This is a genomic window from Chromatiaceae bacterium, from assembly GCA_024235395.1.
Classification (GTDB): Bacteria; Pseudomonadota; Gammaproteobacteria; order Chromatiales; family Chromatiaceae; genus Thiosocius.
Map to the genome: position 1 here is coordinate 748,957 of JACKMK010000004.1, position 57,458 is coordinate 806,414.

Annotated in this window: 55 protein-coding genes (2 of these 55 only partly in view); 11 read left to right on the top strand and 44 right to left on the bottom strand. The window is 61.9% G+C overall.

Going from position 1 to position 57,458, the window contains the following annotated elements; all coding sequences use genetic code 11:
* From H6955_21890 to H6955_21925, 8 genes are all read right to left on the bottom strand, one after another.
* A protein-coding gene (locus H6955_21890) for a hypothetical protein (protein MCP5316223.1) crosses the window boundary here: on the bottom strand, positions 1-324 show its beginning. 603 nt of this gene lie to the left of the window's left edge; only the first 324 of its 927 coding nucleotides appear in the window; its start codon is at positions 322-324; the stop codon falls past the left edge of the window.
* Between the two features lie 213 nt (positions 325-537).
* Entirely contained in the window at positions 538-2,418 is a 1,881-nt protein-coding gene (locus H6955_21895) for an ATP-dependent helicase (protein ID MCP5316224.1), read from the bottom strand.
* Positions 2,411-4,630 (bottom strand): ATP-dependent endonuclease, encoded by a 2,220-nt coding sequence (locus tag H6955_21900; GenBank protein ID MCP5316225.1) that lies wholly within the window; start codon positions 4,628-4,630, stop codon positions 2,411-2,413. Before H6955_21900 ends, H6955_21895 begins: the two co-directional genes overlap by 8 nt.
* A gap of 14 nt (positions 4,631-4,644) precedes the next feature.
* On the bottom strand, positions 4,645-7,029 hold the full coding sequence (locus tag H6955_21905; GenBank protein ID MCP5316226.1) for a DEAD/DEAH box helicase family protein: 2,385 nt from the start codon (positions 7,027-7,029) through the stop codon (positions 4,645-4,647).
* Complete coding sequence (locus tag H6955_21910; GenBank protein MCP5316227.1) at positions 7,026-8,291, bottom strand: restriction endonuclease subunit S; 1,266 nt, start codon at positions 8,289-8,291, stop codon at positions 7,026-7,028. Before H6955_21910 ends, H6955_21905 begins: the two co-directional genes overlap by 4 nt.
* A complete protein-coding gene (locus H6955_21915; protein MCP5316228.1) occupies positions 8,288-9,646 on the bottom strand; it encodes an N-6 DNA methylase in 1,359 nt (452 codons plus the stop codon). Before H6955_21915 ends, H6955_21910 begins: the two co-directional genes overlap by 4 nt.
* Before the next feature lie 30 nt (positions 9,647-9,676).
* Positions 9,677-10,833, bottom strand: a protein-coding gene (locus H6955_21920; GenBank protein MCP5316229.1) for an IS3 family transposase whose coding sequence is annotated in 2 segments (ribosomal slippage) — positions 9,677-10,593 and positions 10,593-10,833 — 1,158 coding nt in all. Because the reading frame shifts where the segments join, the coding sequence is not laid out codon by codon here.
* 149 nt (positions 10,834-10,982) lie between these two features.
* Positions 10,983-11,168 (bottom strand): type II toxin-antitoxin system Phd/YefM family antitoxin, encoded by a 186-nt coding sequence (locus H6955_21925; GenBank protein MCP5316230.1) that lies wholly within the window; start codon positions 11,166-11,168, stop codon positions 10,983-10,985.
* Here H6955_21925 and H6955_21930 point away from each other — a divergent pair.
* Positions 11,158-11,649 (top strand): hypothetical protein, encoded by a 492-nt coding sequence (locus H6955_21930; protein MCP5316231.1) that lies wholly within the window; start codon positions 11,158-11,160, stop codon positions 11,647-11,649. The genes H6955_21925 and H6955_21930 overlap by 11 nt on opposite strands.
* A 9-nt stretch (positions 11,650-11,658) precedes the next feature.
* Here H6955_21930 and H6955_21935 read toward each other — a convergent pair whose 3' ends face one another.
* The 6 genes from H6955_21935 to H6955_21960 form a co-directional block, all read right to left on the bottom strand.
* A complete protein-coding gene (locus H6955_21935; GenBank protein ID MCP5316232.1) occupies positions 11,659-13,224 on the bottom strand; it encodes a conjugal transfer protein TraG N-terminal domain-containing protein in 1,566 nt (521 codons plus the stop codon).
* Positions 13,221-13,604 carry a hypothetical protein gene (locus tag H6955_21940; GenBank protein MCP5316233.1) on the bottom strand — a complete coding sequence of 128 codons (384 nt, stop codon included), beginning with the start codon at positions 13,602-13,604 and terminating at the stop codon, positions 13,221-13,223. Before H6955_21940 ends, H6955_21935 begins: the two co-directional genes overlap by 4 nt.
* The gene (locus tag H6955_21945; protein ID MCP5316234.1) at positions 13,588-14,874 is read right to left on the bottom strand and encodes an integrating conjugative element protein; all 1,287 of its coding nucleotides are present in this window, start codon (positions 14,872-14,874) and stop codon (positions 13,588-13,590) included. Before H6955_21945 ends, H6955_21940 begins: the two co-directional genes overlap by 17 nt.
* A gap of 62 nt (positions 14,875-14,936) precedes the next feature.
* Positions 14,937-15,950, bottom strand: a complete 1,014-nt coding sequence (locus H6955_21950) for a TIGR03756 family integrating conjugative element protein (GenBank protein MCP5316235.1) — start codon at positions 15,948-15,950, stop codon at positions 14,937-14,939.
* An 11-nt stretch (positions 15,951-15,961) separates the two neighbouring features.
* The gene (locus H6955_21955; protein ID MCP5316236.1) at positions 15,962-16,414 is read right to left on the bottom strand and encodes a TIGR03757 family integrating conjugative element protein; all 453 of its coding nucleotides are present in this window, start codon (positions 16,412-16,414) and stop codon (positions 15,962-15,964) included.
* 447 nt (positions 16,415-16,861) lie between these two features.
* On the bottom strand, positions 16,862-17,533 hold the full coding sequence (locus tag H6955_21960) for a cation transporter (GenBank protein MCP5316237.1): 672 nt from the start codon (positions 17,531-17,533) through the stop codon (positions 16,862-16,864).
* Positions 17,534-17,632: 99 nt separating this feature from the next.
* Between H6955_21960 and H6955_21965 the strand changes: the two genes are divergently transcribed.
* Positions 17,633-18,085 (top strand): Cd(II)/Pb(II)-responsive transcriptional regulator, encoded by a 453-nt coding sequence (locus H6955_21965; protein MCP5316238.1) that lies wholly within the window; start codon positions 17,633-17,635, stop codon positions 18,083-18,085.
* A gap of 142 nt (positions 18,086-18,227) precedes the next feature.
* Here the strand turns inward: H6955_21965 and H6955_21970 are convergent, their stop codons facing one another.
* A complete protein-coding gene (locus H6955_21970) occupies positions 18,228-18,449 on the bottom strand; it encodes a hypothetical protein (GenBank protein ID MCP5316239.1) in 222 nt (73 codons plus the stop codon).
* Between the two features lie 300 nt (positions 18,450-18,749).
* Between H6955_21970 and H6955_21975 the strand changes: the two genes are divergently transcribed.
* Positions 18,750-20,165: a TolC family protein gene (locus H6955_21975; protein MCP5316240.1), complete on the top strand. Its 1,416-nt coding sequence runs from the start codon at positions 18,750-18,752 to the stop codon at positions 20,163-20,165.
* A gap of 350 nt (positions 20,166-20,515) precedes the next feature.
* On the opposite strand, the gene H6955_21980 is transcribed toward H6955_21975, so the two are convergent.
* Entirely contained in the window at positions 20,516-20,776 is a 261-nt protein-coding gene (locus H6955_21980) for a hypothetical protein (GenBank protein MCP5316241.1), read from the bottom strand.
* Positions 20,777-20,818: 42 nt separating this feature from the next.
* Between H6955_21980 and H6955_21985 the strand changes: the two genes are divergently transcribed.
* Genes H6955_21985 through H6955_21995 form a run of 3 tightly spaced genes read left to right on the top strand, consistent with a single transcriptional unit; the run spans position 20,819 to position 25,473 of the window.
* The gene (locus H6955_21985) at positions 20,819-21,859 is read left to right on the top strand and encodes an efflux RND transporter periplasmic adaptor subunit (protein ID MCP5316242.1); all 1,041 of its coding nucleotides are present in this window, start codon (positions 20,819-20,821) and stop codon (positions 21,857-21,859) included.
* A 15-nt stretch (positions 21,860-21,874) separates the two neighbouring features.
* Positions 21,875-25,024 (top strand): efflux RND transporter permease subunit, encoded by a 3,150-nt coding sequence (locus H6955_21990; GenBank protein ID MCP5316243.1) that lies wholly within the window; start codon positions 21,875-21,877, stop codon positions 25,022-25,024.
* Positions 25,021-25,473, top strand: a complete 453-nt coding sequence (locus H6955_21995; GenBank protein MCP5316244.1) for a hypothetical protein — start codon at positions 25,021-25,023, stop codon at positions 25,471-25,473. Before H6955_21990 ends, H6955_21995 begins: the two co-directional genes overlap by 4 nt.
* Before the next feature lie 252 nt (positions 25,474-25,725).
* On the opposite strand, the gene H6955_22000 is transcribed toward H6955_21995, so the two are convergent.
* The 9 genes from H6955_22000 to H6955_22040 all read right to left on the bottom strand — a co-directional run bounded on the left by H6955_22000 (position 25,726) and on the right by H6955_22040 (position 33,090).
* The gene (locus H6955_22000) at positions 25,726-28,449 is read right to left on the bottom strand and encodes a conjugative transfer ATPase (GenBank protein MCP5316245.1); all 2,724 of its coding nucleotides are present in this window, start codon (positions 28,447-28,449) and stop codon (positions 25,726-25,728) included.
* Between the two features lie 5 nt (positions 28,450-28,454).
* Complete coding sequence (locus H6955_22005) at positions 28,455-28,910, bottom strand: TIGR03751 family conjugal transfer lipoprotein (GenBank protein MCP5316246.1); 456 nt, start codon at positions 28,908-28,910, stop codon at positions 28,455-28,457.
* Positions 28,867-30,282 (bottom strand): TIGR03752 family integrating conjugative element protein, encoded by a 1,416-nt coding sequence (locus H6955_22010; protein MCP5316247.1) that lies wholly within the window; start codon positions 30,280-30,282, stop codon positions 28,867-28,869. Before H6955_22010 ends, H6955_22005 begins: the two co-directional genes overlap by 44 nt.
* Positions 30,283-30,286: 4 nt before the next feature.
* The gene (locus H6955_22015) at positions 30,287-31,090 is read right to left on the bottom strand and encodes a TIGR03749 family integrating conjugative element protein (protein MCP5316248.1); all 804 of its coding nucleotides are present in this window, start codon (positions 31,088-31,090) and stop codon (positions 30,287-30,289) included.
* Between the two features lie 17 nt (positions 31,091-31,107).
* Positions 31,108-31,767 (bottom strand): TIGR03746 family integrating conjugative element protein, encoded by a 660-nt coding sequence (locus tag H6955_22020; GenBank protein ID MCP5316249.1) that lies wholly within the window; start codon positions 31,765-31,767, stop codon positions 31,108-31,110.
* Positions 31,739-32,122, bottom strand: coding sequence for a TIGR03750 family conjugal transfer protein (locus H6955_22025; protein MCP5316250.1), 384 nt, complete (start codon positions 32,120-32,122; stop codon positions 31,739-31,741). Before H6955_22025 ends, H6955_22020 begins: the two co-directional genes overlap by 29 nt.
* Positions 32,123-32,125: 3 nt before the next feature.
* Positions 32,126-32,476, bottom strand: coding sequence for a TIGR03745 family integrating conjugative element membrane protein (locus H6955_22030; GenBank protein MCP5316251.1), 351 nt, complete (start codon positions 32,474-32,476; stop codon positions 32,126-32,128).
* 104 nt (positions 32,477-32,580) lie between these two features.
* Positions 32,581-32,811, bottom strand: coding sequence for a TIGR03758 family integrating conjugative element protein (locus H6955_22035; GenBank protein MCP5316252.1), 231 nt, complete (start codon positions 32,809-32,811; stop codon positions 32,581-32,583).
* Positions 32,812-32,820: 9 nt separating this feature from the next.
* Complete coding sequence (locus H6955_22040; protein MCP5316253.1) at positions 32,821-33,090, bottom strand: RAQPRD family integrative conjugative element protein; 270 nt, start codon at positions 33,088-33,090, stop codon at positions 32,821-32,823.
* A 381-nt stretch (positions 33,091-33,471) separates the two neighbouring features.
* On the opposite strand from H6955_22040, the gene H6955_22045 reads away from it, so the two are divergent.
* The 4 genes from H6955_22045 (at position 33,472) to chrA (ending at position 39,370) form a co-directional block, all read left to right on the top strand.
* Positions 33,472-35,202, top strand: a complete 1,731-nt coding sequence (locus tag H6955_22045; protein ID MCP5316254.1) for a histidine kinase — start codon at positions 33,472-33,474, stop codon at positions 35,200-35,202.
* Complete coding sequence (locus H6955_22050) at positions 35,199-36,554, top strand: sigma-54-dependent Fis family transcriptional regulator (GenBank protein MCP5316255.1); 1,356 nt, start codon at positions 35,199-35,201, stop codon at positions 36,552-36,554. The genes H6955_22045 and H6955_22050 overlap by 4 nt, the downstream gene beginning before the upstream one ends.
* A gap of 274 nt (positions 36,555-36,828) precedes the next feature.
* Complete coding sequence (locus H6955_22055) at positions 36,829-37,878, top strand: ethylbenzene dehydrogenase (protein MCP5316256.1); 1,050 nt, start codon at positions 36,829-36,831, stop codon at positions 37,876-37,878.
* Between the two features lie 268 nt (positions 37,879-38,146).
* Positions 38,147-39,370 (top strand): chromate efflux transporter, encoded by a 1,224-nt coding sequence (chrA, locus tag H6955_22060; protein ID MCP5316257.1) that lies wholly within the window; start codon positions 38,147-38,149, stop codon positions 39,368-39,370.
* 49 nt (positions 39,371-39,419) lie between these two features.
* Here the strand turns inward: chrA and H6955_22065 are convergent, their stop codons facing one another.
* The 9 genes from H6955_22065 to H6955_22105 form a co-directional block, all read right to left on the bottom strand.
* The gene (locus tag H6955_22065) at positions 39,420-40,784 is read right to left on the bottom strand and encodes a hypothetical protein (GenBank protein MCP5316258.1); all 1,365 of its coding nucleotides are present in this window, start codon (positions 40,782-40,784) and stop codon (positions 39,420-39,422) included.
* Positions 40,778-42,565: a VWA domain-containing protein gene (locus tag H6955_22070; GenBank protein MCP5316259.1), complete on the bottom strand. Its 1,788-nt coding sequence runs from the start codon at positions 42,563-42,565 to the stop codon at positions 40,778-40,780. The genes H6955_22065 and H6955_22070 overlap by 7 nt, the downstream gene beginning before the upstream one ends.
* Positions 42,562-43,587, bottom strand: a complete 1,026-nt coding sequence (locus H6955_22075; protein MCP5316260.1) for a VWA domain-containing protein — start codon at positions 43,585-43,587, stop codon at positions 42,562-42,564. Before H6955_22075 ends, H6955_22070 begins: the two co-directional genes overlap by 4 nt.
* Positions 43,577-43,885, bottom strand: a complete 309-nt coding sequence (locus H6955_22080; GenBank protein ID MCP5316261.1) for a hypothetical protein — start codon at positions 43,883-43,885, stop codon at positions 43,577-43,579. The genes H6955_22075 and H6955_22080 overlap by 11 nt, the downstream gene beginning before the upstream one ends.
* A gap of 20 nt (positions 43,886-43,905) precedes the next feature.
* On the bottom strand, positions 43,906-44,826 hold the full coding sequence (locus H6955_22085; protein MCP5316262.1) for a DUF58 domain-containing protein: 921 nt from the start codon (positions 44,824-44,826) through the stop codon (positions 43,906-43,908).
* On the bottom strand, positions 44,826-45,788 hold the full coding sequence (locus H6955_22090) for an AAA family ATPase (protein MCP5316263.1): 963 nt from the start codon (positions 45,786-45,788) through the stop codon (positions 44,826-44,828). The genes H6955_22085 and H6955_22090 overlap by 1 nt, the downstream gene beginning before the upstream one ends.
* Before the next feature lie 148 nt (positions 45,789-45,936).
* Entirely contained in the window at positions 45,937-46,281 is a 345-nt protein-coding gene (locus H6955_22095; GenBank protein MCP5316264.1) for a DsrE family protein, read from the bottom strand.
* The gene (locus tag H6955_22100; protein ID MCP5316265.1) at positions 46,278-47,285 is read right to left on the bottom strand and encodes a VTT domain-containing protein; all 1,008 of its coding nucleotides are present in this window, start codon (positions 47,283-47,285) and stop codon (positions 46,278-46,280) included. Before H6955_22100 ends, H6955_22095 begins: the two co-directional genes overlap by 4 nt.
* Positions 47,278-48,072, bottom strand: coding sequence for a sterol desaturase family protein (locus H6955_22105; GenBank protein MCP5316266.1), 795 nt, complete (start codon positions 48,070-48,072; stop codon positions 47,278-47,280). Before H6955_22105 ends, H6955_22100 begins: the two co-directional genes overlap by 8 nt.
* A gap of 182 nt (positions 48,073-48,254) precedes the next feature.
* On the opposite strand from H6955_22105, the gene H6955_22110 reads away from it, so the two are divergent.
* On the top strand, positions 48,255-48,920 hold the full coding sequence (locus H6955_22110) for a metalloregulator ArsR/SmtB family transcription factor (GenBank protein MCP5316267.1): 666 nt from the start codon (positions 48,255-48,257) through the stop codon (positions 48,918-48,920).
* A 421-nt stretch (positions 48,921-49,341) separates the two neighbouring features.
* Here H6955_22110 and H6955_22115 read toward each other — a convergent pair whose 3' ends face one another.
* The 10 genes from H6955_22115 to H6955_22160 form a co-directional block, all read right to left on the bottom strand.
* Positions 49,342-50,076 (bottom strand): TIGR03747 family integrating conjugative element membrane protein, encoded by a 735-nt coding sequence (locus tag H6955_22115; protein ID MCP5316268.1) that lies wholly within the window; start codon positions 50,074-50,076, stop codon positions 49,342-49,344.
* The gene (traD, locus tag H6955_22120) at positions 50,069-52,210 is read right to left on the bottom strand and encodes a type IV conjugative transfer system coupling protein TraD (protein ID MCP5316269.1); all 2,142 of its coding nucleotides are present in this window, start codon (positions 52,208-52,210) and stop codon (positions 50,069-50,071) included. The genes H6955_22115 and traD overlap by 8 nt, the downstream gene beginning before the upstream one ends.
* Positions 52,207-52,728 carry an integrating conjugative element protein gene (locus tag H6955_22125; protein ID MCP5316270.1) on the bottom strand — a complete coding sequence of 174 codons (522 nt, stop codon included), beginning with the start codon at positions 52,726-52,728 and terminating at the stop codon, positions 52,207-52,209. Before H6955_22125 ends, traD begins: the two co-directional genes overlap by 4 nt.
* Before the next feature lie 34 nt (positions 52,729-52,762).
* Positions 52,763-53,227, bottom strand: coding sequence for a lytic transglycosylase domain-containing protein (locus H6955_22130; protein ID MCP5316271.1), 465 nt, complete (start codon positions 53,225-53,227; stop codon positions 52,763-52,765).
* 80 nt (positions 53,228-53,307) lie between these two features.
* On the bottom strand, positions 53,308-54,099 hold the full coding sequence (locus tag H6955_22135; protein ID MCP5316272.1) for a TIGR03759 family integrating conjugative element protein: 792 nt from the start codon (positions 54,097-54,099) through the stop codon (positions 53,308-53,310).
* Positions 54,080-54,349, bottom strand: a complete 270-nt coding sequence (locus H6955_22140) for a hypothetical protein (protein ID MCP5316273.1) — start codon at positions 54,347-54,349, stop codon at positions 54,080-54,082. Before H6955_22140 ends, H6955_22135 begins: the two co-directional genes overlap by 20 nt.
* Positions 54,350-54,353: 4 nt before the next feature.
* Positions 54,354-54,821: a pili assembly chaperone gene (locus H6955_22145; GenBank protein MCP5316274.1), complete on the bottom strand. Its 468-nt coding sequence runs from the start codon at positions 54,819-54,821 to the stop codon at positions 54,354-54,356.
* 193 nt (positions 54,822-55,014) lie between these two features.
* Positions 55,015-55,881, bottom strand: a complete 867-nt coding sequence (locus tag H6955_22150; GenBank protein ID MCP5316275.1) for an integrase domain-containing protein — start codon at positions 55,879-55,881, stop codon at positions 55,015-55,017.
* Positions 55,882-56,905: 1,024 nt separating this feature from the next.
* The gene (locus H6955_22155; GenBank protein MCP5316276.1) at positions 56,906-57,208 is read right to left on the bottom strand and encodes a type II toxin-antitoxin system RelE/ParE family toxin; all 303 of its coding nucleotides are present in this window, start codon (positions 57,206-57,208) and stop codon (positions 56,906-56,908) included.
* Positions 57,205-57,458, bottom strand: the 3' portion of a protein-coding gene (locus H6955_22160; protein MCP5316277.1) for a type II toxin-antitoxin system Phd/YefM family antitoxin. It continues 28 nt past the right edge of the window; only the last 254 of its 282 coding nucleotides appear in the window; the start codon falls outside the window, past its right edge — the gene reads right to left on this strand; the stop codon is at positions 57,205-57,207. The genes H6955_22155 and H6955_22160 overlap by 4 nt, the downstream gene beginning before the upstream one ends.

Consider the following 57,458-nt stretch of genomic DNA (forward strand, 5'->3'; position numbering starts at 1 on the left):
TTCAATGGTGATCAGATAGCCGTAGACCAAGCCGTCATTGTTTTCAATGGCTTCGGCCTCCCACGACAGCTGTTCGAGCTCAAGGTCGCTGATCCCGAGCTCTGCGGCTAATGGGCTTCGGCTGGTAAGCATGGGCCGGGCGCGCTGGGGTTTGAGTTGGCGAAGGGCGTTTGCCCAGCCGGAACTCATACCGTTTTGCTGGGCTACTACATCCAAAGCGGCATGTAACGGAATATTCTCGGCCTTAGACAGCGCCCTGGCGTCCTGCTTCAAGCGTTTGACAGAACGCCCAGAGGGGAATTTGAGGGTATTTTGTGCAGACATAATACTAAGCTCCAGACTGCCTTTTTGGCGAAGGACGGCCGACACATCCACGCGCAGACAGTACGTGGTTTAGCATTACATTCAAGGAATTCACTGCGCCCTGATGGGGGCTCTGCCTTTGGTCGGCTAGCGAGCTTGCAGTCAGCTCATTTTTAAAGCTGACATAGAACCCGCGACTCGTCAAGGCTCTTTGACGAAGGAGAAGGCCCCAGACTAGAAAACGTGAATGTCTTCTTCCGGAAAAAAGCCTTTATCCAGAAGTGCTGCTTTTGCTGCCTCGACGTCAGGCACGAACCACGTGACAGCCAAGTCCTGCACGGCGCGTGAACAGCAAACATAGAAAAGACGTCTGGTCCTATCAACTACCGAATCCTTCCCCTCGTCGAGGTTCTTTTGATCGGTGTCCGACAAGGCTGCGGTGCCGAAGTACTTTTCGTAGGAAAAGATATTGTAGTTGCTCTCTTCATCGTCCAGAACCACCAAAACGCGATCAAACTCCGCCCCCTTCACGCCTTGATGCGTGGCGAACGGCGATTGATCTTCTATATACGTTTGATACCCCCACAGCTGAACAGCAGGACAGTCAAGAAACGCCAATACCGATGCATCGTGGTTGCTTAATCCTTCGCCATCTCCCTCACCGGGTGCAGCATTCAAGAACGTAAAAAAACGATCATCTAACGTCATGAGAGAATGGTCGTGCACGAATTGAAGCACCTGCCTGATCGTCGCGTCTGAGCCTTCGGCAAGAAGGCCATTTGCATCTGTAACATCCTTTTTCAGTTGCGCGAGCAACGCCACAACATCTTTTCCCGCCAGGTTCTCTTCAGTCAGCAGAGGGGAGTTGGCGCGCAATGACGAGATAACTGCAAACTCATCACCAAGATGCACTGCTTTCACGAGTGGAAGCAGATAGCCTAAAAAGGGCCTCAGCACCCATGCGGTACCGTCAAGCAGACCATCTTTGAGACCTGACGGACCATGATCATTCAAAGAGGCGTATATGTCCGGAAAACCAAGCCTTTGGGCCGCCATTCGATGCACAAGCACAAGAACGCGAACACCGCTGTGATCGCCATTATTGACCCAATCTGGATCGTCGTTGGCTTGGCTAAGCCATTCCCGTACTTTGCCTAGGTGCTCAGTCCTTTGATCATCTGCAGGCAGCAAGAAGATCCGCGAGGAGCCCTCAACCGAGATAACTTCGCCATCTTTCTCTACAGTTCTGCCACGCGTCTGAACAAGGCCATCGTCCTCTGCTCTGATTTTATTGATCACATGCAAGACGCGCTGAGGACATCTGAAGTTTTCCGGCTTCGTTATCTCTTTCCAAGCCTCTTCGAGAATGATCGGCCCGGCTCCCGTCATGTAAATTTTTTGAACGGAATCGCCGAAGAATCCCAAGCAAAACCCCGCACCCGCTGTTCCGCTTATTTGCTTCAGCGCTTCCACAAACGCCGGATCGGTGTCCTGGCTCTCATCGACAAAAATGACGGGATACCGGGATGCAACGATATTTCTCAACAACGCTTTGTCGGCGATCAGCGCAGGACCAATCTTCAAAATGTCGTCATGCCCGAGAATTCCGTTCGCGTAATCGCTTCCTGTGCCATAGCCCCATTTCTTGACGGATCGCAGAGCCCCCAGCTGTGCCTTGTATCGATCAATATCTTCTACCAGCCTGTCACGCGTACGCTGCTGCGTTCGCGGCTTTGCTATTTTTTCTTCCGCTGCCGTGATCTTCTCAGATATTCGGCTCTCTACCCATTGGCGGATATCATCCTGGAATGGCTTCACTACCGACCACAAGAAGCTGTGAATAGTAGACACATGGAACAATGGCGCGTTACCGACATCGCCCCATATTTCTCCGACAGCCACCTCGGTATAAGTGATGCACGCGATCTGCTGACCACGTCTCTTCAAATCAGGGCCTCGCGTTCTCGCCAGATGATCAAGCGCCTTGACCAAAGACGTCGTTTTTCCCGAACCAGCACCGGCGACCATCACGAAACTTCTTGTAGGCCGCTCATCAAGACAGGCGCGCAATTGGAGGTCCGCGTCCGTATCTGGCTGCATTATCCGGTTAGTCATGCGCCCCACCTTCTGGCTCTGGCGCGATAGCTTCAACGGCCACGATAGGAGTAATCTCACCTTCGAGCCACCGGAGCCCCTCGGCTATATAGGTTGGGACAGTCCATGATTTTGGATCCTGCGTCAGGAGTGCAAGAGCGAAGTCCGTCTTCTTGAAGTTTGAACTTTTGATCTTCTTGTGCAGCCGACCAACGATGTCTTCCAACGATCGTTCATCGCACTTGCTGATTCTTAGCTTCAGTTCTTTTTGCTCTACGGCTTGGCACCATTGAAGGTTCTCCAGCGCAAATGCCTCCTCCAAGGTCCTACCGGTCCAATCGGCCGTCTCCCCGTTCCAGGTAACAGATACCGGCACTTGATAGGTTACCCGCGCTAAAGCCGGTGATTCAGGTCCTCGCCTCTGTATTCGATTCTCTTCCTTCGTTGCAAGCAGGTGTTGAATTACTTTTTTGCGCGGAAGCCACTGGATGAGTGTCTGGTTGGAAGTCTCGGCCCCCTCTTCATGCACCATACACGCCTTGCCAGCGTGGGCGGCACTGTCTTCATCGACTTCATCCGCCTCATCGTCCCCGACATCCTCCTGTCCGCCCACCACGCTGTCTATATCCGTAATTATCAGTGCTGTAATCCCCAGGAACTCAATAAGCGAACGGAAGCGATGCCCAAAAGCACCGCCGATCTCCAAAATGCTCAGATATGCCGACTTCAACTTAGGCGCGGCTTTCTCGACCATTTGCGGCATGAGAAGGCGCTCTACGTTTCCTTCGACAAGAACGGCTGCGTCCGCAAAGAACAGGTCGCAGTGCGTAAGCTTCAGATAGCGTTCCAAGAAATCGTTCGTCGGTTGCTCGGTCTGTTTGTAGAACGCTGAAAGATTGAGGACTTCCGATGACATTCCATGTCCTGCGGATTGACGACGAAAGTACCGGATTGGTTGAAAGCCGCGCTCATAAAGGATATGCGAAGAATGTGTCGTAACAACGACTTGGCTGTGATAGAAGGCCTTGTCTTCACCTTCTATCGGCATAATGTCAAGAACCTCCCGAATAAACACTTGCTGCAACTGAGCATGCAAGTGAACCTCTGGTTCCTCAATAAACACAAGATGGACTGGTGGGCGATCTTCCTCGATATCCATCCACCGCGTGTGAACGTCGAGGAGTTCTACGACAATGTAGATAAGATTCTTATAACCCAATCCGTTGTAACTATCCGGCAACGTTGTCCCTTCTGAGCCGTCTTCCGGATCATCAAGGGCATAATGGACCTTGGCACCATCATGGCTACTCAGGATCGATACCGGATTCAACGCCGATTTAATGACGAGACGCGGGTTATCCACCCCCGGATAACCCAACGTCGCTAATCGTTCTAGAACAGGCTCGAATACGCGCCCCAAGTGTTGATTAAGCAGAGCTTCCGATTCCGCGAGCGCATGCATCGCATCGTAGTCATCTCCGCGTTTTTCGAGATTATGGTCATAAAAGCGGCTGAGCCTTTTTGACAGGTCCTCTGCACGACCTGTCCCTCCGCTATCTGACAGGTGTCTTTGCGCTTCAAGAAAGTCAACGCGCAAAAGAGCGTTCAGCGTTTCTTTCGGCCCACGGCCCTTATCGTGAACGATCTCCCGTGGCTCATAGTTAGCGGCCTGCATCAGGTCCGCATCGAAGCGAGAGCTATCGAGGACGTAGTAGCGAAAACCAAACTCTCGCTTAAGATTTTCTGACAAATATTCACACAGCGTTCGTGGGGGTGGGTGATACTCGTCTGCCCCATTTCGTCCTGGCCGGACATTTGCGCGTGCGCTTTCGCGCGCAGCTTCGAAACGCGCGACTAGTCCGTCTTCATCCTCGGCCGCAAACTCAACACGTAGTCCGACGAGTGATCCTTCCCAATCGAGGCTTGGCAACAGGTCGACGACGCGGTGAACGTCTGCTGCCTGGACATGGAACCAAAAGTCGATAGAAATTTTCGGGAGGCACGTCCCCTGACGTTTCTCCCCAAAATCATCGATCTCACACCAACAATCCGCATTGAAGTCGTGGAGCGATAATCGATCTTTGGACGCATTTGTAAAAAACTTCACAGCATGCGCTGTGGATGTCTTGCCACTATTGTTCGCACCTACAAAAATGGATAGGTCACGATCCAGATCAACCAGCACATTCTTCAATCGCCGGAAATTCCTTATCCTTAGTGCATGAATGTGCAATTTCGAATCCCCTTCTATGACTGTTCGTAAAGAACCTTCTGAAACCCAACGAACGCATCCCTGATCTTGGCTACTCCGCCAAGTTCGTGTGCCGCATCGCTGATCGCGTGATATTTGAGCTCCAGCAAGTCAGGCAGCTTGTCCTGATCCAGCTCTGACACACCCTCTCTGACGTACTGCGCCAACACGAACTCCAGGAACGCCTGCAGCTTGTCGTCGTAGGACGCCAAAATCCGTGCCCGGCGCGTATCGACGCGTTCCGCGCGCGTTATCGGCGCGAGGGCAAATGCGATATAGGCCAGAACGTCGTAAAGGTCGCTGTTTTCCGCATCGATCATGCGGCGGATTTCACCCAATTGATCTTCGCCATAGCCCTTTTCACTTAAGGCTTCGAGCAACGCCTTGCGGGTCTCCGGATTACTCCAGAGCGCGCGCAGTTCATCCTCGTCTTTGAACAGTTCCGGCAGCTCACCGAAAAGCCGCTCGATAAATTCGGCGGCCGACATGGGCTTTCCTTCGGGGCTCCAGAAGGTTGTTGCCACCATATGCTGGATGCTGCGTTCTTTGCCGTCCGCCAGTTTGATCCTGGCTTTGACCTTCTTCTTGCAAATGCAGGGGTACTCGCCGCAAACAGGGCATGGCTCCGGCCCAGGCTTTTCGCAAACACAAGGCACCTGCCCACAAACAGGACAAGGTCCCGGCGGTTCCCGCACACAGATACAAGGGTACTTCCCGCAGCGCTCGCAGGGTTCCGGCTCGACGGGCTCACCGTCCCACTCCGGGTCACTGAAATGCTCATAGGCCTTCACGAAATCATAGATCGTGAAATAGTCCTTGCCATCAAACAGCCGCGTTCCGCGTCCCACGATCTGCTTGAACTCGATCATCGAATTCACGGGCCGCATCAGGATGATGTTGCGCACATTACGGGCATCCACGCCCGTCGAGAGCTTCTGCGATGTGGTCAGGATGGTTGGGATCGTCTTCTCGTTGTCCTGGAAGGTGCGCAGGAATTGCTCACCGATCTCTCCGTCATTCGCGGTCACCCGGACGCAGTAATTCGGGTCCGGGCTGTTTTTCATCTGATTGATCAGATCGCGCACGGCAAGCGCATGTTCTTGCGTCGCGCAGAATACGAGCGATTTCTGGCTCTGGTCGATCGCGTTCATGAACAGCTTCACGCGGTACTTTTCGCGCTCCCGGATCTCGATGACACGGTTGAAGTCATCTTCCGTATAGCGCTTCCCCTCCTCAATCTCGCCCTCGATCAACTGATCATCGGAGGTATAAACATAGTCATCGAGGGTTGTCGCAATCTGCTTAACCTTGAAGGGGGTCAGGAAGCCGTCATTGATCCCTTCTTTTAGCGAGTAGATGTAGACCGGCTCCCCGAAATACGCGTACGTATCGACGTTGCCTTTGCGCTTGGGCGTGGCGGTCAGGCCCAGCTGCACCGCAGGCGCGAAGTACTCCAAGATACCGCGCCAGTTGCTCTCATCATTCGCCCCGCCCCGATGGCACTCATCAATCACGATAAAGTCAAAGAAGTCGGGCGGATACTCGCCAAAGCTTGGCGCGGGATTACCTTCCGCATCCCGGCCCGTCATGAAGGTCTGAAAGATCGTGAAGAAGATGCTGCCGTTCTTCGGCACCCTGCCCTTTTTGCGGATGCTCGCCGGGTCAATACGGACCAGCGCATCTTCCGGGAAGGCCGAAAAGGCGTTGTAAGCCTGATCAGCCAGAATATTCCGGTCGGCCAAGAACAGAACTCGGGGGCGGCGGCTGGGCTCACGCGTGATGTTCCAACGGCTGTGAAACAGCTTCCATGCAAGCTGGAACGCGATGAAAGTCTTGCCGGTGCCCGTCGCGAGGGTTAGAAGAATACGGTCCTGCCCCGCAGCAACGGCTTCCAGCGCGTTGTTGATCGCATTGTGCTGGTAATAACGGGCCTGCCATTGCCCGCCCTTATCCTCGAAGGGTACCTCGCCAAAGCGATCCCGCCACGCGTTCTCTTCGGCAAAGGTCTGTGCCCATAGCTCTTCAGGCGTCGGATAGCGCTCGACATAGTTTTCCGCGCCCGTGTGCATATCGATCTGATAGATGCCGACGCCGTTCGTGGAATAGGTGAAACGGGTCTGGAGCATGGCCGCGTATTTCTTGGCCTGCCCCACGCCTTCCGTATCCGGCAGGTCCCGGCGTTTGGCCTCGATCACGGCAAGCTTCTGGCCGCGATAGAACAGGACGTAATCGGCGATGTCCTGCTTGGCGCGCTTGCCTGCGCCCTGCAGACGGCCCAGTGTGATGACCTCACGCCGCACCCGGCTGCCGTCGACAACGCCCCAGCCTGCTTCCTTCAAGGCGGGGTCGATCAGCTCTGCGCGGGTTTCGGCTTCATTCATGCGGTGGCATCTTCCTTGATGGCTGTTTCCGCCCCTGCCGTTAACTTTCCATCAAAGGCTTTTTGCAGAAGGGATTGCTTGAGTTCAGTGAGCTCGGCCAGCTTTTTCCGATAGATCGTTTCAAGACGTCGGGTTTCAGCAATCAATGCATCAAATCTTCTGGCTATTTGCCTTTGGACATCGAAGTCAGGATACGAAACCTTCAGTTCTAGTTGTTTCGTGATTCCGATATAGGCCCTAGTCGATCCCGCACCTGCAATATGGCAGATTTCGTCTTGAAACTTGGGACTTTGGAAGAAGTAGTAGAGGTAGCGATTATGGAGCACCCTGCCATCCTTGATCCGATAATACGTGACTTGCGGTGTCAGCATCACGTAATCGTGAGATGTTTGTAGTACGGCGACCCTACCGATCGTTCCCTTGTGAGAAAGCAAAACGTCCCCAGCTACTGCAAACCCTTTCCGGAGCGAATCTGCTTGCGATCTCGTTAAGAAATTGCAGTGCATCTGGTCAACTTCGCCTGCCACCAGATCTGACGCCATTATGAATGGAACACCAGACTGCACAAAATCTGCCTTCTTGGGATGAGTATCTCCATGATTGCCATCCAATGGCTTTTCCAGAATCTGATCATCCACTAGCTGTCCGACCGTTGTATCTACCCACTCCTCTCCCTTGTTGGAGAAGACCGCATTCAGATAACTCTCAAATAGCTCGCGGGCATTTGCGAGGTTCTTTTCGGCATTAGCGGTCGCAGTCACAATCCCCTCGAACGCTTCATCGAGAATGGCAACAATGCGTTTTTGTTCTGAAAGCGGTGGGACTGGCACCTTCAAAGACTTTACGAAAGGGAGCTTGACGCCCTTCACAGTTAAGCCTGTTCCTTCAGACTCAATCACCTTACTAATGCTCTGAAACCAGCGAAATAGAAACCGCACGTCAAGGTATTTTTTATTCTTCGGTACGACACCTCGCAAATCCTGATTGATAGCCGTGTCTTGCGCGAGGATACATACCTTTCCAAGCCCTACTCGCGTCGCGATTACGACATTGTTTCTGGGAATAATATTTGTAGCACTGTGAGCGACAGCTTCATTTGAAATCCTGCATTCTGTCGTGGATAACAGCTCTTCCCTCATATCGCGTACGGTAGCCCACGGAATATCGCCACCATAGTATGAACTGTTTGCCTTCGACGGGGTTCCTCCCCCGACAATATTGCAGACTTCTCCGAGCGGCTTATTTTCCCACCCCGTCGTCATAGCATCCCCCGGATGCCTTCGAGGATTTCGGCACTTTCCGCATCCAGCGCAACCATCTCGGCGATGATCTCTTCCGGCTCGCGCAGTGGCGCTTCTTCGGCCTTGTTCGGATTTTTCACCGACAAGTCGAACGTCGCGGGATCGATATCCGCGACGTCCACGGACCAAGACTTCTTAGAATTTGCAGAGCTGACCTGCAGCTCCACAAACTCCTTCAAATCATCATCATTCAGAGCATTGGTCTTGCCAAGAGACCGCCCAGGATCGAGTTGGTAGTACCAAATCTTCCGCGTCGGTGCGCCCTTGTCGAAAAACAGCACAACGGTCTTCACACCCGCCCCGAGGAATGTCCCGCTCGGGCAATCCAGCACGGTGTGCAGGTTGCAGCTTTCCAGGAGCTCCTTCCGCAGAGCTTTCGAAGCGTTGTCGGAATTCGAGAGGAACGTGTTCTTGATGACGACCGCCGCCCTGCCCCCGGCTTTCAGGTACTTGATGAAGTGCTGGAGGAACAGAAAGGCCGTCTCGCCGGTCTTGATCGGGAAGTTTTGCTGGACTTCCTTGCGCTCCTTGCCGCCAAAAGGCGGATTAGCCAGGATCACGTCGAACCGGTCCTTGTCCTGAATATCTGCCAGGTTCTCCGCCAGCGTGTTGGTGTGGATAATGTTCGGCGCGTCGATGCCGTGCAGGATCATATTCATGATCGCAATCACGTAGGCCAGACTCTTCTTCTCCTTGCCGTAGAAGGTTCTGGTCTGGAGCGCTTGCAACTGGCTGGTGGTGAGCTCCCCTTTACGCAAATAGTCATGGGCCTCGCACAAGAACCCGGCAGACCCGGCTGCGCCGTCATAGATGCGCTCGCCGATCTTGGGATTGACCACCTGGACCATAGCGCGGATCAGAGGGCGCGGCGTGTAGTACTCACCGCCGTTACGCCCGGCATTGCCCATATTCTTGATCTTGGCTTCGTAGAGATGGGAGAGCTCGTGCTTTTCCTTTTGCGAGCGGAACCGGAGCCCATCCATCAGTTCAAGGGCGTCTCGAAGCGAATAGCCGCTTTGGAACTTGTTTTTGATCTCACCGAAGATCTCACCGATCTTGTATTCGATCGTGTCGGGGCTTGTTGCCCGGTCTTTGAACCCCTGCAGGTAGGGAAACAGATCGCGGTTGACGTAGTCGATCAGGTCGTCACCGGTGAGCGCCTTATCGTGATCGAAGGAACCATCCGCCTTCTTGGGAGCCGCCCAGCTTGACCAGCGGTGCGGGGCATCAATGATGAAGGCGTAGTCCTTGCCGACCAGTTCGGCCTCCATGGCCCGCTCCTGCTCCAGATCATCCAGGTATTTAAGGAAGAGCATCCATGAGGTCTGCTCGGTGTAATCAGGGTTCTACCCCGTCTCCACGGACGGTTTTAAAAAGGCGGAAAACGCCTGATCCTTTCTCGCGACTCTACGCCGCATTCTCGGGTTGTGGAATCGCTCGATGTAATTGAATACATCAGCGCTGATCTCGTCTCGGGTACGGTAACGCCGGTGGTTTGTGCGTTCACGCTTGAGCATACCGAAGAATCCTTCGCAGGCTGCGTTGTCACCACAGTGGCCAACGGCGCTCATGGAACAGATCAGCGTGTTTCGCTGCAGGAACCGTTGGTAGTCGCCGCTCCGAAACTGACTGCCACGATCGGAGTGCAAGACCACTGACCAGCCGCCCTGGCGCTGCCAGACGGCCATCTCAACGGCCCGGATGACCATCTGGCGATCCTGTCGATGGTGCATCGACCAACCGATCACGAGCTTGCTGAAAAGGTCGATGACGACGCACAAGAAGAGCTTGCCTTCATCCGTCTTCAGCTCGGTGATATCCGTGACCCATTTGCTTTCCGGTTCCAAGGCCGTGAAGTCCCGCTCGAGATGATTGCGGATGCCTGGTGGTGGCAAGCCTGGCTTGCCGCGTTGGCCCCGCTTCTTCTTGCGCGGCCAACCCTGCAGGCCATTGACGGCCATCAGGCGGGCAATCCGATTCTTGCTGGCGGTCTCGCCTTCCTCGGTCAGATCCTCATGCATGCGCGGCGCGCCAATCACGCCTTGGCTGTCCTCGTGGACCTCTCGGATCCGCTTCAGCAGGCGCTCATTGTCGATCTGACGCGCACTGGGCGGTCGACCTTCCCAGTCGTAGTAACCACTGGGCGACACTTTCAGAAGCCGACACATCATTCGAACGGGAAACTTATCGCGACAACGCTGGATCGCCTGGTATCTCAGGAGGATTCCTTGGCGAAGAACGTTGCCGCATCGCGCAAAAAATCCCGTTCCTTTTTCACGCGCGCCAGTTCGCGCTTGAGTCGCGCGACTTCTTCATCCCTGGGATTGCCGGATCCCCCGAAGGCATGACGGCCCTCAGCATCGGCTTCTCGCTTCCAGCGGGTCAGCAGATTGGCGCCGATACCCAGCTCACGGGCGACCTGCGCACAACTGACGCCAGGCTGTCTGGCTTGCTCAACGGCGCCCTGTTTGAACTCCGGGCTGAACTTTCTTCTCTTCGACATATGAACACTCCTTTCTGCCCATTATCGGGCTTTTTGGAAGTGTCCGTGTTAATGGGGTAGAACCCTCAAGCTCCGTCGTGCAGCCAGCCTCTTTCCAGAGAACGTCATCGATATTCTTGAAAGTCTGTTCGAACATGGTCCCTCGTTCTCTAGTTCACGGGGCGGTCTTCCGCCCGGCGGTTTTGGCCAGCGACCTGGAGCCGCTCGAATTCTTCAATGCTCATCACGACAACGACTGGCCGACCGTGCTTCTCGATGGTCACGGGTTCGGCGCGGGCAGTATCCAGAAGCCGTCCAAATCCGTTCTTGGCGTCTTTCGCGGACATGGATTTCACGGGCACATCCTCTAGTAGCCATTTGAGCCATAATGGCCAAATTTTGGCAGGCACGCAATCGCTTTGTTTCGAGAAATACAACCGCATCCAGTGGCGATTCGTTCGTCGAGTTCTGCTGACGGAACAGTGGTGGACCGCCCTAGAAAATTTCCTCGGGCATCCCGGTCTTACACGAGCGAGATCAGAAACTTGTGGAATAGGTTTGTTGCAATGGGGGCCGTCGCCTATGCTTGGACCGATGAAACGAAACGCAATTTTGAAAGCCGGAGAGCTGCCGCTCTATGTCGGCGGCGCTGCCGTCGGGATTGCATTTGCATTGCTCGGCACCCTTCGAGATCTTTTTGCGGCTGCTGACACAAGCGATGAAGAAGAAGAGGAAGAGGATGTATCCGCAGGTGCGTACACAGGTGGCACACTGAACTATCGGACCGGAAAGCTAGATGACGGTACCGATCCCTACGGATGGTACGGGAAGGATTAAATATCCCGTTTAGCGCTTCGCCCCTTTACTGACCACCCCCTTACCAAGGGCACCTCCCTGTTTTCCAGACTCCTGCCCGGGTGCCCGCAATGGGTTTGCCGCATTGTCAATTGAACGTCCAATGTTCGTCCCCGCCCACGCCATCATCCCACTCCAAAGCAACGGCAGTCCCAGGTAAAGGCTGGTCGTGATCATATTGAGCAGCATGCGCTTGACGTCGTGTTCACCGGGGTTCGCGAACAGCTGCAGGAAGACGTTCACGTCTGGATACATGGACTGGATGAGGTTCTGATCCACCCACATGGCCAGGTACCAGAGCACGCTCCAGAACTTCACGGTGAATATCGCCATGGCCCCAATCACCATCATGGACAGAGAGTACCGCGACAGTACGACGACCATGGGCAGCAAGGCGTAGATGCCGAGCAGCAGCAGTGCCTGGACCATCGGCAGGGCCTGAAGCACCGCGGTCATCGTGACCGAGAACATGGCCGACGCAGCAACCACGCCACCCGCTGCCAGCCCGCCCTTGACGATATTCTCCGCAGAGCCGACGAGCCCCGTACTGCCACTGTTGTTCGCTACCAAGTCGTTGCTCGACCATACGGGTGGCGAGTTGGTGAGGACGGTCCTGGCAACCGCATCCTCCTGTTGCTCGCTAGCCAGAGCCGGGGCGACCGCCACTACAAGGCCCGAGAAGCCGGCCGAGGTGGAGTCGGCCTCGTCGATGAGTTTCTGCCGAAGGCCGATCGCGCCGTCTTCCCACCACTGCTTGCAGGTCGGTTTCCCCCACGTCGGCGGCGAGGCGGGATCGTATTCGGTATCGCGTGCAGCGTTATAAGCCCAGCCGGGAATCTGCTTGGTCGGGCGCAGCGTATCGTAGTAACCCGCCGTGTTCCGGTAGACATGCGACCCCATCCAGTCCGGATCGTCGTTCCCGTACGTCGCCAAGCTTGCAGCGACGGCCGGGGTCGCCAACTGCTCAGCCTGGTATTTGGAACGTGCCGGCACGTAGCACTCGCTGAAGAAATCGCTCGTCTCCTGGCGAAGGCGCGGATCTTCGATGGTGGCCAGTCTCGCCTGCTGCTCGAAGGTACGTAGATCATTGGTGGCCGGTAGGCCCTCGACGACTGAATGGTTGAAGCCCGAAGTCATCGCGAGCACCGCATACCACCAGACCGGGATGTTGACCGTAGCCGGTGAGCCGGTAAATCCCGTGGCACCGAAGGTGCTCTGGGGTGCGGCCACAGTCGCCGTCGCAGGGGTTGGGTTGTCCAGGGTCGGTGGCGGCGTGTAGCTCAGGGTACCGGCGTTGAGCGGCGTCAACGCTGCCGGTTGTCCGGCGAGGACCACCACCAGCAGCGCGATGAAGAGTTCGATCTCCATGCGGCGCAGAGAGAGACCGGTCACGGTACCAAACTGACCGCCCTCGGCCGGTTCACGCCAATTGTCGATCAGGATGCCGAGAAACGGCAGATAGACGATGCCGGTGGCCACGAGGACGTCCCACAGCACCCCGTAGAAAGTCCAGCCGAACAGCGTCGTGAAGAGTTCGAGGTAGCTGTCGACGCTCATCCGACGGCTCCTTTCGTGGCGGCGAAGAACCGCGCGAGTAGGTCTTGCCCGAGCACCAACTCAATGACCAGAAGCCATCCCAAAAGCCGCCAGCGCTGCGCCAGTAGATCGTCGCGCTGTTGTTCGTCGATGCGACCGGCACGGTTTGCCAGGCCAATCAGCCAGGGCCATAGGGCGGCCACCAGACCGATGAGCGCCAGCCGGATACCCCTTGCGATCGGTTTGAGTTCGTCTACCCGCGCGGCAACCTGTGCCATGGAAGACAGCTCGACGGCCTGCCACAGCAGGACACCGATGCCAGCCGCCAGAACGACAACCAACACCGAGAGGCCAAGGAGTCCGCTCCTAGGCACAGCCACGGCTTTACTGGACGCGGCCATGGCTGAGCGGTCTCGGGTCCACCGGGGACACCTGCGGCACCTGGAGCGACGATTGCCGACGTGCCGCAGCGCGCTGCAGCAGGACGGCGACCGTATCGGAGACCACTTCCCGGCGTACCCGTGTCTCGAACAGCAGGCTGTCGATCTCTTTGTCGAGTTCGGCGATCGACGCGTCCGCGTGCTCCCGCGCAACCTCGGTCGCATACACCTCCGGGATCTGGCGGCCGGTGAGCAGCAGCCGACGGGCATACAGGGCCTTCTCCACGGTCCGGGCGGTGCTGATTTCGGACACCAACCGACCAACGATGAGGCCTTGCTCGGTAGCCGGCATCTCGCGGATTGCCTCAATCACCTGGCGGGTGATGGCGATGCCGGGTGCCGTGATAGCTTCCAGATTGGCGAGCGTCGGTAGCGTCACTCCACTGACCAGATTCTGAAGGTCCGTAGTTACCGCCGTCGATCCCTGATGCAGCTTGGGCAGTAGCCCAGTGCCCGGGATGCTGTCCTTGCGACAGGTATCGCAGGTGGTGACGATGTTCTCACCCACGACGTCGACCACCCAGTTCCTGGCATCCGTGGGGGACGACCAGATCTCGGACAACCGAGTCGCGGCAGCCGGTGGTATCGGACCGGCCGCCGTCACCGGGCGATTCATGTTGACGTTGTAGCCAGCCTTGACGATGTCGCCAGTGAACTGGAGCACCGGCTGCCCCGCCCCACCCGCCTGGCCCCCAATCCACGGCACGCCATTGTCACCGTTCGAGGTCTCCACGGAATCTTTGGCCGTCACGGCGTCGTTGCCACCGATGCCCATCTGCACCTTCCAGTCATTGCCCTTGGACAGCGTGATCAGGTCGGCATACGGATTCTTGCCCTGCGCGATTTCGGCCTCCATCTGCTCGCAGGACTTGGTCGCGAGCTGCATGGTCTCTTCTGCCTTGAGCAGCGCGTTCTGGAACAGGTCATAGAGGCCGGGATTGGCGCGCTGCAGGATCAGCGCCGGCAGTGCGGCAATCGCAGAAGAAGCCGCCGCTGTCATGGCATTCATCATGTTGTCGGCCCCGGACTTGATGTTGTTCAGGGTGTTGGTCACCGCGAGTACCGGATCGAACTTGCCGCAGCTGTAGCCGAGTCCGAGCTGGGCCGAGCCACCGAGGGTCACCGATACCACGGACGGATTGGCCGGGGCCGACACGGGCTCCGCGCCGCCGATCTCGTAGTACCAGAGGCTGTCCTCCGTCGGGGCCTGCGCGGCGCGCGCCCCAGCCATGTGCAGGGTCGCGCACAGGACAGCGAGGGCGATACGGTGCCGGTTGTGGCTCGCATTCGTTTTCATGGCGGGTAGGCAATCCAGTTGATGTCGAACAGGAACCACTGACCGCGGCGGCTGCAGCACTGGTAGGGCCGCCACAGGTTCCAGACGTAGTCGCCGGCCGCATCGACACGGCCACCACCCCATCCGCTGAGGCTTGCCAGGTCATTGCCACCAAACACGTCGCAGCTCGCCTCCGGGCGCGGGGTAAGCATCTGCCAGGTGCCGGTGCGGGCATCCTTCTCGATCAGCGCACCGGGAGGCCAGACGCGCTGCCTGCCGGAGCCGGATCCGCCGAGCGGCAGGTAGATGTGGGGCTGCCCGGTGCGGGTCACGATGTCACCGGCACGCTGCGCGTTGAGGGCGGCGGCCTTGGGCTCTTCTGCCTGGGTCGTCCAACCGGTGCGCGGATGTACGCTGCCCCAGGTCTGCAGTGGCCAAATCCCCACTTCGCGAAGCCCTGGGATCAGGCTCGCCGGATAGAAGATTTCCGGGACCTCCTGGCGCCAGGCCAGCGCATCCAGGCCTGACTGAAAGTACGGCACAAAGCTGGTCGCCTGGGATTCGCACAACAGCCCCACGCCGGCGACGACGCCGGACAGCGAACTCAGCGGATGGCCAATCGCATCGGTCTCGCGGAACACGAGATTGCGGTGATCCTGCCGGTCGCCGGTCCCCTCGGTACGGTTGCCGGCGCTATCGATGGGTACCGGCAGCAGCGTCCCCAACAACCCGCTGGCCGCTGTCTTCTGCGCAAGCCCGAGCGTCGCGCGGATCTCGGCCCACGGATTGCCGCCGAGTTCGTTGTAAGCACTGACCACCAGATCCGGGTTGTAGTGGCCGACTTTGAGCGAGGTGCGCACGCGGCAGCCGCGCCACGAGCAGCGCAGCCAGAAACAGACGCCTACCGGCATCCAGCGCATGCAGGTGAAGGTCGCCGCTGTAGTCTGGGCGACGATGTCAGGGGTCGTGATCGTTGCAGCATGGCTCGCGGCAGATAAGTGGAGCGTCAGAACCAGGATGAGGCCTGCCAGCCCATGGAGCCTCACCGTGCGACCTCCTGTTCCCAGGCTTCGTAACGGTCAAGCGCCTCGACCAGATCCGTCACGCCGTAGACGACGACTCGTCCGTCGAACACGACAGCCGGATAGCGGTCGATGCCGTACTGAACGGCCTTGGCCAGACCGATCGCGGCGTTCTTGGCCGGTTCCATGTGGGCATTATCGAGTTGCTGAACACGATGCAGCGCTGCCACCTTTGCGGCTTCGGGATCATCTGGGAGGCCTTCGGATAGCTTTGACTGGAATCGACCAAGACCATCAACGGCGTAGATCGTGACCACCGCTGCACGGAGTCGCTCCTGGTCCGCGTCAGTAACCAGGTGATCGCTTGTCGTGAACACTTCAATGCTCAGCGCGTTGCCCGCAACAACGAGCGCACTGAAGACCAGAGGTCCGAAGAGCGTCAGTCCGGAAAGTGCGCGGAATGAAGCGGGCATGTTTTCTTCTTGGCTCGCGGAACGATAGGGGGCATCGTCGCTATGGGAAGAAAACAGGGGAAGAGGAAACCGGTGCCATGTCGGACGCGGTTTTCTATGGATCCGGCAAAACGATATACAACGCGCCTGAAGCGGCCATGCAAGGATGCTTCAAGTATCCCAGGCCGATTGCGTTGGCAGAAGCAAACAATTGCGAATCACTCATTGAGGCGTGGTTCTCAGGACCACGCCGAACGACGCTCGGCCTGTTATGTCCCTCCAGCGGTACATCCGTGCTGCGTGCAGCCCTGTCGTTGTAATGTTCGCGACGGTGAAACCAGTCAAAGCGACAGTCTTCAGTCATTCCGCAAAGCAGGCTCAATCACCGGCAACCATCTGCACGGGTGGCTACCCAGCGCCGGTGATGTCACGCCACCGACCGCAGCACAGGTCAGCAGCGATCTCCTCCTACTGAACGCTGTCGTCAATAGTGATCGGTATCTCGAGGGCTCGGGGTACGCGGTTTGCCATGGCGATTTCGTCGCGCGCCTGGCGAATCACGGTACGGGCCGACGCCAGGGCAAGTCCGGAAACGACGGCTGCGACAAGCAGGTCGGGCCAACGCGTACCCGATCCCAGCACGCCAAGGGCAGCCAGAATGATCGCCAGATTCACGATCGCGTCGTTCCGGCTGCACAGCCAGACGGAACGCATGTTCGCGTCCCCGTCCCGAAAGCGGTACAGCATCACCGCGATGCTCAGGTTGGCAATCAGGGCCAGCATGCCGATGGCACCCATGGTGTAGGCCTCCGGTGGGACACCGAAGGCGGCGGACCACCCGGTCTTGGCCAGCACGAGCAAACCGTATACGGCCATCGTCACGCCCTTGACCAATGCCGCCCGGGCGCGCCACAGGAGACCCAGCGACAAAACGCTCAGCGACAGCGCATAGTTGGCGGCGTCGCCGGCAAAATCCACGGCGTCTGCCAGCAGCGAGACCGACCCGGCGTGCAGGCCGCCGACGATCTCGACCCCGAACATCAGCGTGTTGACCCACAAGGCGACCCACAGGGCCTTACGAAACCGGGGGTCGACAGGCGCTTCCGTGGTTGTGCAATGTCCCTCACAACAGCCGGCCATGAGTTCTCACCTCCTACAGATTTCCATATGAGGTATTTGAAACCCTGGAGTCACTCCATGGTCAATACTTGTATGTCGAGGGCAATGGAGAAACACAATATGCGGATCGGTGAACTGGCAGAACGTGCCGCCATCAAGGTCGATACCGTGCGCTATTACGAGAAAGCAGGCCTGCTGCCACTGCCGCCGCGCCGGCCCAATGGATACCGGGACTACGGCATCGCGCACCTGGAGCGATTGGCATTCATTCGCCACTGTCGCGCCCTGGACATGCCGCTGGACGATGTACGACAACTGCTGGATCTGCTGGCGCACCCCAGCGCGGATTGCCAGGACGCGAACCGATTGGTTGACGAACAGCTTGCCCGGGTGCAGGAACGCATCAACGATCTGCATACCCTGGAGAAGCAGCTTCAGTCACTGCGCACCCAATGCACGTCCAAGACGTCATCGGCCGAGTGCGGCATCCTGCACGAATTGGTGGCCGCCGCACAGGGTGACAGCTGCGTTTGCCATCCACGCCAGCGGGGCAAAACTAAAGATCCCGTTTAGCCTGAGGTCTGCGACATGCCATTTAGGCTGTCCCCGGCCACGCGGATCAGGGTTCGGATATGACCCCAGGACGGTAGCGCATTGCAAAGCAATCCCGATCTCTCTATCATCGAGCCATTATTTTTTGAACGTAACAGCTGTTTCAAGCCAGCCGATGCTGAAGTTCCGAAAATCCATTGCTGCCGTGATCGTGTTGTGCCTGGTGAGTCTTTCGACCGCCTGGGCCTTCGATTCGCATGCTGTGGATGTTTCGCAACCGGAACGCCTCGTCGATGTATCCGACTCCGCGCCGCTTCCCGACAAGCACAGCCACACCGACGATCATTGCTGCCATGGCGGCAGCCACCTGGTCGGGATCGATCAATCGTTGCGTTCGTCGCTGCCGGACACAGATTCCGCACCGCAAACGCCATCGTCCCGTAGACTTTTTGTCAGTCAATCAAGCCCCCCTCCCCTGAGACCCCCGCAGTCCTGAGCCAGTACCGCAGATCGCCGTAGCTGTACGCACCATGTGCGTGACAGGCCGTGGCGGTTCATGCGCGCGGCGATCTTCATACCTTTCGGCAAAGCACCCGATTGGGACTCTACCGACTACGATCGCTCGCTCGCCTTGAGTACGCAGGGACCTCGCTGCCCTAGCAGAACGAGAAACAGGAGTTTGCGCATGTACCTCAGGTACTGCTACGCCGCGGCCATCGCGGCGCTGGGGATGAGCGGTTGCGCCCAGCAACCGGTTGTCGGAGATATGGCCTGGCCACCAGTCCTGCCGTTGGGACAGGAGCTGGGGATTAATCGCCCACCGGCCGTCTACGAGGCGGAAACCGGCGATGAACGCCCACGGCCACCGCAGCCAACCGGCGCGATCACACTGCGTCAAGCACTGGCGTTGGCACTGGAACACCATCCTGAGCTGAATGCCTACGCCTGGGAGGTACGCGCAGCCGAGGCGCGTGTGCTGCAGGCCGGCCTGCGGCCGAATCCGGAACTCGAGGCCGAGTTCGAGAATTTTGCCGGCAGTAAGGATTTCTCCGGTACCCGGTCGCTCGAAACCACGCTCAGTCTGGCGCAGACCTTTCCCCTCGGCGGCGACATAGAACGGCGGCGCGAACTGGCAGGCCTGCAGGCTCAGCTGGCCGGTTGGGACTACGAAGCGGCGCGCCTGGAAGTACTCAGCAAGGTCACTGAAAACTACTTGGTGCTACTGGGCGCACAACGCCAGCTCGCGCTGGCACGCGAGGAACTGACCCTCGCTGAGCAGGTGCGCAACGCCACCGACAGGCGCATCCGCGCCGGCGACGCGCCTCCCATCGATGCCGCGAGATCCAGCGTGCCAGTCGCCACCGCGCAGGTACGGCTGAAACGGGCCGAGCGGCAGCATCAGGCGGCGCGACGACAGCTGGCGCTGATGTGGGCAGCTCCCGAGGCGAGTTTCGGTCTCGCCGAGGGTTCTCTCGACGAGCTTCGCGCCCCGCCATCGCCAGAACAATTGGCGGCGCTGGTCAGCGCCAACCCACAGGTTGCGCGTTGGGCGGTGGAGATCAGTGCCCGCCGCGCTGAGGCTGCGTTGGCAGAGGCCGAGGCCACACCGGACCTCACCGTGCGTGCTGGCGTCAAGCACGATAACGCCGACGATGCCAATGCGTTGGTGCTGGGCATTTCGTTGCCACTCCCCTTGTTCGACCGCCGCCAGGGTGACGTGCTGGCCGCCCGTTTGAGCGCCAACGCGGCGGTGGAACAACGCCGGGCGGCAGAACGACGCGTGGAGGTCGCTCTCTCACGGGCCTACGCACGCATGGCGGGGAGCTTCGACGAGGCGATGGCCATTCGCGACATCGCGCTGCCTCCGGCGAACGAAGCGTTTAGGTTCACCCGGCGGGCATTCGAAAGCGGCGATCTGGCCCTAATCGATGTCCTCGACGCCGAGCGCACCCTAATGGAGCTGCGTACCGAATACCTCGATGCGCTGACCGGTTACCACCTCGCAGTGACCGAGATTGAAGGGCTCATTGGCCGGCCGCTGGCCGATCTCGGGGCCCGTGCAGATTCAGATTCCGACAACCATGCCGGAGACCAACGATGAAGATCCGAACCACCCTGGGCGTGTTCCTGCTGCTCGTCGGCTTGAGTACGGCCGATCCCGTTCAACGGCTCTGGTCGGCACCCGCAACACCCGTCGACAAGCATCGTGCAACAGATAGCGAACACGGACACGATGATCACACTGACGCTGATCATGAGAAACACGGCGAAGACGGTCATACCGAGCATGACCATGCAAAGGATGATCGCGACCAGTCAAAGCACGCCGAAGATGCGCACGCTGGGCATGACCACCCCGAGGGCGAGCACGATCATGCGGATGACGATCATGATCACGCAAAGGATGCCGAAGGCGAACACGATCACACTGAGCATTCCGGAGACGATCACTCAGGGCACGATCACACCAAGGGCGATGATGACCATGCGGAGCACGCTGACGACGAACACGCAGGGCATGACCATGCCGAAGGTGATCACGATCGCGCCAAGCACTCTGAAGACAATCACTCCGGGCACGATCACGCCGAGGGCGATGATGGCCATGCGGAGCACGCCAAAGACGAACATGCAGCGCATGACCATGCGGAGCACGCTGACAGCCAGCATGGCGCCGCTGCCGGCGCCGGTGACGACGATCACGCGGGTCATGATCATGACGAGGAGGGCCCGATCCGCCTGACGCCGGCGGTGATGCAAGAGTTCGGCATCGAGGTGCGGGTGGCGTCCGGCGGCAGCATCGGGCGCACCGTGCGGCTGCCGGGCGAGGTGGTCTACAACACCGATCGGATTGCCCATGTGAGCCCGATGGTGGCTGGCCGAGTGCAGCAAGTCTACGTGTCCGTCGGTGATCGTGTGGTGGCGGGCCAAATCATGGCGGTACTTGCCAGCCGTGAACTGGCCGCAGCACGCAGCGAATACCTGGCCGCCGTCGCTAAGCTTGAACTGGCACGGGAGAATCTTGGGCGCGAAAAACGGCTGCTCTCAGACAAGGTCGGTACGACTCGAGCTGCTGCCGCGGCGCGGCAAGCCTATCGTGAGGCCGATATCGAACGTACCCAGGCAGTGAACGCCCTGTTCGCGCTGGGCTATTCCCGCGAGCAGGTGACACAGACCGCCGCGATCGAAGACAAGGACTTCAGCATCTATGAGCTGCGCGCCCCGTTGAGCGGCATCGTGACGCAGCGGCATATCACCATCGGCGAGGTGGTCGGGCTGGAAACGGCAGATGCGCCGTTCGTCGTTGCCGACCTGTCGTCGGTGTGGGTCAACCTCACCGTGTACCAGCGTGATCTGGCACAGGTGCGGGCCGATATGCCGGTGACAATCCAGTTCAGCAGCGGCATCCCCGATGCCCAGGGCACCGTCGCTTTCGTCAGCCCGGCCCTGGACGAGACCACCCGCACTGCAACGGCGCGGGTCGTGCTGGAGAACCCCCATGCCGACTGGCGCCCCGGCCTGTTCGTCTCCGGCCTGATCGAGACTGGCCGCGAGACGGCGACCATCGTGGTACCTCACTCGGCGCTGACTGAGTTGGACGGCGAGACCGTGGTGTTCGTGCAGACCGATGGCGGCTTCGAATCACGCAAAGTCCGCCAGGGACGGGCGACACCGGCAGCCGTGGAGATCATCGACGGCCTGGCCGAGGGCGAGCGTTATGCCGCCAACAACGTGCTGGCGTTGAAGGCCGAGACCAATCGCGCGGCACTCGAACACGCCGGACACGTGCACTAGGAGCGAATCGACATGATCGAAAAGTTGATCGATTTCGCCCTGGGCAACCGCCTGCTGGTGGTGGTGCTGGTCCTGGTGGTGATGGGGGCCGGCTACCGCTCTTACACGCTGTTGCCGGTGGATGCCTTCCCCGATGTGTCACCCAACCTGGTGCAGGTCTTCACCATCACCGAGGGTCTGGCGCCAGAGGAGATCGAGCGTTACGTCACCTATCCGGTTGAGGCCTCGATGACGGGTCTTCCCGGCATCGAGGAAATCCGCAGCATCTCCAACTTCGGCCTGTCGGTGGTCAACGTCTATTTCGAAGACGACTTGGACATCTACTTCACCCGCCGATTGGTCAACGAACGCCTGCAGGAGGCCCGCGAGCAGATCCCCGAGGGTTTTGGCGAGCCGGAAATGGGGCCCATCTCCACCGGCATGGGCCTGATCCTGTATTACTACCTCGAGGACACCACGGGCAACTACAGCCTGGAGGAGCTGCGCACCATCCAGGACTGGATCGTGAAGTACCAGCTGCAGACGGTGCCGGGCGTCACCGAGGTACTCGGTATCGGCGGCTTCGAGAAGCAATACCAGGTCAACATCGATCCGCAGGCCTTGCTGCGCTACGACCTATCACTGCAGGACGTGATTTCCCGCATCCGCGAGAACAACGTCAGTGTCGGAGCACAGTTCCTGACGACGAACGCCGAGGAGTTCGTGGTGCGTTCCGAAGGCCTAGCCCATGGCGTCGACGATCTGGCCAACATCGTCGTCAAGACCGACGACGGTCGACCGGTCTACCTGCGCGACGTCGCGGCCATCGAGGTCGGCGGTGCCATCCGTCGTGGGCTGCAGACCCTCAACGGCGAGAAAGAAGTCGTCGCAGGTATGGTCGTGCAACTCTACGGCACCAATGCTTCTACGGTGATCGACCGGGTTGAAGCCAAGGTAGAGCAGGTGCAAAAAGCCCTGCCCGAGGGTGTACGCATCGTGCCCTACTATGAGCAGAGCGAGCTGGTGCAGGCCTCGGTCGCCACCGTGCGCAATGCCCTACTGCAGGGGGTCGCATTGGTGGTGATCGTGCTGCTGGCCTTCATGGGCGGCCTTCGCCCGTCGCTCGTGGTCGCCCTGTCGATTCCGTTTTCGGTGTTGTTCGCAACGCTGGCCATGGGCTACTTCGGGATCTCGGCCAACCTGATGTCACTCGGTGGACTGGCGATCGCGATCGGCATGATGGTCGACGGCGCGATCGTGATGGCGGAAAACGTTGACCGCCTGCTGCACGAAACGGACCCGGATGAGCCGCGGCATCGCACCGTTGCCCGTGCCTGCCGTGAGGTGGCACGCCCGATTCTGTTCGCGATTACCATTGTCGTCATCGTATTCCTGCCACTGTTCACGCTGCAGGGTGTCGAGGGCAAGACGTTTCGGCCACTGGCCTACACGGTGGCACTGGCCATGTTCGGCTCACTATTGTTCGCGGTGATTGCCGCCCCGGTGTTCGCCGACCTGTTCATGCGCCGGCGCAAGGCTTGGCGTGAACAGCAGGCGAGCGGCAAAGGCAGTCTGCTGGCCCGAGAACCGATCATCGTCCGTGTACTGCTGTATTTCTACAGACCGATGCTGCACTTCTTCGTCCGCCAGCGCTGGCTGGCCGTGTTGCTGGCCGTCGGCATTCTCGCGGTCGGTCTGCGCGTGTTCCCACTGCTGGGCATGGAGTTCACGCCGCGGCTCAACGAGGGCGACCTGATCGTCAATCTGACCATGGCCCCGTCCATCTCCCTGGAAGAGACCAAACGGCTGACCCTGATCGCCGAGCGGCGCATGATGCAGATCCCCGAGATCGAGTCGGTGGTCAGCCGCATCGGCCGCGGTGAGGTCGGGGCCCATGCGGACCCGATCAACAGCGTTCACGCCCTGGTTGTACTCAAACCTGCGCAGGCGTGGCGACCGGGAATCCACCAGGCGGCGATCGAAGAGTCATTACGCGAACGCCTCGCCGGCATGCCCGGCGTCTTCGTCAACCTGACACAGCCGATTCAACTCACGGTCGATGAATTGGTCGGCGGTGTGAAAGCCGAGTTGGCGGTCAAGCTTTACGGCGACGATCTGAATGTGCTCAAGCAGTATGCCGACGAGATCGCGGCAGTGCTGAACACGCTCGAAGGCGCCAAGGACGTGCAGACCGAGCAAATCACCGGCTCGCCGCAGTTGCTGATCCGCCCGCAGCGCGAGGCCCTGGCGCGTTACGGCATCAATCTCGGCGAGGTACAGGATACCATCCGTGCTGCCATTGGCGGCGTCACCGCCGGCCAGGTATTCGACGGTGTGCGGCGCTTCGATATCTATGTTCGCTACCAGGAGCCGTATCGCCAAACGGCAGACGACGTCGGTCGATTGCTGGTCACCGCGCCCAGTGGCCAGCGGGTGCCGCTGAGCGAACTGGCCAGCATTGAGACACTGGTCGGGCCGCGGCAGATCACGCGCGAAAACAACCAGCGTTTCGCCACGGTGCAGGCCAATATCGTCGGCCGCGACATCGGTGGTTTCGTTACGGAGGCGCAGGCAGCGATCGAGCGCGACGTAACACTGCCACCCGGATATATCGTCAGCTGGGGTGGCCAGTTCGAGCTGGCGCAGCAGGCCAACAAACGACTGGCGCTGGTCGTGCCCATCACGCTCGCGCTGATCTTCCTGCTGCTGTATTCGAGCTTCGGCTCGATCAAGAATACCGTACTCATTCTGCTCAATATCCCACTGGCCCTCGTCGGCGGCGTCATCAGCCTGTGGCTTTTGGGCGAAAACCTGTCGGTGCCAGCCTCGGTGGGGTTCATCGCCCTGTTCGGCATTGCCCTGACCAACGGCATGGTGCTGGTGACCTATCTCAACCAGCTGGTGGATCAGGGGCTGTCGGTCGATGAGGCCAGCATTCAGGGCGCATCACTTCGCCTGCGCCCGGTGCTGATGACGGCGGTCACGACAGCCCTCGGACTAATCCCGCTGCTGCTTGCCACGGGTACCGGTAGCGAAGTGCAGCGGCCACTGGCCGCCGTCGTTATCGGCGGGCTGGTCACCTCGACGATCCTTACGCTGCTCGTTGTCCCGGCGATGTATCGCTGGTTTTCCCGCCGCAGTGATCCGGCGGGTGATCTTTCAAGCCATACAGGAGAAATCCGATGAATCACTCGATAAGCAATCCTATGTTGGTGTTGCGCTTAAACAGTCAACGTCTGGTCACGCGCGGCATCGTGGTATCACTGACATTGCTGGCCGCCATCGGATGCAGCAGCCTGTCACCGAACCTGGCTTCCAATGGCAAGATAGGGATCGACCGGGTAGATTCGAAAAACGTGATCATCGGACAGACCCAGGTCGCAGCCGTGGCCGATGGTGTTCGGATCTCCGGATCCGTGCGCAAGACATTCCAACAGCGCGGGCAGATTCCCGGTCACCTCCACATCGAGTTGCTCGCAGCGGACGGTACGATTTTGGAATCAAGCGTCGTGCGGTATCACAGGCGTTTTGCCAAGTCTGGGCGAGCCTACTTTACCCAGACGCTCGCGGTGCGGCCGGACAACGTCAACGCTGTGAGGCTCGTGCACCATGGCCTGGGAGACCCGCACAGCTGATCAATTCGGCGGGTTGTGGCGATTTCGCACAAGTATTCATTGACGCGTCAGACAATGTGCGAAAGTCCGATGTGCGCAATCTTCGTGAAGCTAGGCAATATCGCAGTTCGTTCTGGCGGCCCTCGTAGGCGCGGTGACCACTTGCCATCGTCCTGGTTGACGCGGCTAGGGACTGGTGGTCGGCTGCCCTTCGAAAGGCCGCCCGGGTCCGATTGTGGAATCCACCAGTTCAACCCATGATGTGCAGCAACTTCATCGCCCACCCCGCTCCATCGCAATCCGCTCCGCCACGATATGCACGGCCTCGAGCTCCGTACATCCGCGTTCGCGCATGATGTCAGCCCGCTCGGCCTTCTCGTGCTTCTCGGTCATCGCCAGTGCCAGCGACAATGGCGGTGGGACATTGCGGAACAGCGCCTCCAGGTTGTCGGATAGCACCACGCCCTCGACGTACTTGCCCGGTTCCTTGCGGGCCGACAGCAGCAGGCTGCGCTGCTCCGCCGAAAGATCCTTGAACCTTGCGATCTGTTCGATCTCCTCCTTGGGCATAACCAGACAGAGCCACCACTCCATCATGTTCAGCATCTTGCGGCTGGCGTCCGGGAAGTCCTCGAGATTCTGCGTCGCGATCCAGAACCAGGCGCCGAGCTTGCGCCACATCTTGGTGATCTTGACCACGTAACGGGCCAGTAAAGGGTTGGTTGTGATGATATGGCCTTCGTCGGTGACCACGAGGGTCGGCCGCGCATCGCTCTGGTGGCGTTCGACCAGGTCGTTGATGTGGCTCATCATCGAGATGTAGGCGACGGTCAGCTGATCCTCGTAACCTTCGCGCGCAAGGATGCCCATCTCCAGGATGGTGACGTCCGCCTCCGGCCAGCGTCTGCCGGGGCGATTGAAGAAGTGGCCTGCCAGGCCCGAGCAAAACAGCGCCATGCCGTCGCCCATCTCCAGCGCCCGGTTGCGGCGATGTTCGGGCAGGCTGGTGTTGCGACCGATCGTATTCAGCGCAGCAACGACATCTTCGGTAAGCACCTGGTCCTGGCCTGACTCCCGGGCGGTCTTCGCGGCGAGGAAGATCGCATTGCGGATGAGCAGCCGGTCGGCGCGGGTCATGCGCGCGTCTTCACGCTCGTCGCCACCAGTGATCATGATCCGTGCAGCGATCTCCATCTCACCCAGGATGTCGCGGCCAGTGCCCTCCTCGTCCGCGTCTTCGTCTTCGTCGTCGGCAAGGGCGTTCGGATCTTCGACGATGCGCAGCCGGCGTTCTTTCTCCAGCAGCCTGAGGGCATCGGCAAACGGTGGCAGGCTGACGTCGGCATTGGGATTGAGCGTCACCTGGTTGAGCGTCAGGCCGTTGGCCGCGAAATGCTGACCGAGCAATGAGAACGAGCCCCCAGCCTCGATGATGAACAGGCGTGGCCGGTAGACGGCCGCCATCTGCTGCAGCAGATAGACCAGCAGCGCCGACTTGCCGGCCCCGGTCGGGCCGAGGATCAGCATGTGGGCGTTCTTCTTTCGGTCCTCCCGATGCAGTGGATCGAAGACCAACGGCTCGGCACCCCGGTTGAAGAACACCAGGCCCGGATGACCGGTGCCGCGCGATCGGCCATAGACCGGCAGCAGGTTCGCGGTGTGGCGCGAGAAGACCAGGCGTGACCGGCGGTTCAGTTTGTCGAGATGCGGGTCATAGGCCATCGGCAGATTGCGGATGTAGGCGTCCAGCGCCAGGAGGTCGGCTTCCTGCGTGATCGGCTGCAGGCCGTTTGGCAGCAACAGGGCGTTCAGGCGGTTGGTGTTGGTGCGCAAGTCGTTGAGGTCGTCGCTACGCAGGTAGAAGGCGATGCTCAACGGGTAGAGCTTGTTACCCTGCGCCATTTCGCGCTCGACGGCTTCGGCATCCTCCCGGGTGAGCGCGGCCTCCGCGGAATCACCGACCGCGGCCCGCCTGACCTGGTTGATGTGGTTTCGGGTCAGGTCCTGTGGCCGCACCGTCAGGGTCAGGACCATCACCGTGTGCTCGGGCAGACGGTCGAACAGGGCAAACACATGATCGCCGGCCTGACGTTCACCGGTCATATGCCCGATCTCGGGCGCACGTCGCAGACCCTGCACTGTGACCAGGGTGTGCGGCAGACCATCGAACCACCATGTGGCGGTGGCGTTGTCCGAACGCGGCATGCCGAGGGTCAGCCGCTCTGCAAAGTCGTACCCGTACGGCAGGTCCTCGTCGCCGGGATAGGGTGCGATCTCGAGGAGGTTGTCCGGGTCGCCGTCGGCGGGCGCTGGGTTCGGATTGAACCAGGGCAACAGCCAGGTGTAGAGATCCTCGCCGCTGCCCCGCCGGGCACGTATGCCCGCACTGGCCAGCGCCGCCACCCACTTCGTCGCCACGTCGTTCAGGGCCGCCTCGACCTCGATGGCGGGCGCGCGTCTGCCGCCTGGCTTCAGGCGCCGATAGAGCACGGCACGGACACGCCGGGTCTGACCGCGCCAGCGGGTGCCGGTGACCGCGGCATCCTCGAACAGGCCGCCGGGCCGACTGATCCTCGCCAGATGCGCGGCAACGGCCGCCTGGTAGTGCCGGGTGAAGGTGGAGTCGCGTGCGCCCGGCTGGGCATAGGCCGCCGCCTCGCGCTGAAACCGGGTCAGACTCGGTTCGTCCTGCACATAGACCTGCAGGATCCACGGAGCATCGTCGAGTTCCGGGATCGCCTCGGTCAGTGCGGTCTGCACGGCATCGCGCAGCTGGACCATGAAGGCCTCCGTACGCGCCTCGGCGCCGACCGGCTCCAGCTCGAACAGGGCACCTACACTCACCCCGTCCTCTAGCAGGAAGGCGCGACTCTCCGGGATGTATTCCACCCAAGGCAACAGATCGGTAAAGGACGGCGGGCGGTCATAGCCGCGCCTGATGTCGGCGGAGCGCACGGCCGGGCTCAGCGGCGTGTCGCTTGAGCGGGCTTCTGTCATGGCCTTCAAGGGGTGTCGCCATCGTGTTTCGGTGTGTTGCCTGCCCCAACCGATGGCACCTCGCCGGGCAAGGCGTACTCGACCCGCTCGTACATCGGAAAGGTGGTGACATAACCCGGTACCGGCACGCGCTCATCGGTTGCCAGGTGCGGGAACACGTACATCCGCAAGGTCGGATTCGGCAGACGCGGGAAGGTCGTCTCGAGCTCGTTGTGGGCATCGCGCGTGTAGCGGTCGAGCGGCACCTCGCTCGCGGTCAACGGCCGGCCGCCGAGCTGTCCTTGCCAGGCCTGGGGATCGCGCGCCCCCATCGCCTCGACATGGGCGTCATAGATGGCCTTCATCGAGTGCCCGTCCTGCGGCAGCACCGCCTCTTTGGTGCTGGCACAGCCGGCGACCAGCAGGATCGAGGCCAGGCTAGTCGAGAGACGTACGGTGACTTGCTTGCGTCGTGGTCGCATGGGTCAATTTCCTGCCGATGGGATCGAGGTCAATGGGGAGTTCGCGGTCGACATGGATGGCCACCTGGGTACCGGCCGCCACGAACACCGCGTCGAAACTCTGGGCCTGACGTTCCAGGAGCCACTTGGCGACCTCGTTGCTGCCGCCTTCGACGGTCTTGCCGAGGACGTAGGTGCCCGCCTCGCCGGTCACGCTGTTGGTGACGCTGCCGGCGTCGCTCACCACCGACGTGGTCTCTGCCGCGGCCGCTGCCTGGGCCGCGGCCTGGATCGCCATCACGCCGATCCGTTGGCTCAGGAAGGCCGGGGCGTTGGTCTTACGCGCGCCGCTGATGCAGGGGATGCCCTGGGCATCGGAGATCCAGCCGAGCGGTTCGTCGGCGCCACCACTGCCCGCCTGCCGGTCGTCCGAAGACAGGGTCCGAATGGTTCCGTCGTCGAACACGAAGGTCACCGAGTCGAGGCGCCCGGTCACGCAGGAGAGCGTCCAGTCGCCGACGGCCGTGCCGCTCCACACCATGCCCTGCACGCCCGGCACAGTGAGGCCGTTGGCGGCCAGGTTGTCCGCGCCGGTGATGATCTTGAACGGCATCGGATCACGCACCTGCCCCTGCACAGGTACGCGACCGACCAGCGCGGTCATAGCCGTCGAACCGATCAGCGTGGCATTGCGCGGGACCGTATAGACGGGCTGGGTGCGCGCCCGTTCGATGCGGTCGCCGACACCTCGAGCTACATCTCCCGTCTTGGTCGTGGCGGTGTCCAGGTAGCCACCGGCGCTACGCGTTACCCGCTGCAGCATTCCTGGTCCCGTCCTGGCTTGGTCTTCCGGATCCACCGGTTGATGATCCAGGGGCTCGATCCAATGGATCTCAGCGTTGGCGCCATTGCCTAACCCATCAAGCCCCAGCCCCACGGGGATATCGTTCGCAGGTGCAAGGGTTTGGGGTTTCGACAGCGACTCGGCCAATGCATCGACGCGCGCGGTCAAGGACGAGAGCACCCCGGCGTCGACCCGGTCCCGATTGGCCTGGGTCTTCTCTCTGGCAAGCAGCTCGCGCTTCAGACGGGTCGCGACGTTCTCCTCGATCTGGGTCCGGCTCGTCATCAGCCCCTGGTTTTCCCTGCGCAGCGCGGCGTTGTCCCGTCGCAGCGCCTCGACCTCGGTGGTCATCGCCGCGACATTGGCGGTCAGCGTCTTGATCGTGTCGGCGGGCGTGTCGGCATCCGGCGCCGGGGCCTCCGGGACACTGTCGAGCACCACCGCGGCCTCCTCGTCCGGGGAGCACGACTTCGTGGTCACGAACACCAGGATCAGCAACACGCTGCCGGCGAGGATCGGTAGGAGTCGATTGCTGGTCGCTATGGCCATGGAATCAGAGCGAAGTCTCGAAGGGCCGCGCGGAGATCAGGTAGAGGGCCGTCGTGTCGGACTCGTCACCGGCGGGATGCAGGCGGTTGTGCTGGAAGGCGGCTGTCAGCCAGCTGCCGCGCAGCGTGCGGGGGTCCAGTGTCACGGCCTGGGTGCCGAGATTTCTCAGCTTCACTGCGGTGATGTAGAGCCCACTGGCGCGCCAGGCGACCAATGGGCTGGCCTCGATCGGCGCAGCGCGAACCAGGCGCACCGCTTCGTGACGCACCGGCACGCGCACCACACCGGGGAGATCATGCAGCAGCCGCGCGGGTGCGTAGAGCTGCTGGGCCGCGAACCGTGTCAGCGTGACGTAACCGTAGGCCGGCAGTTCCGGTGGTGGCGTCCCCTCATCTGTTGCCGCACCCGCAATTCGCGTCTCGGGTTCAAGAATCTGGATTGCAGGTTTCGGTTCGCCCTCGTTGTCGGCAGAGAGATCCAGCAGGTAGACGGCCCCGCTGTCGACCGCGCGGACCATGACCCGGGTCGCCTCGAACGGCTGGTGCGCCAGCAGATACACGGTGCCGGCGACGCTCTGCACCCGGAGTGCCGACTGGATTGCCGGGGGCAAGCCGACTTTGACCGGGCCCGGGAAATCAACACGCCGCTCCTTGCCGACCGTCAGCGCCACCACGATCGGCGTCTTCTGCCAGGTGATGCGCTCCGGTGCCGGCGCTTCGCCATCCGTGGTGTTCGCCCAGGCGATGACGGGTGCGAGACATAGGATCGCACAGAGCACCACTGGGTTCTTATTGAGTTTGGTTCGCATGTCCGTTCCTGTCTTTTTCAGCCTTTGCTGCCCTGTTCGCCTTGTTCGGCGAGCTCCGCCTCGCTCAACCGCCGTGGCCCTTCCCCGGCGAACCCGTCGAGCGCCAGTCCCCAGGGGTTGGCCTCGAGATCGACCGCATGACGGACGACGCGCAGCGGGTAGCGGATCGCGGTCTTCTTTACCGTCATGCCCTTCACTGATTCGTAGAGGTCGAGGTCCAGCCACACGACCCAGACGCCGCCGTTCAACACATCGACACGACGCTCCTCGTAGCCGTGCCCCGGTACCTCCTGCATACCACGCACGCGGTAGGCGAGCTCGCCCTGGCGGCCCTTGAGCTCCATGTCAGCGATCAGGTCCGTGCGGTACCTGGGTGTCAGGTATGGCGAGACCGAGAAGATCGCGCGGCCGTAGTCGCGCGCCCCGTCTTCCGGCCAGCGGTTGAGCTGTTGGAAGATGTAGAAGGCAAAGGCATAGACATTCGCCGGCGGGACCTGGTCGATCGCCAGTACCGCACCAGATCGCAGGTCCGGCGGCACGTGCACGGTCAAGGTCTTCGGCGCCTGGCTCCAGCCGAACCAGAGTGCAAAGATGACCAGTGCCTGCAGCCCGATGACGGCCCAGAGCGAGCGCAGGTGCGCACGGACGTTATCGATCTCGTAGCGGTAGCGACGCATGCCCTGTCCTGCCGATATCCCAGCTGCCGCTGCGGCGCACGAGCGTGGAACGTCGCAGGCCCTTGTCGTGTAGCCAGACGACGAACCGCTGTTGGTAGTAACCGTCTGGACGATTGCGCTTCAAACGCTGGAACAGCGTCGCCGTGACCACCACCGTGGCCACGACGCCCACACCGGCCAAACCAAAGCCCATCGTGACCGCACCCATCAGGCCCGCCAGCACCAGACTGACGGGTAACCAGACGAGTGAGGCCACCCCGACGATGACGCCCAGCTCCGACGACGAGCAGCCCTTGAAGATGGCCGGCTCGGCATTCAGCCGGTCGGCCAGGATGTCGTGAAGGTTCGGTCCCATAGCTCAGATGACGCCTGCAGCCTCGGTAAGGAGGTAGCTTGCGAAGATCAGCACGACTGCCCCGACAACGCCGAGCACGCCCACCTCGGCCCACTCCGCCTTGCCTTGTCGTGCCTCGTTGAACTTGGCAAAACCGAGATAGGCGATCCAAAGAAAGCCGAGCACGGCGATGGCGAGACCCAACACCAGACCGCCGTCCTTGATATAGCCCTTGATGAGCGCAATCCAGTCACCAGCCGCCGGTGCCGTACTGGGCGCCACCGGGGTCGGCAGTGCCGCCCATACCGACTGTGCCGCCGTCATGCCCAGCAGCCCTGCCGCCACTAGCCTCTTACTCATGCTCTTCACCGTCATTACCTGCTCTCCGAGACCTCGGGGTCGCCCCCTGTTCACAACATGCCGGGGTTCGTCCCCGAGCCGTAAGATGCGATGCGCGTGGAAACGGCCGCACCGCCCTGTCAATTCAGATAGAAACCCAGCACGAGGAGCACGATGCTGGCGCGCAGCGCACCCCAGGTCAGGTCTAACACCCCGACCTGCCCGTCTTGCCATGCCCGAAAGGTGCCGAGCGTCACCCAGATCACCCACACGAAGGCGAGCACCAGCACCACGCCGGCTATACCGGTCAGCAGGGTTCCCGGCGTAATGCCGGATCCGGCTTGGAAGGCGGCACTTTGTGCGGGCGTCATCTCGGCACATCACCGGCGGTAGTCACCGCGAAGCGGCGGAAAGGTGCGAGGTTCAGCGCGCGGCGCATCGATGTGCTCTTGGATTCCCAACCGCACTCGAATCAGGTCTTGTCGCAGCCAGTCGTATCGGAAACGGATGCGGGCGTCGGGATTCGCCTGCGATTCAGCGGTGCGCAGCAGGGGCTCGAGCGCTTCGAGTTCATGGGTCAGACGTGCAAGGGCTTCGCGTTCTGCATCGGCGTCTGCCATGGCGGACCCTACAGCGAAGGCGGCCGCCATGGTCCCTGCGACAAGCGCTTGAGTGATGCCCATCAAATTCTTTCCGGTGGTGCACATGGCGCGCATGGTGGAATGCCGGAAGAAACGAGGAAATGAGAAACCAAGTCAGAGGGACGCGTGATTTCAAAAACAATGGATCATGGAAAAAACGCGATCTCGAGCATGTACAGCAAAAGCTAGGCACTGCGCCTGAAACCATTCGTGGGTGTCTCCACCAAACACACGCTATTGATCCCCGCTTTGCACTTGAACCCCGCTGCGGAGAGAGTGCAGCGAGCTATCCACTGAAAGGCTGTCCACCTGCACTCGGCGGTTTTGGTACGCTGCCGCCATGGCGTAGTGTTCCGTAGCTCAAGATAGGAAGGTCCCTCCCGAAAAGTGATCCAGCCGCGCGACAAGGTCAAAGGCCCAATCCTCATCCCATTCACCCTGCTGCTGGTGCTGGCTGTGGGCGCTCTTTTTTTGATCGCCTACCTGTACGAGGAGAAGGCCCGCCAGCAGGACCTGGCGACCAGCGTGCGTGCCGTCGAACGCCTGTTCAACCTGCAGATCGACAACGACGCCGCGCGTCTGCATGCCGCACTCTGCCCGATCAGCCGCGACGAAACGGTGATGACCGCCTTCCGCAACGGTGACCGCGAGGCACTGCTCGCCAAGGTCATGCCGCTTTTCAACCGCTTGCGCGACCAGCACCGCGTCACCCATTTCTACCTCCTGGACACCGACCGCCGCGTGGTCCTGCGTGTCCATCAACCCGAGGTGCGTGGTGACATCGTCAGCCGCTCCACAACCCTGCAGGCAGAACAGAGCGGCCGCGAGACGCAGGGCATCGAGCTCGGGCCGCTCGGCACCCTGACCTTGCGTGCCGTCAAACCCTGGCGCGTCGATGGGCAGCTGATTGGATTCCTGGAACTGGGTGAGGAGATCGGCCACATCGGCGATGAGATTCACCAGGCGCTCGGCGTGGACCTGCTGGTGACGGTACACCGGCGTTTCCTGGCACCCGACACTCGCCCTGACGGTGTCGGTGACGCCAGCGAATTCGCCGTCCTCAGCAACACCCTTGATGAAGTCCCGGCGTTTGTCGCGAGGCGACTCGACGGCATCGATCACGCGGATTCCGTTGGCACAGCTTCGGTCGACGGCGACAAGTCCCTGTACACGGCGGTCCTCCCGCTGAACGACGCCGCCGGGCGGGAGATCGGCGACATGGTCGTGATCCGCGATGTCACGAGTCTGCAGGCCGGTTTCCGCGAATCGCTGGCCGCCGCGGCAGTCCTCAGCCTGTTGGCGGGCGCCCTGGTCTTTGGGCTCTTTTACGTGATCCTCGATCGCGTCGAGCGGGACTACCGTCGCCAGCGCGAGATGGAGACGCAATTCGCCCGACTCAGCACCGAACACCAACGTATCGTGCAGATCGAAAAGCTATCCGAGGTCGGGCGGACGATCAGCGAGATCGCGCACCAGATCAACAATCCGCTGGTCGGCGTGGTCAACATGGCGCAGCTGGCCGAGCGCGAGGCCGACGACCCGGTGCGGGTGCGCGAACTGCTGGCCGATATTCGCCAGGCCGGCACCGACAGCCACGCCTTTCTGCAGCGCATGCTGGCGTTTACCAAGGTCTCGCGCTTCGAGCGCAAGCCGACCGAGATGACCGACCTCATCACGGAGACCATCGCGCTATTCCAGCAGAGCACGGACCGACACCCTGCCATCGATGCCCAACTGCCACAGCCACCGTTGATTCTCGACGTCGACCCGGTACTGGTGCGCCATGCCCTGTTCAACCTGCTGTCGAACGCGACCCAGGTCAGCCCAGCGGACGGTGTGATCCAGGTCAACCTGCAACGGCGGGCGGGGCCGGATTCCCGGCCGGGTTGGTCGCTCACGGTCAGCGACCGGGGGCCGGGCCTGTCGCAAGAGGTCCGGAAAAACCTGTTCACACCATTCTTCACCACCCAACCGAGCGGGACGGGGCTCGGGCTCGCGGTTGTCCAGCACGTCGCGATGCTACATGACGGTCGCGCGACCGGCGAGAATCGTCCCGACGGTGGCGCGGTTTTTGCGTTGTGGTTGCCCGACAAACCATCTGACAAGGACATACTGGCGTGACCTGCAAGATCCTGCTCGTCGACGACGACCGCCACACGGTCAAGCTGTTCGAGAACCTGTTCCGAAAGCGCCCGGAAACACTCGAAGTGGCAACGGACGCCGCCAACGCGCGGCGTCGGTTCCGCGGCAACGACTACAACCTGGTCCTGATGGACCAGCGACTGCCGGATGGCAGCGGGCTCGACCTGATCCAGGAGATGCGTCGCGAGCGCCCCCATCAGATCGCGATCATGATCACCGGCTACGCCGACGTCCGCGACGCCGTGCGGGCGGTGCGCGAGGGGCTGTTCGATTACCTCACCAAACCGTTCACCGACATCGAGAGCCTCGAAAATACGATCGACAAGGCGCTGGAACTCGATCGCGCCTACCGCGAGATCGACAACCTGCGGCGCACCCTGGACGGTCGCGGCGAGGGTCGGACGCTGATCGGGCAGTCGCCCGCGATCGAACAGCTGCTGCAACAGATCCAGCAGGTGGCGGTGCTGGACACCACCGTGCTGCTCGAGGGCGAGAGCGGCACCGGCAAGGAGCTTGTGTCGCACCTACTGCACGCCGGCAGCCCGCGCTCGGCCGGGCCGTTTCTCGCCGTGAACTGCGGCGCGCTGTCCGAACAATTGCTCGAAAGCACGCTGTTCGGCTACGAAAAGGGTGCCTTCACCGGGGCAGCCAAGGCCACCCCCGGCTATCTGGAACAGGCCGATGGCGGGACCTTGTTCCTCGACGAGGTCGCGGACATGAGTCCCAAGCTGCAGAGCAGTCTGCTGCGCGTACTGCAGGAACGCAGCTTTCACCGCCTCGGCGGAAGCAGCCTCAGATCGAGTGACTTCCGCCTGATCTGCGCCTGCAACCGCTGTCTTGCCGACGAGGTGCGGAGCAAGTTGTTCCGCGAAGACCTGTACTACCGCATCAACGTGGTCGCGCTGCGCATCCCGCCGTTGCGGGAGCGCCGCGAGGACATCCTCGCCCTTGCGCTGTACTTCCTCGAACTCTTCAACCGCAAGTTCAACAAGCAGATCGGACCGTTCACACCCGACGCGATCCGGTTAATGGAGAACCATCCCTGGCCAGGCAACGTTCGCCAGTTGCGGCACGCGATCGAGCGACTGGTGGCTTTGCATCCTGGCGGTCCGGTCGGCAGCACTCATCTGGAACACCTGCGCACCGCCGAAGATACCCCCTTCCCGCCCGCAGGCCTGTTGAAGTACGAGGACGAGCGCGCTCTGTTTGAACGGTCGTATCTCGAACGACTGCTGGACGCGGCCGAGGGCAACGTCAGCGAGGCGGCGCGCATCAGCGGCATCGCGCGACAGAATATCTATGACCGCATGAAGCGTTGGGGACTGTCATGACTTTATGACAGTTGTCATTGATTAATGACACCCAGCCCCTGCAAATAACGGCCAACCCATTGTTTGAACCCGCAATACCGCTGCGATTGCACCTGGCGGTCACGTGGCACGTTGTTTGCCCGATGCATCCTCCGACAGGCGTGCGCGCGAGCAGAGCCGGCCGACAAGGCTAGCCCCCCTCGGCGACGACTTGCACATCTGGGCGTCGACCGCGTGTGCCACGACCGACCTCCAGATCACATAACAGAGACCATCAATCGGAGGACTAAGCCGGATGAAAATTCGCAAGACTATCCTGACCGCCACCCTGCCGGCAGTGTTTGTGGCGGCCGCGGCCTTTCAAACCGCGGCCCAAGCCGCCCCCAACACGCTCACCGCAGTCAAAGCGGACACCGCGCCGGTGCTGGACGGCGTCGCCGACGACCCTGTCTGGCAGTCGGCAGCGGCGGTCGAACTCAATTTCGGCAAGGGCGAAAACTTCGGCGGCACCGGCAAGACCAGCGGGACCATCAAAGCGGCCCGCGTCGGCGACATGCTGTACATGGTGCTGCAATACCAGGACCCGACGCATTCGCAGCAGCGCATGCCTTACGTCAAGCAGGCCGACGGCAGCTGGAAGAAGCTCAAGGACCCGGACGACAAGGGCGGCGACAACAACAAGGTCTATGAGGACAAGTCCGCGCTGATCTGGCCGATTGGCGACTCGATCGCGGACTTCGACTCGGACGGCTGCTTTGCCGCCTGCCACGACGACGAACCGCCGAAGCCCTACGGCAACAAGTACACAGAGAAAGAAGGCGAAATGGGCGACATCTGGCACGTCAAGACGGTGCGCACCGGACCAGTGGGGCAGATCCATGACCAGTATCTCGATCACATGCGCTTCGACCAGGAAAAGAACAAGGGTGCCGGCCGGCATGGCGATCCGAAGACTGGCGGCGGTTACAAGAACATCGAACTCAAGGATGGCAAGCCGGAGTTCATGAACAAGGATGGCAAGGCGGCCAACAAGGGCGGCACCTACTGGTTGAAGGCAGAGGACAAGGCGCCGTTCGATGACAGCAGGTTCGAGCCCGGTGACGAGGTCGCCTCGATCATGGTGGCACCGTTCGAAGGGGATGCCGGTGACATCGCCGCCGGCATGGCCTGGAAGGATGGTGTCTGGACCGTGGAGATGGCGCGCAAGCTGGTGACAGGCAGCAAGTACGACGTGCAGTTCGACGACCTGAACAAGGGCTACCTGTTCGGCGTGTCGGCCTTTGACAACGCCCAGGTCCGGCATGCCTTCATCAAGCGGCCCGTGACGCTGGTGTTCGAGCCGTAACCGCAACGATGAACGCGGGTGGCCGGGGCGGCCACCCGCCCAGATAGATTCACCCTTTCGTTTCTCGTCCCGCGGCGGTTCGAGCCGCCGCGAAAATCGAAGCGCCCCACTCGCTTCCGCTGCCAACACCTAACTCGCTGATCCCCATGCGCGTTCCCAACCCACTACTTCATAATCCGCGGGTTACCTTCGGTGACACCAGGATGCCGCCTCACATCGGATTCCTGAGTTATTTCGCCGCTAGCACACGCCCTACGGAGGCGTCACCTTGCAACCGAACTCATCAGCGAAGACGCACGATCGCGTACCTGGCGAAGTCTTCCGGGCGTTTCTCAAGCTCGGATTGACTTCATTTGGTGGCCCCATCGCACACCTCGGCTACTTTCGCGATGAGTTGGTATTGCGACGGCGCTGGCTCAGCGAGGCCGCCTATGCGGATCTGGTTGCGTTGTGCCAGTTCCTACCGGGACCGGCTAGCAGCCAAGTCGGATTTGCCTTGGGGTATCTGCGTGGCGGCCCGGCCGGCGCGATGCTCGCCTGGGTCGCATTCACCCTCCCCTCGGTTGCACTGCTGCTGGCATTCGCGTTCGCCGCGGAATCGTTTGGCGGCACGATGGGGCAGCACGCAATCCATGGTCTTAAGCTCGTGGCGGTCGCTATCGTCGCGCAGGCGGTCTGGGGCATGGCGCGCAGCCTCGCACCGGACCCACAGAGGGCAACGATCGCGCTCGCTGCGTTATTGATCGTGACATTCATCCCGACCGCGTTCGGTCAGGTCGCCGCGATTGCGGCCGGGGCCATTTTCGGGACTTTCTGGTGCCGTCTACTGGATAGCAGATCCGAAGGCCACCTCCCCGTAAAGATCTCCCGGCGCCTGGGATTGCTGCTGATCGCACTGTTCTTCGTGCTTTTGCTCGGCCTACCCGTCACGATTGCTTTTTGGCCAACACAGACGCTCGCGCTGTTCGAGGCCTTCTACCGTGCCGGGGCGCTGGTATTCGGCGGCGGCCACGTGGTCCTTCCCCTGCTCGAGGCCCGGGTCGTCGAAAGCGGCTGGGTTAGCGCCGACGCCTTCCTGGCCGGGTACGGTGCGACCCAGGCCGTGCCCGGCCCTCTGTTCACGTTTGCCGCCTACCTCGGCGCCATCGCCGAACCGGGTCCTGATGGCCTCCTTGGTGCCGGCGTCGCGCTACTCGGCATTTTCCTGCCGGGCATGCTGTTGTTGATGGGCATGCTGCCCTTCTGGGATACCCTGCGCCGCAGCACATCCGCCCGCGCTGGGATGGCCGGCACCAACGCCGCAGTAGTCGGCATTCTGGGCGCCGCGCTCTATCAACCGATCTGGACCAGCGCGGTGCTTTCCGCCACCGATTTCGCAGTTGCGATCTCCGCCTTTATCCTTCTGACCGCCTGGAAGGCACCGCCCTGGCTGGTGGTCGTTGCCACTGTAGCCGGTAGCATGGCGCTGGGGCTCGCCGCGCCTCACGGCTGACGTATAGGCGCGTCCACAGCATCGGCCATTTCGCGTCGGAGTGGCAAAATCACAACAACCGGGCGCGCCGCAACGCCTGTCTGAGCGTGGTGGAATCCGGCGGCGCTGCTGCGGAGAAGCACACCTTGTTGATCAACTCGGCAACGTCGGTCGCGGCAGGATCGCGCTGCTGGGCCGCCCAATCGGTCAGAATAGAATGCCCCGTGGACGTGATCAGCAGGCGACGCAGTGCATGCGCATCGGGTGCCCGAGCGAGCTGTTGCCGGAATTGCCGGCGTTCCAACCATCGACGAGTTGCACGCACAAGCAAGGCGGCGGCCCCCACCAACAGCAGCACGCTTACCGCGATCAGAACAAGGGCGGCATAAATCGGCATGCGCCATGCGGGCGGCAGCCAGGTTCTTGTTTCGGTCAACTGGCCGGCATCGGTATCGAAATAGCGTAGCGTGATGGTCGGTCCATCACCCCAGCCGAACGACCAGTCCGGCAATGGCACCTGATAGCGTTGTGACGCGATACCGGTCTCCAGATCTGCCTCGACCTCCGCAACGCCCAGACGATCCGGATTGATGCCGGAGGCAGTGGCCAGCGCCGCGCGCAGGCCATAGCTTGCATCGGGCAGCCGTCCCGGATTGCGGATGTGGACCTGCCAGTATTGCTTTCCGTCGCCGCGGACCAGTACGCTCTCCAGCGTCACCTTGCCGACCGGCACGCTGGGCGGCAGGTAGCTCGGCAAGGGCACGACACGAATCTCGGTCGCGCGCAGGTAAAAGCGCCACCGCCCGCGCCCCCGCTGTTCGATCGGTGGCAACTCGAGTCGATGCACTCCCGGCTCCACAGCCGTTACCCGCCATCGCAAGCGCACCACCTCAACACCGTCGCGGGATTCTGTCTGCCGCGGCAGCGGCTGCACGTCAAAGCCCGGCAGCACCGCGTCATCCAACGCGATGTGGTTGGAAGGGTGCATCAGAGCCGCGTCGACAGCGATCTCGAAGGCCTGGCCCTGCCAGACGCGTTCCGGCAACGGCAGCCAGCGCGGCGTACCATCGATGCCGTTGCGCACCGCCGGTACGACGGTCACGCGCAACGGTCCGGCGACCGCCCCACCCAGGGCGATACGCTCCAGCACGGCTTCGCCGGTCGATCGTGGGTAGAGCCGCACCTGTTGGGTCGTGCGGATGGATCCGCTCAGCAAGTTCTCGGTGCCGCTGTCGCGTACGTCGATGAAAAAATCGTCAGCCCATTGCTGCAGGTCGGCGCTGCCGACCGCGGATTCACCCTCGTAGACGATCTGCAGATTGAGATACTTGCCCATCTCGACTTCGGCATTGGCACCCTCGATGCGCAGTGCGGCGGCATCCGCGACGGAAGTCATCGCCACCAAGGCGACGAGTAGCAAGACCACTCTCACCATGGCCTTTGACCCTCTATCGCGTAGGGTGCGTCGGCAGTCGACACGATGCCAGTCTCGATCGGCAACAATCGGTTGAAAAGTCCGGCCGTGCCCAACATGGCTTCCGACGCATTCGCTTGCACCCAGTGTCGTCGCCCGCCAGAACCGTCGCCTCCAACCACCGACCGCGTGATGCCCTGCGCAACCAGCACCTGCAGCGCATCCGCAGAAAGCGTGGCGAACGCGGGTTGGCGTCGCAGCGCATCGGAGAGTGTGATCCCTTCGGCGAGCCTGTCCCGCAATTCGTCCGGCAAGTCCTGCGCCGCAGCGCGGTACGCCGCCCGGCGCTGGGTGTCCGCGATGTCGGCCAACTGACGCTCGACCGCCGCTGCGAGGCTGTCGGCAAAGCTGCGATTGAGCGCGGCATCCTCCGGTGAGACACCGAGCGTGCCGGCGTCAGCGAACAACACCGACGCCTGGGCATAGTCGCCGAGACGAAAATGCGTGTTGCCCAGATTGAAGGCCGCGCGACCGCGCGCCGCGCTGTCCGGCGCGAGCCAGGCCGCACGCGCGAACGCCTGCAGCGCACACGGAAAGTCCTCAAGCCGATAGCAGGCGACGCCTTCCGCAAAACGTGCGTCATAGCCTTCCTGCGCAGCCGCGAGTCGCCGGGCCTCGGCGTAGTCGCCTGTCTGGAGCGCCGCGCGCATGTCGGTACCGCCATCCGTCACCGACACGACGCGCTCGCAACCACCACCGGACAGCACCAGTGCAACGGTCGCAACGACCGCACCGGTGATCTGTGTGGGGCGCCCGCCTTCCAGAGCGAGCAGGCACAACAACATCCCCGCGACCAACGGGATGCCAAACCATTCCTCCCACAGCACCTGTTGCTGATCATCGGGATCGATACGCGGCGCCGATAGGCCGAGTACCTCAGCCAACGCGCGCGCACCGATATCTTCTACCGCGAGGTATCCACCTTCACCGAGCGCGGCCAATTCTCCCAGCCAGCGGCCGTCGCGCCGGCTCATGATGCGCTGCCCATCGATCACCAGGGGCTCGGTGGCGCTGCGTGGAACACCGACCGCCTCGTCACCGCCGATGCCGATCACGTGCAACTGGATGGCGGCTGCCCGCAACACATCCGAGACGGCGGCTTCTGCCGCCTTCTGCGCGTTCTCGTCGAGATCACCATCAGTCAGCAAAAGCACGTGGCGCTCGACGGCGCCGGCCGCTGACCGGTCGAGCAGCGCGGCCGCCTGACGCAACGCGTCATCGAGTGCGTTGCCCAGTGTGGGTAGCTGGATGTCCGCCAACTCACCGGTGAAATGCCGCACCAGATCGTGGTCCGCGGTGGGTGTCAGCAGGCGGTGCGCGTGTCCTGCATAGACCACCAGGCCGAACTGCAGCGCTCCGGGTAGAGAATCGGTCCACTTGGCCAACAGGGCCTGTGCCTGCGCGCGCCGGTCGGGGCGCTCGTCGCGCGCCGCCATCGACAGGGACAGATCGACCACGGCAATCACTGCCACGCCCGGCTTCACATCGGGTGGCAGCCAACGTGGTGTGCGCGGCCCGGCCAAGGCGACGCACAACAGCAGCCAGGCAACGAGCAGCAATGCCGGTCTCACCCAACCGCGCCCGCGGGCTGCCGGCGCTTCGACCCATGGGCGCAGCGCCGGATCGATCAGGCGGTCCCACAGCTGCCGCCGCCGCATGCGCGCAAAACCGTAGACCAGCAGCGGCAACAGCATCGCGCCCAGCCACGCCGGCTCGCGCCAGTACAACAGGTCCCAGGTCATGCACCCGGCTCCCCGGTCTGCGTCCGGACCGTCCGCCGCTTCAGGGATGCGGTCAACAACAGCAGCATGGCCGCACCAAGTGGCACGGGGTACCAGGGCTGAACGACACGTTGTGCGGGTGACGGCATCACCGGCTTGCGGTGAGCTGACTCGATCACGGTCAACGCGGCCTCGAAGCCGCCAACATCCCGGGCATGAAAGAAACGCCCGCCGCCGGCCGCCGCCACCTCGCTCAGTGCCGCCGGGTCGATCGGCTCGTAGATCAAACCCCCGACATCGCCACCGTAGTCGGCCGGATCGCTCGCGCCGATGCCGATGACGTACAAGGTGTTGCCGCCGGCCGCCAACGTTCTCGCCGCCGCATTCGGCGAGATCGCGCCGAGCTGCAGACTGCCATCGGTGACCAACACGACAACCTTGTCGGCGGTATCGCCAAAACCATCGTTCACCAGTTGCAGCGCAGCGCCGGTATCGGAAACCCGACTCAGCATGGTGGTGCGCAGGCGTTCGATGGCATCCCGAACCACTGTCTTGTCGCTGGTCAACGGCAGCCAGAGCGCCGGAGGACGGCCAAGCACGACCAGGCCGATCCGTCGTCCCTGAAAGTTGTCGACGAATCGATCGAGAAGACGCCTGGTCAGGGTCATCCGATCAACCCTTTCACCGTCGACGACGTAGTCGCGCAATACCATGGAGATCGGCGTGCCCACGACCAACACCAGGTCCACCGGTTCGGACGCTGTTTCCACCTCGACGTTGCCGACGAAGCGTACAGGCTGGGTCAAAGCGATCACCGCAAAGACCATGGCCAATGCGAACATACGTTCCGCTATCCTGGAACGCGCACCATCCGCGTTACGATCCTCTGTCTTGATCATCCGCAGCAGCGGGAACCGCAAGGTCATCGGCTGCAGTATTGTGAGCCTGGGCCGCGGCCGTCGACGCCGCCAGGCCAGCCAGGCCAGAGGCAGCGGCAATGCCAACAGCCACCAGGGCTGCAACAGGCCGATGTCAGCGCCCACCGGAAGCCCTGCGGATCAATTCACGCACCGCGGCCATCGAGGGCGGCTGACGGCCAAAACGTACGCGATCCAGCTCGCGCCGCAGGTCGGAGTCGCCGACGACTTGTTGCGCCAAACGGTGTGCCGCAGTCCTGGGTGAGAGCCGCTCCCGTGCAAGGTCGCGTCCAAGCCGCCTCAGCGGATGGCGCCACCAGCGCCAGCCGATCACGAGTGCAGCAACGATAAGCGCCATGCCCACCAGCCAGCCGAGACTCATGCCTGCGTCTTCGGGCGGCAACGGCAGAAGGATGTCGGCCATCTGCACCAATCCGCCCTGGCTCATGACGCGGCTACCGTCAGACCGTCGGAAATCTCGGCGTCAACGGACAGCGTCTCGAGCCGGATGCCGGCGTGGCGGAACGCGTCATCGAGAAACGCATCCCAAGAGCGCAGCCGCGCCGACAGCGCATCGGTAGTTGCCGGATCAGCGCCGTCGACCTGCTCAGTGGCGCCATCCCAGTACCAGCGCTGTACGACCGGTGGAATCTCTCCTCGCTCGACCGGGTCTGCGATACGGATCGCCCGGCAATCAAAATACCGACCTACCGAACGCAGCGCAGCTTCATCCTGTTCCTGCAGGCCGGAAAAATCGGAGATGAGCACCAACTCGCTGCCCTGCGCCAGGCGCCCGCGCAGAGTGGCCAGAATCTTGTCCCATCCCGGCTCGCCGGTGTCGGGCTCGCGCGGCGGACAAGGCGCGACGGCGGCATCGACCAGGCGTTTCAGGGAGCGTGCCCCCCGCGCTGCCGGTAGCCATTGGCAGGGGGCATCAAGGAGTACGGCCGCCAGTTCCCCGCCGGTTCGTACCTCGCGTCCGGCGAGCATCAGGGCGACGCGCACTGCCTGCGTGACCTTGAGACGGGCGCGCGTCCCGAACCGCATGCTGGCACGCCGGTCGATGACCAGGCACAGTGGCCGGCTCAACTCGGTATGGTAGGTACGTACCAAGGCCGTACCCGAGCGCGCGGTGGCCCGCCAGTCAAGACGCCGCGGGTCGTCGCCCGGTTGATAGACACGCGGCTCGGCAAAATCGGTGCCGCTGCCATGTCGCGGCGACAGGCGCTCGCCGGGGCGACCAGCCAGCGGTGCGCGCCGCACCGCGGCCGCCTTTCCGCGTGGTATGGCCAGCAGTTCGGCGATCTCCTGTTCGCTCAACAGCGGCGCGTCGGTCGGTTGCCGCAGCGATTGCGTGTTACGCATCAGGGGGCCGGAACTGCGGTCAGCAGACCCGACACGATGTCGTCTGCACCGACACCATCGGCCTCGGCCGCGAAGTCGAGCACCAGGCGATGCCTGAGGATATCGGGGGCCAGCGCGACAATGTCCTCGGGCAGCACATAGTCACGCCCGTCAAGGAACGCGCGCGCAGTGGCCGCACGCAACAGCGCGATCGACGCGCGTGGCGAGGCGCCGGCCTGTACCAGCCCCTGCCAATCCGACCGATAGCTGCCGACCTTGCGGGTCGCCACGACGAGTTCAACGGCAAAGCGCTCGACCCGTTCCTCGATGAACACGCTGTCGAGTTGTCTGCGTAACGCCAACACCTGCGCGGGTTTCAGCACCGCCTGTACCGCGGCCTCGACGTGGCCTTCGTTGGCGCGTCGCGCACGGCGCGTGATCTCGATCTCCTCGTCGAGGTCGGGATAGTCGAGGACGAGCTTGAACAGGAATCGGTCGAGCTGAGCCTCGGGCAACGGATAGGTACCGGACTGCTCGAGCGGATTCTGCGTCGCCAACACCATGAACAGCTCCGGCAGGCGGCGGGTCGTACCACCGACCGTGACCTGGTGCTCGGCCATCGCCTCGAGCAGTGCCGATTGCACCTTGGGCGGGGCGCGGTTGATCTCGTCGGCCAGCAGAATCTCGTGAAACAGGGGGCCTTCGACAAAGCGGAAGCTACCATTGGCCGGCTCGTAGATGTCACTGCCGGTCAGGTCACCCGGCATCAGGTCGGGTGTGAATTGCACGCGCTGAAACGCCGCGTCCAGACCCGAGGCCAAGGCATGCACGACCGTGGTTTTGGCCAGCCCTGGCGGACCTTCCAGGAGCACATGCCCACCGGCTAGCAACGCAATCAACAGCCGGTCGAGCAACAGCTCCTGGCCGACAATGATCGACTGCAGTTGCCGCTTCAGATCCGCAAGCGGTCTCCGCTCGGTCATATCCGCCTCGTCGTTGTCTTTCAATTGGCCCTCACATTCGGACAAAAAACAGATCGGCTCGCCATCGCGAGAAGCGGCGAACAACCCAGGCGATGATCTGCCGCAACCGATGACTCGGACATTAACCTATGTGAGCAACATAAACTGCTCAGAAAACCAACACCTTGCCCGCGGCCAAGGTTCGATCTGCCAGTTCGTCCAGGGTGCCGCGGCGCGTGCCCTCGACCAGTTCCTCGTCTCCAAGGCCACGTGCATCCATGCAGGTGCCACACAGCAGGACTTCACCCTTGCGCGCCACCGCCTTCACCATCAACTCCAGGTTATAGAAGCCTTGCGGGACCTTCTGGCCAGCCTTGGCGCAGGCCACCGCATCGGCCATCAGGAAAACGCTGATCTCGGCACCTTTGCCGGCCAACGCCTTGGCCAGACGCAGACCGTTGTAGCTGCGCTCTGTCCCGTAGGGTGGGTCATTGAGAATCAACAGCGTATTCATACCTTGGCTCCTTCAGTAGTTGCATCGGATCGGCCCTCCACCGGCCAACCCTCAGCCAACCATGCGGTCATGCCGCCGCGAACGACGCGCGCATCGGAAAAGCCCCGTCGTGCCAGCAGGGCGGCGGCCTTGGCCGAACGGCGGTCGGTTCGACAGACGATGGCGATCGGACGTTCTGGATCGTCGCCCAACTCGGCAAGACGTGCTGCGAGTTCCTCGAGCGGCAGATTCAGTGCGCTGACGATGTGGCCCTGCTCGCCGATGAAATCTGCAGCCGTTCTCACGTCCAGAATCAGGCCCCGTGCGGCATCCGCACGCGACTTGAGTTCCTCGACCGTGAGCATCGGCTTTTCCCGCAGCCGTGCCACCAGGCGTGGCAGGAAGGTCACGAGAGCGAGCAACGCCAGCGCGATCAGGCCATTGCGGATCATGCCCTCGTTGCCTGCAACGGCCTCGCGCCCGGCGAAACCCAGATAGGTGTAAGCCAACGCCCCGGGCAGCATGAAGACGAAGCTCGCGAGGGTGTAGTGCAACAGCGAAATGCGTGTCAGGCCGAGTGCATAGTTCAGCAAGTTGAACGGAAACAGCGGCACCAGCCGGGTGAAGGCGACGAATCGCCAGCCCTCGGCCTCGACGCCCTTGAAGAGGCGCTCGACTCGCCCGCCCGCGCCGGCCTCAATCCGCGCCTGGACCCAGTTCGAGGCCAGGTAACGCGCGATGATGAAAGCAAGCACGGCACCGAGCGTCGCGCCGGTCAAGTTATACAGCGTACCCCAGGCCGGGCCAAACAGTGCGCCGCCGACGAGTGTCAGAACGGAGCCTGGAAAAAACAGTACGGTTGCCAGTGCGTAAACGCCGATAAACAGCACTGGCGCGGCGGCACCCGCACTGGCCACCCACGCCTCGAGCACGGCGACATCGAGCTGCTCGCGGTATGTAAAGCCAAGCGCAATCGCTGCCGCGAGCACGAGCAATAGGAGGATGCGTACAATCGTCCTATTCATGGGTGCCATCCGCTCCCGACCATTGCCGACGATTGATCACGTAACCGGTGATCCGACCGCGGAACGGCAGCAGCAACAGGCCGGGTAGCCAGCTGACGTCGCGCGGCTGGTCGTAGCCTCGGATACCGATCGTCATCCCTTGGTGGCCGCCGCGTGGCTGGTCGCGGTAGGTGCCGAACAGGCGGTCCCACCAAGGCAGGTTGAAGCCGAAGTTCGAGTTGGTTTCATCGTCCTCGACGGAATGGTGGACCCGGTGCATATCTGGGGTCACGACAAACCAGCGCAGTACGCGATCCACCTTGGCGGGCAAGCGCACGTTGCCATGGTTGAACATCGCCGTTGCGTTCAGCAGTACCTCAAAAATAATCACCGCTGCCACCGGCGGGCCGAGCACGGCAATCGTCGCGAACTTGATCAACATCGACACGATGATCTCGATCGGGTGAAAGCGCGCCCCAGTGGTCACGTCGTAGTCCGGGTCGGCGTGGTGCACGCGGTGCAGCCGCCAAAGCACCGGAATCGCATGCACCATCACGTGCTGCAACCAGATCACGAAGTCCAGCGCGATCACCGCGATGGCCACCGCGAGCCACAACGGCAGCTCGACATAGTTCAGTACGCCCCAACCCTGAGCGGCAGCAAACGCCGCCATGCCCACTGCCGCGGCCGGAAACAGCAGCCGTAACAGCAGCGTGTTCAGGACTACCAGACCCAGGTTGTTGACCCATCTGAGCGCCTTGCCGACCGTCAGGATCCTGCGCGGTGCCAGCACCTCCCATAGCGCCATCACGACAAACGTGCCGACAAAGAAACCGAGCCGGATTGCCGCCTCGTGGGTTTGCAAAAAGGTTTCCAAGTACCCGTGCCCCCTCGTGCTTGACTGGCATTGCGCAGTCTGTGGCTATACTGAACCGTAAATTCTGGATACATTCTACTATTTAGTTGAATGTTTAGCCGGGGCGTGAACTGATGTCAAGAAATGCGGAACCCAAGCAGGCCTTGTTTGAGCAGTTGGCAGTGATCGGCCGTGCGATGGGGAGCGCGGCCCGCCTGGAATTGCTCGACTTCCTCGCCCAGGGCGAGCGAACGGTCGAGGATCTGGCCAAGGCCGCCGGACTCTCCATTGCCAACACCTCGAAGCACCTGCAACAGCTCAAGGGCGCCGGCCTGGTCGAGGCGCGGCGGGAAGGTAAGCACATCCATTATCGGCTTTCAGACGATCGTGCGATCGATGCCGTGCGCGAGCTGCGGGTGCTCGCCGAGGCTCACATTGAGAAAGTTGGTGACCTGGTCACGCACTACCTGCACAGCCGTGACGCCCTGGAGCCCGTGCCCGCCGAAGAACTCCTGAACCGTGCGCAGCAGGGATTGGTGACCGTCATCGATGTGCGCCCACCGGAGGAGTATTCGCAAGGTCACATTACCGGTGCACTGAATATCCCGTTGGACAAGCTCAAGCAACAGTTGAAACAGATACCACGCGACCGCGAGGTGGTGGCCTATTGCCGTGGCCCCTGGTGCGTACTGGCTTACGAAGCCGTGGCCCGACTGCGCAAGGCCGGGCTCTCCGCAAGGCGTCTCGAGCACGGGCTACCGGAGTGGCGGCGGGCCGGGCTCCCGATCGAGCAGTCGTAATACAGGTGAACGACGGGCGGCGCGAAGCGCACCGCCAAGTTCACTTCCACAACGGGTTCCAACAGCATCGTAAGAGCCGGTTTCATTGCGATGCGTCTGGCACTGCGGTTCGGGCTGGATGTCGCATCGGTCTCGTTGACGACCTCGACCCATTAAGACGTGCTGCTCATCGTGCGTTTCGACCGCGTTGTCACAACTCAGGCAAGCAGCGCCAGCCCATGATTTCCGCCCAGACCCTGGTCAAACTGGAGGACAGGATGGCACGCTTAGCGGGTAACGTCGGTCTTGCCGAAATCGTTCATCACCAGTTTATCCGTGCCGCCGAAACGCCGCGCAAACGCTTGAGAATCCGTGCCGATGAGACGCATGTATGGGTTGGTCGTCTATCGGGGTATCGACGATGCGCCAGATGCCGGTACCCCTACAAGTACTTCTTGAAGGTACTTGCGGTTACGGCGAGGCTGAGCGCGAACAGCGTCGCGAACGGTAGCACGATGAAAGTGGGATGCAGGCTGAACGGCAGCGCGAGGTAAACAACCCAGCTCAGGACCAACAGCGGCATTGCCGATTGTTTAGCCCAGTGATAGACGAATGAGCTTTCCCTGCCGCCGCCCCAGCGACGCAGGTCCCGCTTGACGAAACCGTCGACCAAGGCCATCAGACTGAACAGTACGAACACCGGCATTGCCAATGTCAGGATGGCCAAGCGCACGGAGAACACCTGGGTGACCTGCATGCCCGCAATCACGAACTTGGCAACGGGCGCGTAAAGGTTGTGGAGTCTGGGTCGCAGCCCGCTTTCGTCGGGGGCTGGGGGCACCGACAGCCAGGCGATAACGTCGACCACCCGCGTAAACTCGAACAAGGCGTAGTAAGCATTGTCCGCTACCGCCTTGGCGAACGCGGCCGGGCTTGAGGTCACAACACTTCGCCGGAAATCCGAATCCAGGTACCCGATCTCTGCCTCGAGCATCGACCGGCTGTGCTGGAGGCCTTTATCGGGCCACCAGAAGACCATGCCCACCCATTCGCTCAGGATCGAAAACAACAGTGCCAACAGCAGCCATTGCATGCCCTTGGCAACCATCGTCAGCATCCTCGAGGTCAGACCCTGCTGGACCTCTCGCCGTCGTGGGTCGGCCATTGCCTCAGCCATCGTCATCCTCTGCCGAGCAAGTCGTGGGCTCGGTGGCAGCTACTGTATCGGCCGCTGCGTGCCACCAGGTTTCACGCTGGCGGTACCACTGGTCGTTGGTGATGTAGGTCCGTTCCATTTCGTTGGCGACCGCGGCCAGGCTCTGCGGCATGACCGGATCTTTGCTGGTATCCGGCAGTGGCATGCGCAGTTTCCACAACTGCCCACCTTCGAGCAGCGCAAACGCCTGGCCTTTCGGCAACGCCACCAGTTCCGCCGGCGTCAGCATCGGGACCTCGGAGACGCTGATGCGATCTTCGTTGCGTGACTTGAAGTCGACACCCGAGGTCGGGTCCGAGGAGTCGTCGACACCGGACACGCTCATCAAGGTGAAGACCTCGACCTTGGGCAACTGGTCGGTCAGCATTTCGGCGGTGGCCAGCTCTTTCACCCGCAGCATCAGAAGCGTGTTGAAGTTGCCGGCGACCTGCCCTGCTTTGGCCCGGTTGCCGATCCTTGCCTCGACGTCCGACCAGGTTTGGGTATAGGCGGTCACCTGGAACCCGGCACCGCCAGCCTTGTTCAGGAGCGGCACGAACTCGTCACCGATCAGCTCATTGAACTCGTCGGCGTGCAGGGAGATTGTCGGCATCGTGGCCAGGGCGCCCGTCAGCGTCGGACCGTCGGCCGGGTCTTCGACGCCGTGCTTGTAGATGTGCCCAGCTACCGAGACCAGGTCCGCGAACATGGAGTTGCCGACGGCACTCGCTACTGTCGTGTCGGTCAGCGCATCCAGGCCCACGTAGACAATCCCCTTGCGCCGGATCACCTCCAACCACTCGAAGATGGGGCGGTTGTCGTCGGTGTCCAGATAGTCGGGGGAGATCAGCTCGGCGATCTTGCCGGTGGTGAGCTTCTCCATCAGGGGCCCGACCGAGCTGACGATCTTGTCGAAGTAGGTCTTGTCGTACTTGAACGCCGAGACCAGTCCGTCGAGAACGGGATCGTAGCGGTCCTGGTCTTTCAGATAGCGCATTAGGGCGACCGCATCCGGATGGCGCCCACGCAGCGCCGCGGGCAGGTTGCGCTCCTTGGTGTTGGCGGCGACCTCTGCCAAATCTGCCTCCCACCCCGCCTCACCGTGCTCTCGCAGGTGCTTGCGCGCGTACTCGACGAACAAGGGTTCGATGTCGTTGATGTAACGACGCACCTGCTGGTAGTCCGGACGCCGGCCGAGCGCCACCAGGGCGCGGGCGATGATGTTGACGAACCGCCAGGCAAACTCCTTGAAGGCCGCCGAGTTGCCCTCACTCGGCAGCTGATTGGCGATCCGGGTGGCGACCTCCGTGATCCGGGAGAAGCTACCGATGGCGTTGTAGCGGGCGGACACCTCCGGATACCCAAGATGAAACAGAAAGAATTCGTCCGCGCGCCCTGCCCGTTTGGCCTCGGCATAGACCCGGCGCAACAGATCTGCGTCGCCTTTCGGGTCGAAGACGATCACCACATCACCGCGGCGGATGTCCTGGGTGATCAGGATCTCTGCAAGCCGTGTCTTGCCTACCCGCGTGGTGCCCAGCACCAGGGTGTGGCCGACGCGCTCGCCGATGTCCATCCAGACATCCTGTTCTTCGGGCTCCACGGCGTGCAGCGCCGGTTTACCGCCAACCGGCGGCAGCGGCCTTAGGGGATTCCACCAGGCGCGGCTGCGTAACCCCGCCGCAAGCCAACCCAGGATCGGTGTCGCCTCCCAGGCGACTTCCTTGCGGCGCGCCCAATGATAGAGCGGACCAGGCTGTACGTAGCGCTGAACCTCGGGGCGAATGGTGTCGCGCAGGCGCTGGGTGTGCTTCTGAGTCCAGCGGAAGCCCCGACCGAGGAAGAGTTTTCGTCGACTCACCGGCACCTGATCCGCCCGCAACCGATAGGTGGGAAGACGGCGCAGGTTGCGCTGATAGATCAGCACCCGCCAGGCCTGGCGCCCGCGCACGATGCCGAGTAAGGCCAGCGCCCCAGCCGCGCCATAAGCCACACCCGGCGGCATCATCAGCGCCCAGGGCGCCAGCACCGCGATACCGGCCGTCGCGAGCGCAACGACGGAAGACCAGAGCTCGACCGGCGGACGAAGCAGCGCCTCGACAGGATGCCGGCTCACTGCTCGATGCCGTCTTTGGTTATCAGGACCGGATAATGCGACAGACCCAAGGCCTCGGCGATGTCACTGGCCGACGCCGGCAGGATCGGCAGACCCTCGGCGATCGCCGCAACGGCGCGCAGGTCATCGAGTGTCTGTGCCTCGATCAGCATCCCGACCGCTCCGATCTCGGCGAGCCGATCGCGGTGGGTCGCGAACCATTCTCGCGAGAGGCCATCGGAGCCGATCAGAAAGAACGGTCGCGCAAAGGGCCGTTTGATGTCTTGCGGTTCCACCTTGCCAGGTGTCAACCCCGGCGACCGAATCGGCAGGATCCGCTCGGGATCCGCAGCCCCCAGCATTGGTTGGACCGAGCTTGCCTGCGGCCCGTCTTCTTGAACCGGCTCCTCGTCGAAAACCTCGAGGAACGGGGCCAGGGGATAGGTCTCGCCTCTGTCGTAGATCACGGTCAGCGCACTGCCCGCCGACACGGGCATCCCCAGCGACAGGAGCAGCACCGTTGTGCTCAAGACAGGCATGGCCTGGCGGTAACGGATTGCCACGCTCGGCCCCTTACCCGCGTCGGGTCAGGCGTTGCCAGTGCGCGCGCACCCGTGCCCGGTACCGGTCTGCCCGCTGTGGGCTGTTGGGCGCGTGATAGCAGCCCACGGCCGCCCACCAGTCTTGGCGGCTCTGGTGACAGTGGTGCAGGATCTCCGCCGCGACCCTCAGGTTGTGATAGGGATCCAGTGCTAGCTGTGGACTCCCGAGGCGTTGCCGGTGATACCGCCAATTGACCTGCATGAGCCCGATATCGATCGATCTCCGGCCCGCGTCGAAATGCTCCTGTAGCGCGGCCTCGGCCTCCTGCCGTGAGTCAAAAAAATGCCCCCTACCCTGGACATTCAACGTCCAGGGCCAGGGGCGAACGTTGCCTGTACTGTCAACCTGACGGGCGGATTCCGTCAGGGCTACGGCGTACAGGACTTCGGGGGGCAGATCGTAGGCGTCGGCCACCTGTTGGTAGCCGACCGGCACCGATGCATGGGCCGGCGCTTGAAGCGCCAATCCTGGTGCAAGCAGCACGAGCAGAAGAACGGATGGCCGACACAACCGGCTCACAGCGCCGACCCCGACAGCACGCTCAGGACGTCACCGCGCCGGCGCAACAGGTACGGCGCCTGGCCCTTCCCCTGCGTCAGTTCGGACAAGGCACCGCCATCGTGATTGAGCGTGACCCGACGGCTTCGCACCCAATCCGGCATGATCGACTGTCGTTCGGCCCAATCCCTCACCGTGGTGTCGTCGTCCCGCGGGAGGCCAATGAGATAGATGTCGACCCCGGCCACGCTGTCGATCCGCTTGAGCAACTGCTGGAGGAGCACATCGCAGCTGGCGCAGTCGGGACGGGTGAAGAACAACACACGATCTCTTGGTAGCAGCGCCCCATCGCTCGCCTTGTCATCTGGCAGTCGTGCGAGATCGATCAGTGGTTCTGCTGGGAACAGCTGTTGCCATGCCTGATCGTAGGCATGCTGAAAGGCCAGGATCCGTTCGGCATCTTCGCGCATCAGGCGCGCCCAGCGCTCGGCATAGCGCCGGCGCTCGGCCTCGTCGCGCGCATGGATGCCCAAGACCTCGATCGGGGAGAGGGTGGCCGGACTGATGCTGCCACGGATGCCGTCCATGAGGCTCCGGTAGCGGCGCCACTCGGTATCCGAAAGATCCCAGATCGTCGCGCGGGCCTTGTCGGTCGGGGACAGTGGCGAGACGACATCAGACGTCTGCGCGAACTGCGACCGCGTCGCATCCGATGTGACTGTCGGCCCGGCGTTGACCGACATCGTGATGCCCATGGCCAACGTAATGCCGACTAACATGGACTTCTTTTCAATGATCGGCGCAGCCATGCCCGGCCTCTTCATGCTTCGCGGCGGAAGTTGTTGGGGTCGACGCAGTGGGCAACGTCAAATCCCGCTGGATGAGCCGCCCATCGGGGAAACGGCAGGGTCCAAGCGTGGCCTCGACGCGTTGCGTTGGTGAGGTCTGCTCCGACTCGGTCACAGGTTCACGCTCGGCACTGCCTTCGTCAGAAGTTGGCGAGGTCGAGCCGGCGACCATGGCACCAATCAGGATCAAGACGGCAATCACCACCTCCATGGGTTCACCTCACCTCCGTACCGGAGCTGGCGGGCCGCTCGTATCGAACAGGCGCACAGCGCTCAAAACTCACCAATCGGTGAACCGGATCCTCGACCAGGCGGAAGGCCGGGCCCGCCAAGGTCTCGAGGGCCGTTTTCAGAGGCATGGGACCCAGCATCCGGTGCGGTTCCGGCAACGGCAGGTTAAGAAGACTTTGCCGAGTAGGCTCCGCGGCATGCTGGGGTGACAGCCGGTAGCCGCTCGGTTGCAGCAGATGCTCGACCGCCTGGCCGACGCGTGTCACCGAGCCCGGAAACTCGACGCGAACGATTGCGCTCAAGAGACGAACCTGCGCCTCCGTTGGGGTCGTGGCTACGGTGGCATATCGGCCGACCTGGACTTCCGCGGCAACCGCACACGGCGGTGCCACGGTGCTCAGGAGGACCAGGCTCGTGCACGGAAATCGATGTTGGGAAAACAGTCGTCGCATCGCACGCTTGGAAGATCCAAGAACGCCCTATGCGTTCTCGTTGCGTGAATGCTGTCGTGATGACGGATCCGATGAAACGGAAAACGGCGGCACGTCTGTGCGCGGTTTCGGCTCAGTTCATCCACCGTGATAGCAAAGGTGACGACGTATGTCCTGGCCCAGGCCAAGCCGTTCCAGCGCCTCGGCAAACACTTCATCGACCTAGATAAACCGCCGTTACGGGCTCGCGTTCATGCCCAAGCTCAACGCTGATCTGAAGCCGTACCGCCTTGTCCAGCCTGCGTTCGTCCGGGGACAGTCTTGCCGCTGTAGGGCCGCCGGCCGCCGGCGATTTCCACCCGGTCAGCTCTTCGTACCGCTGCTGCGCATAGGCATGCCGCAGACCATGTAGTTTCGACAGCCCGGCATTGGCCGTGTGGCGCTCGTAGATCCGCAGCTGCTGTCGGTAGTTACGATGGCCTGGGATCAAGGACCCACGTCCGGCCAGGCGGTGGGCGCGATCGAGTACCGCTCGCTGCGCTTCATTGCGCACCGGGATCTCTCGGGCCTTGCCGCCCTTCGTCCAGGTGTCCTTGAGGATCAGGCGGTCTCCGCGGTCAGCGTAGGACGGGTTGAATTTGATCGCCTCTTCTCTGCGCAGCCCGAAGGCCTGCTGGAGCTCCAGGCTCATCCGTACGTGCGGATCGCGCACCCTTTCCAGATCGACGCGGTCCACCTGTTTTGCTTTGGATCCGGTGCTCACGAAACGGCGCTCGGGGATCCCGTAGTGATCATTGGATCGCGCGACCACATTCCGGCGGTCTACCTTATTCGCCCACCAGCGCAGTGCGGCCATGCGGTTCTTGACCGTCCCGATCGACAATCCCTCCTGCCGCCACCTTCTCACTAGTGCCTCAACGTGTTTCGGCTTCAGGGACCGGGCATTCATAGCGCGGTAGCCCAGCGCGTGCAGCTGATCGGCCATCAGACTGAGCTGGCGTTCCCGGTTCTGCTGGGTCGCATAGCCGCCGTCGCGGTTACGTCGACAGAGTTCTTTGAGTTGGTAGTTCAGGTCGCGCACGGTGTTTCTCGGTCAGATAAGTGTTTCTGCTCATTCGGCGGCCTTGGCCTACCGAATCCGCTTGCGCGGCAACGAGCGCGGGACACCACTCCCGTTCAACCTGAAGATGTCTGGTTGCAGACAACACCGGTTCTCCCCTGTTGGGGATCGGTCCGGTGTGAACCAACGGGCCCGTTGTGGGCCGAGCTTCGAAGTTGCATCACCTCCTTCTGTGTTGCTTCACGTGGAACGTTTGGACGTGCGGTTACGCATTACCGCCGTTGAGTTGAGCGAAAGGGACTTTCGCTTGACTTGAGAGCAGACCCGGCGAACTGCCAGCCGGCAGTTGCATTGAGTTGTCGTGGAATGGCGAGCGGTTGCTCACCGATGGAATCGATCCGGAGATCGATGCTTTGGACGATGGACCGGCGACCTCTCGGTCGGCACGCCGAATCCGGTCCGAGGCGCGCATGCCCGATTCGACGAAACGTCGAGGGTGGGCGACCCTCTGCCACTTTGCCGCAGTGGCCGCGGATGAATCGGTCGTGGGCGGCAGTTTAGGAACGCGTCATTCGCGCGTCACCGGGAAAATCGGCGCTGGCACGGCGTGGATTCGGGCTCAGCCGCCCGCGTCACTACCCCGCTGCGCTCGCTAGTGACACGGGCGCCTTCGCAGCGTGACAGCCCCGGCGCCAGGCGTTCGCCTGTCACAGGCGCTGCAATGAGAGCATCTGGCGGACCTGCGGAGCGGCGTCACCTGCCCACAGGGGACCACAGGCCCCGCGCGCGGCGCGGTCCCGCCCTTGGCGACGCGAGTGCGAAGGCTCGCTTTGCCGTGGCGGGCAGGGCCTGTGGACTCTGTGGACAGCTGATTCGGGATAAGGTGGCGGCTTCGAGCGGCGGGCGAGCGATTATTACAGTGTAATAATCCGCGGACGCCGCACGTCAGGGCGCGGCTTCGTTCGGCACACGCGGGCCGCGGCTGGTTCGCTCAGACGGCGAGCCACCCGGCCCTGGGCGCTGCGCTTTTGGTGCCGTGGTCTTGTTAGTCGTGTTCATCGTCGATCTCGCTCACATCCAGCAGTCGGCTTCCCCGGCGTACTGTGAGGATCTCGACCTTGTCCTTGACGCTGTAGATCACTCGATAGGCGCCGAAGATCACCTCTCTGATTCGCCGGACGCCAACTTCTGGAACGATGCGGCCACTCTCCGGAAAATCCACCAGGCGCTCGACCGCATCGAACAGGTCGTTCACCCACCGCTCGGCGGCATCCGGGTTGTCTTTGGCGATGTAGCGCGCGATCTCTGATACCCGATCCAGTGCCAGCGGAGACCACTCCACCTTCACCGAGCGAGGCTCTTCAGGACCCGCGCCCTCGCCTCTTCATGTGGCACGGCCTCGCCGGCGGCAAGTTGTTCCTCGGCACGATAGATGTCCTCGAGAATCTCCAGCCTCTCTTGCATCAGCTCGAATTCATGCACATCCATCAGAACGGCGACGCCGCGTCCTCGCTGGGTCAAGACCATCGGTCGCCGTGTCTCGTGAATGTGCTTAACGAAAGATGCCACCTCGGCGCGGAACTCCGACAAGGGGCGGA

What these genes read in the sequence shown, in the direction of transcription:
- H6955_21895 (MCP5316224.1), bottom strand. Translation starts at nt 2,418, where the DNA reads ATGACTAACCGGATAATGCAGCCAGATACGGACGCGGACCTCCAATTG.
- H6955_21905 (MCP5316226.1), bottom strand. Translation starts at nt 7,029, where the DNA reads ATGAATGAAGCCGAAACCCGCGCAGAGCTGATCGACCCCGCCTTGAAG.
- H6955_21910 (MCP5316227.1), bottom strand. Translation starts at nt 8,291, where the DNA reads ATGACGACGGGGTGGGAAAATAAGCCGCTCGGAGAAGTCTGCAATATT.
- H6955_21915 (MCP5316228.1), bottom strand. Translation starts at nt 9,646, where the DNA reads ATGCTCTTCCTTAAATACCTGGATGATCTGGAGCAGGAGCGGGCCATG.
- H6955_21930 (MCP5316231.1), top strand. Translation starts at nt 11,158, where the DNA reads ATGGATTTCACGGGCACATCCTCTAGTAGCCATTTGAGCCATAATGGC.
- H6955_21935 (MCP5316232.1), bottom strand. Translation starts at nt 13,224, where the DNA reads ATGAGCGTCGACAGCTACCTCGAACTCTTCACGACGCTGTTCGGCTGG.
- H6955_21940 (MCP5316233.1), bottom strand. Translation starts at nt 13,604, where the DNA reads ATGGCCGCGTCCAGTAAAGCCGTGGCTGTGCCTAGGAGCGGACTCCTT.
- H6955_21945 (MCP5316234.1), bottom strand. Translation starts at nt 14,874, where the DNA reads ATGGCTGGGGCGCGCGCCGCGCAGGCCCCGACGGAGGACAGCCTCTGG.
- H6955_21955 (MCP5316236.1), bottom strand. Translation starts at nt 16,414, where the DNA reads ATGCCCGCTTCATTCCGCGCACTTTCCGGACTGACGCTCTTCGGACCT.
- H6955_21960 (MCP5316237.1), bottom strand. Translation starts at nt 17,533, where the DNA reads ATGGCCGGCTGTTGTGAGGGACATTGCACAACCACGGAAGCGCCTGTC.
- H6955_21965 (MCP5316238.1), top strand. Translation starts at nt 17,633, where the DNA reads ATGCGGATCGGTGAACTGGCAGAACGTGCCGCCATCAAGGTCGATACC.
- H6955_21975 (MCP5316240.1), top strand. Translation starts at nt 18,750, where the DNA reads ATGTACCTCAGGTACTGCTACGCCGCGGCCATCGCGGCGCTGGGGATG.
- H6955_21980 (MCP5316241.1), bottom strand. Translation starts at nt 20,776, where the DNA reads ATGACCCGCGTGATCGTCGTCACCGGCGCCGGCAGCGGCGCCATGCTG.
- H6955_21985 (MCP5316242.1), top strand. Translation starts at nt 20,819, where the DNA reads ATGCAAGAGTTCGGCATCGAGGTGCGGGTGGCGTCCGGCGGCAGCATC.
- H6955_21995 (MCP5316244.1), top strand. Translation starts at nt 25,021, where the DNA reads ATGAATCACTCGATAAGCAATCCTATGTTGGTGTTGCGCTTAAACAGT.
- H6955_22000 (MCP5316245.1), bottom strand. Translation starts at nt 28,449, where the DNA reads ATGACAGAAGCCCGCTCAAGCGACACGCCGCTGAGCCCGGCCGTGCGC.
- H6955_22005 (MCP5316246.1), bottom strand. Translation starts at nt 28,910, where the DNA reads ATGCGACCACGACGCAAGCAAGTCACCGTACGTCTCTCGACTAGCCTG.
- H6955_22010 (MCP5316247.1), bottom strand. Translation starts at nt 30,282, where the DNA reads ATGGCCATAGCGACCAGCAATCGACTCCTACCGATCCTCGCCGGCAGC.
- H6955_22015 (MCP5316248.1), bottom strand. Translation starts at nt 31,090, where the DNA reads ATGCGAACCAAACTCAATAAGAACCCAGTGGTGCTCTGTGCGATCCTA.
- H6955_22020 (MCP5316249.1), bottom strand. Translation starts at nt 31,767, where the DNA reads ATGCGTCGCTACCGCTACGAGATCGATAACGTCCGTGCGCACCTGCGC.
- H6955_22025 (MCP5316250.1), bottom strand. Translation starts at nt 32,122, where the DNA reads ATGGGACCGAACCTTCACGACATCCTGGCCGACCGGCTGAATGCCGAG.
- H6955_22030 (MCP5316251.1), bottom strand. Translation starts at nt 32,476, where the DNA reads ATGACGGTGAAGAGCATGAGTAAGAGGCTAGTGGCGGCAGGGCTGCTG.
- H6955_22035 (MCP5316252.1), bottom strand. Translation starts at nt 32,811, where the DNA reads ATGACGCCCGCACAAAGTGCCGCCTTCCAAGCCGGATCCGGCATTACG.
- H6955_22040 (MCP5316253.1), bottom strand. Translation starts at nt 33,090, where the DNA reads ATGGCGGCCGCCTTCGCTGTAGGGTCCGCCATGGCAGACGCCGATGCA.
- H6955_22055 (MCP5316256.1), top strand. Translation starts at nt 36,829, where the DNA reads ATGAAAATTCGCAAGACTATCCTGACCGCCACCCTGCCGGCAGTGTTT.
- H6955_22065 (MCP5316258.1), bottom strand. Translation starts at nt 40,784, where the DNA reads ATGGTGAGAGTGGTCTTGCTACTCGTCGCCTTGGTGGCGATGACTTCC.
- H6955_22070 (MCP5316259.1), bottom strand. Translation starts at nt 42,565, where the DNA reads ATGACCTGGGACCTGTTGTACTGGCGCGAGCCGGCGTGGCTGGGCGCG.
- H6955_22080 (MCP5316261.1), bottom strand. Translation starts at nt 43,885, where the DNA reads ATGGCCGACATCCTTCTGCCGTTGCCGCCCGAAGACGCAGGCATGAGT.
- H6955_22085 (MCP5316262.1), bottom strand. Translation starts at nt 44,826, where the DNA reads ATGCGTAACACGCAATCGCTGCGGCAACCGACCGACGCGCCGCTGTTG.
- H6955_22090 (MCP5316263.1), bottom strand. Translation starts at nt 45,788, where the DNA reads ATGACCGAGCGGAGACCGCTTGCGGATCTGAAGCGGCAACTGCAGTCG.
- H6955_22095 (MCP5316264.1), bottom strand. Translation starts at nt 46,281, where the DNA reads ATGAATACGCTGTTGATTCTCAATGACCCACCCTACGGGACAGAGCGC.
- H6955_22100 (MCP5316265.1), bottom strand. Translation starts at nt 47,285, where the DNA reads ATGAATAGGACGATTGTACGCATCCTCCTATTGCTCGTGCTCGCGGCA.
- H6955_22105 (MCP5316266.1), bottom strand. Translation starts at nt 48,072, where the DNA reads ATGGCGCTATGGGAGGTGCTGGCACCGCGCAGGATCCTGACGGTCGGC.
- H6955_22110 (MCP5316267.1), top strand. Translation starts at nt 48,255, where the DNA reads ATGTCAAGAAATGCGGAACCCAAGCAGGCCTTGTTTGAGCAGTTGGCA.
- H6955_22115 (MCP5316268.1), bottom strand. Translation starts at nt 50,076, where the DNA reads ATGGCTGAGGCAATGGCCGACCCACGACGGCGAGAGGTCCAGCAGGGT.
- H6955_22125 (MCP5316270.1), bottom strand. Translation starts at nt 52,728, where the DNA reads ATGCCTGTCTTGAGCACAACGGTGCTGCTCCTGTCGCTGGGGATGCCC.
- H6955_22135 (MCP5316272.1), bottom strand. Translation starts at nt 54,099, where the DNA reads ATGGCTGCGCCGATCATTGAAAAGAAGTCCATGTTAGTCGGCATTACG.
- H6955_22140 (MCP5316273.1), bottom strand. Translation starts at nt 54,349, where the DNA reads ATGGAGGTGGTGATTGCCGTCTTGATCCTGATTGGTGCCATGGTCGCC.
- H6955_22145 (MCP5316274.1), bottom strand. Translation starts at nt 54,821, where the DNA reads ATGCGACGACTGTTTTCCCAACATCGATTTCCGTGCACGAGCCTGGTC.